We start from the raw sequence: 54507 nt of genomic DNA on the forward strand, positions 1-54507 counted from the left end.
CCAGGATCGTCTGGGCGAATTCGAAACCCGAACACCCGCTCACACGGTAGCCGGTGTGAGCGCGCAATACCTGTTCACACGGGGCGATCTGCTGCACACGGTGTCGTTGCGCGTGGACAACCTGCTGAACGAGGAGTACCATAACCACCTCTCCAGGATAAAAGAGCTGTATCCCGAGCCCGGCCGCAGCTTCAATCTGCTCTACCGGGTCTACTTCTAACATGCGGTGCCATTTCGCAAAAACGCAGGATATACATCACTTCCGGACACATCATATGGTCCGATTGTACATGACATATTGAACCGATTTTTGCCTGACGGGGTTGGCAATCAAGGATACCGGGGATAATGAAAACAGATACATCCACCTCACACATTACTACGGCGCTGATACCGGCTGCGGGACAGGGTAAACGTTTGCATCCTCACACCATCAACCGGCCCAAATGCCTGATTGACGCAGGAGACAAGCCCCTGCTTGCGCACACCATAGAAGCGCTTGAAAAAAACGGGTACGAACGGCTGATTCTGATCACCGGTCATTGTCACCGGCAGGTGGATGCCTTTCTCGAACAATACAACACTACCCTGGATGTCCAGACAGTTTATAACGACCGCTACGATACCACCAACAACATTTACTCTGTATGGCTTGCCGGCTCATTGATCCGTGATGCCTTTTTGCTGCTTGAATCGGATCTGATTTTTGATGCCGGGGCCATCGCCACTATGAATCGCCCGAACCGTATCGCACTTGACCGATACAACCCCGGTAAACACACGGGAACAACCGCTGCCGTCACTTCCGACAACCGGCTGGCCGAACTCCATGTCGGCGGAATCGACATGGTGCAGGCTCACCGGAAGAACGGGCATATGCCGACTGCACCATGCCAGAATCCGCCAGGAAAATTCTCACACAGAGCCTCCCGGAAAGGCCTGTCATGCTCTAATCAATCCGAAAAGCCGACAGACCGCCATCATCATACGCTCTACAAGACGGTCAATATGTGCACCTTTTGCATTTCTACGTGGCATCGGTTACACCACGCGATTTCTTCACGGCTGGCTGCAGGCTATCAACATGACTTTTATGAACTGGCTGTCCGGGACCTTCTTATCGGCGGGGCTATTTCTCTGGAAATGGCTGATTTCTCCGGGCTCTGGTGGGATGAAATCGACTGCACCAATGATCTGGCACGCGTGGAAGCAAGACTCTCTGGAGCATCAAAGAAGGTGAGCCGGTATGAGGCCGGTTAAAGCGGCGGCATGTTCGTTACCCGGCGTCATGCCCGGTATGCCTCAGCGCCATACTGAGCGGTACCCCGGCGCATGTCCGCCGGTCGGCCACGATTGGATATCTGTCTCTGCACACGTGACTCACATATGAAAACACCCTATCCGATACAATGGCTTGCCGGACTGCTTTCGTGCTGCTTGCCCGGCGGATATGCAGCTGCAAGCAATTTCGAAAATCTGTACCGGAGCCCAGGCGCAACAGGAGCAGGACACCCCACCTCCAGACCAGATAACGACTGTGATTCACGCAGTTTTCAAAATGAGCCGGTTACGATCGTTCTTACCTCCTTTCATGGCGATGGCTACCGCGGCAACACCCGTGTTCTTTTTGAACGACTGTGTGATCACTCCACCCTGCAACCGGTTTGGCTCAGCCGGAACCGAAATCTGGTACAGGATCTGAAGAGACAATATGGCAACGAGTATGCCTGTATGACCCACTCCCTGGCGGGTATTCGCACCCTGAACCGGGCCTCCGCCGTATTCCTGACTCACGGCACAAGCGACTACCCCTTTATGAGGCTTCCGCGGCGGGCATTGATCATTCAAACCTATCACGGTCTCCCGACAAAACGAGGTGAATATCTTAGGCCCGGCAATGACGGTCCACCCGGTTTTCTGCACCGAAAGATTCTGGAGTACCGGTTCCGCCCGATCACCCATTTTCTCTCCTCCTCGCCACTGGTTACGGATCTGTTTTCCAGACGATTCAACATTCCCGCAGAACGCTTTCTTGAAACCGGCTATCCGGCTTATGACAGGCTGGCATCCCGTACCGAATGTCCCGCTATTGGTACAAACGCCGTCATCAATATAATCAATGGCTCCAATGATTCGGGAGCGGATGGAGTGAAACACATCAAACCCGGCATTCCGACGCCATCCCGCCGTTTCGCCGAATACTGGCCCGAAGCACCCCCATCAACCAGGCTGATTCTCTACGCACCAACCTTTCGCCGGCGCAGTCGAACACGCTGGTTCCCGTTTGAGGACCGGGACCTGACCGCCCTTGCCGCTTTCCTCGAACAGCATCGGGCGCTCATGGCACTCAGGGCTCATCCGAACGATCATACAGACCTGCGCGCATTGCTCAATGCCAGCCCGCGAATTGTCTCCGGCGGCCAGGAAATCGCCGAAGACGCAATGGATCTGCTGCCGGTGACCGATGCCATCATAACCGATTACAGCAGTATCTATCTGGAAGGGTTGATGCGTGACATTCCTCCGATATTTGTGCCCTATGATCTGGGAACCTATGAGCGAGGATGCCTCATGCCCTATGATGAGGTGACTCCGGGACCAAAGGTGTATCACCAGCATGATCTGCTGGCACATCTGAAAATGGCCCTTCAGAAAACCGATGGCCGGGAAAGTGAACGAAGCAGGGTAAGGCATCGGTACTTTGCCTCGCAATACGGTTCCACGCCCGATAACGACGGATCAGATGCCGACTCAACTGATCGCCTGCATGCCCGTTCTGAAGGCATTTTCAAAAAACCTGAATCCGCCTGTGATCGTGTTATCCGGTTTCTGGAAGAGCAATTGCTGCCTGCAAACTCCTGATGCCGGTGGTTTTTCACACTACCTTCAACACGCAACCGCACCAGTTTCCCTGGTAAGCCAGCGACACAGGCGATCCGGCGACACAGGCGATTTTGTCTCCATCATCCGGCGTGTGGATTTACAAAGTCTTATATTGCGGCGAATAAATGGCGCCGCACACCACTTTGGCAGCGCGCCGTTCTGTTACCGCAAACGCCTTGCCATTGGACATTTCCATTTTCCTGATTCTACCCGCCCTCGCGACCATAGCGTTTTTTGTCAAAGGGCTGACCGGTTTCGGCCCGGCGCTGATTTTTATTCCAGTCGGGGCATTGCTGTTCGCCCCGCAGCCGATCATTGTTGCCAGTTCCTTTCTGGACCTGGCCGCAGGCCTTATCATGTGGCGCACGGTGGGAAGTATCAGGAAAGTCCCTTTTCTTGCGGGAATCATTGGGGCGATGGCCGCCGGAACCGTCATCGGAGTGTTCCTGCTGACGTGGGTGCCGGCCGACACGTACCGCTTCTTGCTGGGACTTGTGGTGCTGTTGCTGGGTTTGTGGTTCGCGCTGTTCCGCTCCCGCATCCACCAGGATCGTCTTCGCAACCAACTGCCCGATACCTGTGACCGGAAAGATATCGGCTTCTCCACCCTGGCAGGGGTGCTCGGCGGCCTGTTCGGCATCAGCGGCCCTCCCATTCTCTGGCACCTTGGCAGACGGTTTCGAATGAACACCTTCCGGGATTTGCTTATCGTTGTATTCGTTTTCGCCGCCGTGGCGCGTATTGTCTCCTTCTCGGCCGCCGGACTGGTTACCACCGAATCCGCCCTGTACGCGGCCGCTTCCGCACCGGGCCTTTTTGCAGGCCTTTACCTGGGCCAAAAGGTTTTTTTGAGGATTGATGAAGCACTGTTCAGCCGTTCGGTTGGAGCAGTACTGGTGGTGTTCGCCTTTCTGTTAATGGTTTGAAAGCCGATATGGTGGAACACGGGATCGAGAAGTATTTGACCCGGCCATTACCTGATCCTGTTTATTTTCAACAACCTGCCCTGGAACAACCCATTTTTTTCAGGCGAAAGATTCATTCACCGAATTCATTATATTATCCTGCACTAATATTTGTTAAACGAACCCGATTAAAACCGGACGGTTCGGCACAACGAAAATTATTATTCAAAAGGGCACAGAGTGAGCAATCGAAGCAAACGTGAACATGGTTCCGGCGTTCTTTCGGCAACAAAATCCGATCTGCAGGCCGGGTGGCTGGAATGGCAGAATAAAGAGGCTTTACGCGGGATGACGTACAAGATGATCCCGCTTCTTGGCGTCCTGTTTCTGTTCATGTACACCGACATTGCGCTGCTCGACAATTACACCGTCTCGCTGATTCGACTCATACCCATAACCCTTGCCGGGTCGCTCCTGTTGTTCCACCTCGGCACACCGGCTTACCAAACCCAGAAACGATATCTGTACCACATACTGCTGGTGAGCCTGCTGATCATGATGTTTGCCAGGGTTATTCTGCTTGACGATGACCCGAACCTGGGGGGAAGCCTGGCCGGCCTGCTGCTTGTCGTACTGGTTTTATCGCTGGAACTGAGGACCAATATGGCCACGGCCATTGGGATCTACCTCATCCCTACCGTGCTATTCACCATTTTCGTTTTTTATCCGAAGAATGTGTGGGACATCAGCTATTTCAATATTTACCCCATGATGATTGCCGGTCTGCTCTTCAACATCATTCACCGACGGTACAACTACCGGACGTTTGAAAGCAAACACCTGCTCGCCATTGAGAAGCAGCGCGCTGAAGCCCTCTACCGTGAAACCAGGGAGCAAAACGAAGCTGTAAACCGGGCTTATCAAAAGCTGCGCGACTCCGAACAGTCACTCAAGGAGACTCTCAGGGCGCGTGACAAACTTATTTCGGTGATTGCCCATGACATTCGAAATCCGTTCCAGGCCATCATCGGTTACAGCGATATCATCAACTCCGATGCTCAAAACCTGAACCGGGAAGAAATTGCCGATTATGCCCAAATGATCTACAAATCCGGCCACAACACACTTGCCCTCATTGACAACCTGCTGAATTGGGTACGGGGACAGGCCGGAGATATTGCCGTGGAGCTGCGCCCCCATTCGCTGACGAAAATTCTCAGCGAAATAGTCGATATCATGAGCGTGCAGGCGAAGTCCAAAAAAATCCAAATTGATATCCGCGTGCCGCAGGATTTGACCATCGAAGCGGATTATGACACCATCTCCACGGTATTCCGAAATCTGCTTTCGAATGCCGTCAAATTCACACCTTCCGGTGGAGAAATCACCATGTCGTCCGAAAAGGCTCACGACCGGGAAGGCAAATTGACGTCCATATCCGTGAGCATCAAAGATTCCGGCAAGGGTTTTGCCGGTGACAGCCTGGATGACCTGATAGTCAACGGAAGTGTTATTTCACGCCAGGGCACAGAAAAGGAAAGAGGCACCGGGCTTGGCTTGCTGATCTGCCGAGATTTTGTCGAACGGAACAACGGCACACTTACAGCGCGAAATATTCCGGGTGAAGGATCCGAATTCACCGTTACGCTCCCGGTTCGGACAGAGTAAGCGAAATGCGATGTTAAAACGTCCTGATTATTTCGAAGCACACCATCGGGACATTCTGTGCGAAGATAGAGTCGGGGATTTCAGCTTTTCAATCCAAACACGGGCTTCAAAAATGCAACTCTTCGGATAGCCAATTCATACAACACTGAACATCCAGCGAAGGTCCCGGCAGCCATCACCAAAAACTTCCATCCCAGACTCCAGTTCAGGTTCATCACCTGACAGGCTATGATCAGCAGAATGGTTTGATGCATAATATAGAATGGGTAAACGGCCTGATTACAGTATTTCAAAACTGGTCCCATTTTGATTCAAATATTATCAAAAACACCAGCAGATAGGGAAGGAACCACAGATGATACCAGCTGATGTTGCCTTCAGGATAGCTTCCAGTGTTGGCCGTACCCATCCCGGAGAAAACAACAAAGAATCTGAAATCGGTAAATAAAGTTTTTGACTGAAAGCCGTTCCTGTCGGTTATTCGCCAGGCCCGGAATACCAGAAAGAAGAACGGTAGTGAAGAACATGTTCATGTCTGGTGCAAAATCGATGTGGTAGCATGCCTGTCCCCCCCTTGGCACACCTTCAAAAACCCCTAATCGTAATTATTTAACTTATATTTTATTATTATTATTTTCGTATAGGGTTCATTTGTGTAAAAATCCTTATGTTTTCTTATGATGTGTACCCCCGACTAATAAACAAATAGACAGCCGGCAAGTCCACGATGCTTAAGGGCAACAGAATGTTGGCTAATCACACCAACTAACAATCACTCTTGAAGAAAATGAAAAAAAATAGCTTTGTTGCTCTTTTCACTCCGCTGCTTTTCCTGTTTTTGGCCTTGCCGTTTACACTTCCGGCACAACTTGTTTATACGTACCAGGAGTCCGATGATATCATAGCCAATCCGGAAAGAGGCCTGCAGAAATACTCCATTACCAACAGCTCGTACTACACCAATACCGACTATTCCAACATTACTGTCTCCTCAATTGCGGGATGGAGAACCGGACCCGAAAAGGTCACTGTAATTTATCGTTACTTTCTGTTGGGTGACTACATGGAAACGGAGATTTCGGAGAATTACCTGGACAACATTCAAATTGATTTTGACAGGATCAGGGAAGCCGGATTGAAATGTCTGGTGCGTTTCTCATATACCAATCGGCAGTCCTCGGATCCGCAACAGCCTGTCAAGGAACTCATTTTGCAGCATATAGAACAACTTGCGCCCATTCTGGAGAAAAACAAAGACGTCATAGTCGCACATCAGGCCGGGTTTATCGGTACCTGGGGAGAGTGGTATTACACCAATTCTGCCGAGTTTGGAACAGATGGCAGTATCAGTGCAGCTCAATGGGAGAACAGAAAGGAGGTGGTGGATGCCATGCTGACCGCAACACCGTTGGATATCCCTGTACAGGTAAGGTATCCGCAGGTCAAGATCACGATGTACGGGTCGACTCCCCTGACAGAAGAGACGGCATATACCGACACGCCGCAGGCCCGTATTGGTTTCTACAATGATGCTTTCTTAAATGTTTGGGGCGACATGGGTACATACCGCAACGCCGGTCAGCACGGAAACCCGTCCGGGACCTCCGATTACAGTTTTCTCGCGAATGAAACCCGATATCTGCCGATGAGTGGTGAAACAAACGGGCTTAACCCGCCACGTACCGATGGTGAGAACGCGCTGCTGGAGATGGATATGACGAACTGGTCCATTATTAACCGTGACTACCATGGTGATGTGATCAATGGCTGGATAAATACCGGGCATTTGGAGACGATGCTGAAATACCTGGGGTATCGGTTTGTTCTCAGGCAAGCGACTTTTGCCCAGGCCGAAGAAGGGTTTGAAGTGACGCTGGATATTGAGAATACGGGATATGCGAGACCTTTCCGTGAGCGCAAGGCCTGGTTGATTGTTCGAAACCTGTTTACCAGTGATGAACAGGCATACGAAGTTCCCGGCGATGTTCGCACCTGGGAAGATGAGGTCCGTGTCGTGATACCGGTGGATGCTACTCTTCTTCCCGACGGCCTCTACGAAGTTCATTTGCATATGCCGGATCTGCTGCTGGAGGATCGCCCGGAATATGCCATCCGCCTGGCCAACGACCAGGTCTGGGATTCCGAGAAGGGTACCAATTTCCTGGGCATTATTGAAATTGCGGATTCCGGCCTGGAGGTATCGGCAGAATCAGAGGAAACATACCATCCTGACGGGATAAGACTTCACCAGAACTATGCCAACCCATTCAATCCGGCAACTACAGTTCGGTTTGAGTTGGATCAGCAAGGACCTGTCCGTTTAACAGTCCATGATTTGGCGGGAAGGCTGGTAACAGTACTGAAGGACGGTCATTTTCCGGCTGGAGAGCACCATGCTGTTTGGAATGCCTCGGATGTAAGCTCAGGCGTGTATGTGATACGTCTGAGTGCCGGTGGCGGAACCCGATCGATCCTGGCTAGCCTGATCAAGTAGCCAGACTCTGTTTTTCTTCAGCAAGTGATTGTCTTCGAATCGCTTCAACAATACATCCTGCTCTTCGGTACTTCACATCAGGTTTACTGAATTGAAACACCAAAACGGAGCAGGTGTATTCCTTTCGTATGAAGTGTGCCTCTGCGAGGGCATATAGATCGTGAATAATTCGCATACAGCCCGGTTCCATTCACTTTTATTTGCATAAAACCCTGTCGAAAGGTAACATAGGCAGAGATCCAGACCAGGCTGTGTTGATCCGGATTCAATGAAACTGCCGGTTGAACGACACGTGTCTGGAATTCCGGATAGTACTTCTTATGGAACCGACCAGCCGTATCAAGCGTTACCTGTATCATGATCCAGTCCTACCACAACGACACCGCAAAATTTGTCATCGTCGGCGACCGAGTGCTGCTGAAGCCGCGCGACATGGACAGCCGTACCGAATCAGGCCTGTTTCTTCCGCCTGGTGTGGGATCCAAAGAGAAGGTCCATAGCGGATATATCCTGAAAGTCGGACCGGGCTACCCCACCATGGCCGGACTTGACAGCGACGAACCCTGGAAACCGCAGACCGAAAAGGTACAGTATATCCCCCTGCAGGCACAGGAGGGTGACCTGGCGATCTACCTCAAGGAACATTCCCATGAAATTGAGTTCGGCAAGGAGCGCTATGTGATTATACCCCACTCGGCCATTTTGATGCTTATTCGGGATGAATTGTAAGCCCGTACTGTTTTCAACAGCGCCGATGAGATTCTAAACTACCACGGCAACCGGATCCATCGTTCAAACCAACCATAGAAACCGGAATTTCACCGATTACCCGGGTTGTTTCTGTGGACAGTCTTCTGCAATGATCCGGTTTCCCGACCCGCAAATCCAGCTGTTATTATCTGACCCAACCCCCTAATACAACCTCATCATGAACATTGCTTTTTTCACCGCCAAATCATACGACAAGTATTACTTTGATCACGAGCTTTCAAAGACAGATCACAAAATATCCTACTATGAAGACGAACTGAACACGGATACCGCCGTACTTGTCCGTGATTACGATGCCGTCTGCATTTTTGTCAACAACATGATTGACCGTGAAACGATTGAGATGATCGCCGATTTCGGAGTAAAGGTCATCGCCCTGCGATCCGCGGGATTTAACAACGTAGATCTCGAGGCGGCCGAGGAAGCCGGCCTTCAGGTTTTGCGTGTACCCGCCTATTCGCCTGACGCCGTTGCCGAGCATACCGTTGCCCTCATCCTTGGACTGAACCGTAAAACGCATAAAGCCTATAACCGCGTGCGAGAAAACAACTTCTCTCTTGAGGGACTTACCGGATTCACTATTCACGGCAAATCGGTGGGAGTAATTGGAACGGGAAAAATCGGAACCGCCTTCTGCCGGATCATGAAAGGGTTCGGCTGCACTATCAACGCCCACGACCCCCATGAAAACGAGGAGGTAACCGGTATGGGCGGAACATATATGGAGCTGGATGAGCTTCTCGCCAAAAGCAGCATCATATCGCTGCACTGTCCGCTGATGCCAGAAACCAAACACATCATCGACAAGCAGGCGATCGACAAGATGACCGGGAACCCCATGCTCATCAACACCAGCCGCGGGGCACTGATCAATACGGCCGATGTCATCGACGGGCTCAAGGAGAAAAAAATCGGTTCCCTGGGAATCGACGTCTATGAACAGGAAGAGAACCTGTTTTTCCGTGATCTTTCCGAGCAGGTGATACAGGATGATGAAATCGCCCGGCTTATGACCTTCCCCAACGTTCTCATTACCGGTCACCAGGCTTTTCTGACCCACGAGGCACTGGAAGAAATCGCCCGGATCACTTTGGATAACCTGACGCAATTTGAAAAGGGTCTGGAAGTGGAAAACCGGGTTCGAGCGTAGGCCCCATCCACAGATCACCTCACGCTCACGAGTCCCCCCCAATTGAAACACATCGCACCCGTTAATGCCATGCAGCCCTTTTACCTGCACGAATTCATCTGCCCCCTTCAAAGACAACCAGGGAACCAGCCATGAATCGTGAACTGCAGGACAGGAGTACAGCCACCGCCGATATTGCGCTGCTGACCGACCGCCGTTATACCGCTTCCCAAGCGGCGCCCGACGACTGGTACCTCGGCAATATCCTTCACGACGACCGGCTGCTGCAGGAGGCTCTCGCCGGGCTGGGGTTGTCGTCTGTTCGACTGGACTGGTCCGATCCCGCGATTAACTGGCCCGATTTCCGCTGCGCCGTGTTCCGGACTACCTGGGATTATTATGAGCGCGTTCCGGAGTTTGCCGACTGGCTGAACCGAACAGAACCGCAAACACAGCTTTGTAACAATGCCGCACTCATCCGGTGGAATCTGGACAAACACTATCTTGCCGATTTGGAGGAGCAGGGCATCCCCATCGTACCCTCCCTGTTTCTGGAACCCGGAACCGAAACCGACCTTCACCGGCTTCTCTCTGAAACCGGGTGGAAAGAAGCGGTACTGAAACCGGCCATCTCTGGCGGAGCTCGCCATACCTGGCGTGTCAACCAGCAGAACGCAGGAGAAATCGCCTCCCTTCTGAAGCACCTGATCCCGGAGGAATCGTTTCTGCTGCAGCCGTTCATACAGGATGTTCTTCATACGGGAGAAATCACGCTGATGGTTATCGGCGGCCGCTACACACATGCCGTGCAGAAGCTGCCGAAACCGGGGGATTTCCGTGTCCAGGACGATCACGGAGGCACCGTGCACGCCTTTGTCCCGACACGGGATCAGATCGCTTTGGCAGAACATGCCATGGCCGCCTGTCCATCACCACCGGCATACGGGAGGGTGGATCTGGTGCGGGATCGGGCCGGGCGGTGGGTCGTAATGGAGCTAGAAATCATCGAACCCGAGCTTTGGCTCAGATATCATCCCCCCGCAGCCGTTGATCTGGCACACGCGATTGCCAATCAGATGGTATGACACAGGGAGATCCATCCGGACGCATCTGCCACCACTCCGCGTCACTTCGGGGATTAGTCGGACAGGATGCGGCATTCACGGGCGAGTTGCAAATCTTTAACGCTCCGCGTCACTTCAGAGATTGGCCGGGTAGCCGCCGTTAAAGCGCCTTCAGAACTGCCTCCACGTGGCTGCCCATCCTCAAATTATCCTCATGGCTGAGCAGGATTTTCCTGTCGGTATCAATCAGGAAGGTGACCCGGCGGGTCAGAAGTCCGAAAAGCGTGCTGCAGCCGTACTGCTCATGAACCGACCCGTCCGTATCCGTCAGCAGCGGGTAAGCAAGGTTGTGTCGCTCGATGAAAGAAGTATGATTCTGCGCGGGATCCCGGCTGACTCCGGCAACCGTAACCCCCTTTTCAGCAAGAGTGTCGTAGTTGTCGCGAAAGGAGCAGGCCTGACGAGTGCATCCGGGTGACTCGTCTTTGGGATAAAAAAAGAGCACCAGTGGCCCGTGCTCAAGAAGCCGGTCCAGCGTAACCGGATTGCCGTTGTGGTCAGGCATCGTAAAATCAGGGGCTGCAGCCCCGGCAGATAGCGGCATATATCAGTTTTAAGGGAACATTGTCCGGCGAATATTGACTTGAAGCACCGGATGGATCCCCGGCGCCAACCACTTCAGAAAAAAAATATGTGGAATTATTAAATATTTATTGTTGCCGGATTTACATATGTTTTTAGAAACAGTGCCCGTCGGCACAACATTCCAAAGTATTTGAAGTCTCTTTTCAAACCGGTCTCTTTTCAGCGCATCGCCCGGAAATTATTTGGCAAGCGGTTAGCAAAGCGGTCCAGCCTTATTTTGCCCGGCAACACGCCGGTAACACGAGCAGTGTGTGAAAGTTAGCCGGATAACCATGGCGAATATTCACAGGAAATTATTATGGAAAAACTACGAGCACTTTTTGTGGTCATCCTGGCCATAACCCTTTTGTTTGCGCCATCGCTTCAGGCACAGTTCTCCGGGGGAAACGGTACTCCGGAATCCCCCTGGCACATCGCCACTGCCGATGACCTGAACAACATGCGGTATCATCTGGACGGCTTTTTTCTTCAAACCGCAGACATCGACCTGGGAACCGCCCCCTGGAATGAGGAGCAAGGATGGGTGCCTGTCGGCGAATCGGGTGCCGGTAACCAGTTCACGGGCCACTTCGACGGCAATGGACATGTCATCCGCAATCTGACCATCAACCGCACTGATGCCTATCGGCAGGGGCTCTTCGGCGAGGTCAGTTACGCGAGGCTGACCAACATCCGTCTCGAGAATGTGGATGTCCATGGGTTCCACTATGCCGGAGGGTTGGCGGGAAACATTAACGAGAGCGTCGTTGAACACTGCAGCGTGACAGGAAACGTGACTTCCGAAAGAAATTATATCGGCGGACTGGCCGGTTCGGCTTCCAGCGGCTCGCGCCTGCACAATGTTCACGCGGATGTTTCCGTGTCGGGAGACAGTTATGTAGGCGGACTGATCGGATCCACTTCCTGCTCCATCCGGAATGCCTGGTCAGACGGCGATGTGGCCGGTACAGGCTCCCGTATCGGCGGATTGATCGGAAGTTATAACGCCGGCTCGCGAACCATCTCCGACAGCTACAGCCACGCTTCCGTTTACGGCGACCGCCATGTGGGAGGATTTATAGGCTACAAGCAGACCGGCAGCGTGCATCGCTCCTTCAGTACCGGACGGGTTACCGATACCGGCGCCCACCCCGACGACACCGGCGGATTCTTCGGCTATTACTTCACCGGAAGCGACAGCTATTGCTACTGGGACATCCAGACATCCGGTCAGCAGGAAAGCGCTGGAAGAGATGGAGTTGCCGGTATGACCACAGAAGAGATGCAGCATCCGGAAAGCTACAAGGGATTTAATTTTTACACATTGTGGCAGATCGATCCGGGCCGGAGTTATCCGGCGTTCCAGGATCTGAGCGGTTATCGCACCCCGGCGGTGCTGCAACTTAATGACCTGGCCGGCGCGGGCACCGAAGACAACCCCTACCTCATCACCAGTGCCGATGAACTGAATGCCATGCGCCTGGATCTGGAAGCGCATTACCGGCTGCAAAACGATATCGATCTGGCATCCTCCCTTGTCTGGAATAACGGTGACGGCTGGCTCCCGGTCGGCACCACCGGATCAGAGGCCTCTTTCCGCGGAAGCCTGGACGGCAACGGATTTGTGATCCGCAACCTGACCATCAACCGCCCAGCGGAACACCACCAGGGACTGTTCGGAGTCTCCATCGGCGCCGTGCTGAAAAATATCCGGCTTGAGGATGTCCAGGTTCACGGAGCGAATGATACCGGTGGCCTGACCGGCAGCTTCGCAGGGGAATCCATCATCGATAACAGCAGTGTGACCGGGCAGATCATCTCGTTCCGCTCCAGAGTGGGCGGGCTGGCCGGCTCGGGCGACCGCAGCATGGTGCACCGTGTCCATACGGATGTGCAGGTATGGGCCAACAGCCATGCAGGCGGACTGATCGGCTCCGGTTCCATCAACCTCAAGGTTCGTAATGCCTCTTCAGTGGGGCAGGTGGAAGCAGCCGGCACCCATGCCGGTGGATTCATCGGCCATTATAACGGCTCCTCTCAATCCATCTCCGACAGCTACAGCCATGCTTCCGTTTACGGAGACCGCCACGTGGGAGGTTTTATCGGCTACAAACAGACCGGCACCGTGCATCGCTCCTTCAGCACCGGACGGGTTGCCGATACCGGCACCCATCCCGACGACACCGGCGGGTTCATCGGCTTTCACTACACCGGAAACGACAGTTTCTGCTTCTGGGACACTCAGGCATCCGGTCAGCTGGAAAGCGCCGGAAGAGATGGAATCGTCGGCATGACCACAGAAGAGATGCAACAACCCGACAGCTTCGGCGGATTCAATTTTTACACGCTGTGGACGATGGTGCCGGGCCAGGATTATCCGGTATTCCAGGATCTGAGCGATTATCGCACACCGGCAGTGCTGCATCTGAATGACCTGGCCGGCGCGGGCACCGAAGACAACCCCTACCTCATTTCCAGCGCCGATGAGTTGAATGCCATGCGCCTGGACCTGGAAGCACACTACCGCCTCGAACAGGATATCGACCTCTCCGCAACCGTTATCTGGGATTATGGAGACGGCTGGATGCCCGTCGGTGATGCGGGCAGTAATGTACGGTTCACCGGAAGCCTTGACGGCAACGGGTATGTGATCCGTAACCTGACCATCAACCGCCCGGTTACTTCACGCCAGGGCCTTTTTGGAGAGACCGGAGACGCGACCCTGCGGAATATCCATCTGGAGGATGTGCAAATTCATGGCGGATCGTATACCGGGGGTATTGCCGGTAGCAGCGTATCGGGTAACAGCATCAGTGATGCAAGTGTAACCGGTGAAATTGTCTCCGACAGGCACTATATCGGCGGTATTGCGGGTGCAGCCGATCGCGGACTCATGCAGCGGGTCTTTGCGGTGGTGGATGTCTGGGGTGATGGCTCCACAGGGGGCCTGGCAGGTGTTGCTTCCATCGATCAGGAAATTCACTTTGCCTGGACGCGGGGAACCGTTACCGGCAGCGGAACACGCATTGGCGGGCTGGTCGGGCACTACAACGGCTCCTCCAAGTCGATAATGAACAGCTACAGCCTCGCCAGAGTCCGGGGCGGTACCAGGGTCGGCGGATTCATCGGGATGCATCAGACCGGAAACATACACCGCTCGTACAGTGCCGGCCTGGTGACAGGTACCGGCGGCAGCGAGGAGATGGGCGGTTTCATCGGGGAAGATTATGCCGGAAGCGTGTTCGACAGCTACTGGGACACCGAGGCTTCGGGTCTGGCCGAAAGCTTCGGCGGCTACAGGCTCCAGGGCAAGCCCACCGAAGATATGACCTGGCCATACGACGAAGGCTCCTATGCCGGCTGGGACTTTTCGGAGGTATGGACCCGGGATACCGATGGCATCAATCATGGCTACCCCTACCTGAAGGGACTGGCCCGATCCTTTCATGAAATTACGGTTTATGCAGAGCAGCAAAATGCGGGTACGGTAGATGGCGGCGGGGTGTACCGGTATGGAGGCCGGGTGATGGTCACCGCAAAAGCAAATGAGGACTGGGTCTTCCTTCACTGGTCGGAGGACGGCAGTGTGATTTCGAAATCACCCTCCTACACCTTTACGGCCACTTCCGATCGCAGCCTTGCGGCCCATTTTGAAGAACAGGTGCCGACCGATTCCGAACATGACGATCAACTGCCTGTTGCGATCGCTCTGTCGCAGAACTTCCCGAATCCCTTTAATCCGGCAACCCGGATCACGTTCGCTCTCCCGGCCGAAGCCGAAATCCGCCTTGAGGTGTTTGATGTGATGGGGCGCAGAATACGGACGCTCGCAAGTGAGCATCGCAGCGCAGGGTATCACACCGTCCGGTTTGACGCCTCCGGCCTGGCCAGCGGCATTTACATCAGCCGGCTGACGGTCCGTGGCCCAGAAGGCTCCGGACAGGCCATCCAGGTTCACACCCGGGCCATGACACTGGTGAAATAGCCGGACGCACGCCCTTGAAGCAGAACTGAGGCCTGATTCCCGATTTTGAATATTTCCGCAAATTGCACTCCGGTTCGAAGTTGCCTGAAAAACGGGTATCTTCATAACTGTATGATAAGTACACCATTGTCACACTGTGAAATGAAGTTTGGGTATTAAATATGAGTGCATACTTTGACAAGACCTTTCAGCTGAGATTCTTCGAAATGAACGATTTCGGGGAAGCGTCCCCGACCACTATTCTGACACTGCTGGAGGAGACCGCAGCAGACCACTGCTATTCCATCGGGCATGGACTTTATGACCTGAAACGCCAGGATATCGGGTGGATTCTCCTCTCGGGCTTTATGCAGATGGAGCGTTATCCCATCTACAAGGAAAAGATCACCATTCGCACCTGGCTTTCGACCTATACTACCATCCGGGGTTACCGTGAGAACCTCATCTACGATGAAAGCGGTGTGATCATCGGCCGTGCCCGGGGGCTGTGGCTCTTTTTTGATATCGATAAACGTCGGCCCTCCAACATCTTTGAAGACATTATGCGAAAATGGTCATTTCGGGAGGAAGTATGTGTCGACCACAACATCACCCGGAAAATAAAGCCTGTACTAACATCGGAGATGACGCGCCGGTTCAGCATCAACAGATTTGATGTAGATTCCTACGATCATGTAAACAACATTCGCTATCTGGCCTGGTTGATGGAGTCGATGCCCGAGGAGGTAACCAACCACCATTTTCTGCACTCCATTGACGGCCGTTTTGTCAGCGAGGCGCAGTACGGTGACACGCTGGTCTCGTTTACCCGTCAGGATCCTGCCGACAGCCGGTCGTTCAGCCACTCCATCAAAACGGAATCAAACGACAAGGTCTGCGCGTCGGCGGAAACCGTTTGGAAAAGCCGCACGGCGTAATCGGGTAGTTACAAGTCACGCATGATGGTGCCATTAACCTGATGCCGGAGAATTGCAGGCCGGCTTGTGAAGGTACAGCCCAGGCAGGTGCTACTCTTTGACAGCCGCCTGGCGAACCTGCTCGGCCAGGTTCTTGCAACTGCCGACCTTGTCGACATCATTGCAGAAAAAGACTTCTTCGTCTTCCAGCACATCGGATCGGCTGCAGTGCATCCCTTCAAAATCGACCTGTGCAATCTCCTTGTTGCGCTTTCCGCAAAATTCGGCCATCTCCTCAATGGTGATATCGTGCGGGGATCGCCCCTGAATCGGGCCCTGATATTTGTTGAAGAAATAGAATAAATACTGATGCAATGCCCGGCGAGCGAAAAAACATGCTGAGTAAAGTACGACATCTGTTGACGGGCGGTTCATCTCTGTCTGTGACCGTTCGAAATCCGCTTCCGCCTGCCCCAGAATCTGCTGAAGATCATACTTCATGCCCAGTTCATTGCCCATGTTTTTGTCTGCTTGTGCCATAATAGTATCCGAAATAATATGTCTGTGCCGAAAACGGCTTTAAGCCGTCCTATAACAGCAATGAAGCGGTTTTTTACAGAAAAATCCAGTTTTTTTAACGCTGCGGTTTATTTGGACTGGTTCTATCGTAAAAGCGATTCATTCGCCGGTTTGGCTAAAAATCCGCAACATGGCGGGTTCGATTCAGTTGTGTGACACCGGGTTCGGCAACGGGATCATAAACAGGAGAATTAAAATCAATACTTTCAGGAGTGAGATCCTGGCTTGCATTATACACCTGATCCCATGTCAACATCTGTCCGGTATAAGCTGCCTCCCGGCCCATTATCGCCATCAACGTAGCATTTAAAGCCTGTTCAGTCTCATTAACAGGTGTTCCGTCTCGGATACTCTCTATAAGCCGGCGCTGTTGTACCGTATTGGGACTTTCACCTTCCTGAAGAATGATTTCACGATCCTCACGGTTAAAATACTCTATCTCGGAGCGACTTGGAGTTATACTTGCTCTCCCCTTGCTTCCGGTAACTCGATTGGCAACACGCTGCCAGGTTCTGTCCATCTGGCGGCAACGAGCAGTCAGGGTCACTCCATGGGGGAACTCGTATTCCACTGCAAACATGTCGTAGATATTTCCGAATTTCGAATCCGTTCGCTGCTGGCGTGCGCCCATCCCCGTACAATGCACAGGCAACTCTCCCAAAGCCCAGATCATGGTGTCCATGTTATGAATAAACTGTTCCACTATAAAATCACCGGAGAGCCAGGTATGGTAATACCAGTTTCTGATAAGCCATTCCATCTCAGTCATTTCAGGGGTCCGTTCGTGATACCAGATTGTTCCCGTCAGATACTCTGCATGAGCGGACAGAGGTTGCCCGATAACCTCTTTTTGAATTTTTTCTACTGCATACACATAATTATCCTGTTTGCGGTATTGCAGTCCCGACATCACCGAAAGGTTTTTTTGTGTTGCCTGTATTCCTGACTTTTCAACCGATCGGATACCAGCCGGGTCAACTGCAATCGGTTTCTCCATAAACACATGTTTTCCATGCATGACTGCTTCACGGAAATGTAGCGGGCGAAAACCGGGGGGGGTTGTCAACAACACCAAATCAACATCGCTCTGAATCACCTTTTTATAGGCATCAAACCCAACGAAGCAGCGGTCATCAGACACATTGCATTTTTCTCCAACGGCTCTTTCCAAAATGGACCGTGAAGATGAGAGCCGATCCTCGAACAGGTCGCCCATTGCATACAATTCAACATTCTCAGCCGCTGACACACAATGTCTGGCTGCTCCGGCACCTCTTCCTCCACAACCGATTAGGCCCACTCTAACCATATCACGACCTCCCGGATAGGCAAAACTGGTCGATGAAAGCAATCCAGCTGACAATCCAGCTGACGCTATTACCGAATTCCGAATAAAATCTCTTCGACTCTGATTCTGTGGATTCTTCTTCTGACTATTCATTGAGTGACCTCAAGTAACTTGTGCCATTGCTCTTGCGGTTTGCACACAGTGGTGGCAAAAGCAAAACCGCATAATTTTAATAATTTCTAATAAACAAGTATTCAAAAGTAACCGCAATATGCTTCATACGTGTATTAAATACAACAATCAAAGCAATAATACTATGAATACTCTGATGATCAACTGCCTATAGACATGTTTGCATGCCCACTATAATCAGTTGTCATTATTATATTTATAATGAAAATAGTAACTGCTGTCAGGCACCTTTTCTATTCAGGCTCACCCATGGCACCGGCTTCAACTATAATTATTTTCCAAAAGCTTCATTTAATACTTATATTCTTTCGAATTGTTATGACCAAATGCCGTTTACTGCAATCTGAAACAGCTCAATGGAGTTTAATAACGGTCCATAAATATAATTTTGCACAGTAGTAATGCGACTTGCTTCATGAAGGACTTTCACTCATTTCAAAAAATTGATGCACACATTCATTACAATTCCAGAGGTAACGCACTTTTAAAGCTTGCCGAGAAATACCGCTTCAATTACATCACCATCAATACGGAAGTCCCCTTTTTTCCTCCAATTGATGAGCAACTTCGAATTGCTACAGACATTCGAAAGAGTAACCCGGGGAGAGTCGAATTTGTAGGATCATTCAGTGTATCTGAGTGGGGGGAGGATGGCTGGCTGGACAAGGCAAAAAAGGATATAGAAAAAGCAATCAAGGGGGGTGCCCGGGGAATCAAAATCTGGAAAAATATTGGTATGGACCTGAGAGATACGGACGACTCCATGGTAATGATAAGTGACAATCGCTTTACCCCGCTCCTATCCTGGATGGCATCAGAAGGCATCACGGTCATCGGCCACCTGGGGGAACCCCGCAATTGCTGGTTACCCGTAAAAAGCATGACTACCGCTTCAGATCGCACTTATTTTTCCAAACATCCTGAATATCACATGTATAAATACCCGGAATATCCATCCTATGAGAAGCAACTGGAAGCCCGGGACAAGATACTTGCCCGCCATCCGACTTTGCAATTTGTAGGCGCTCACCTGGCAAGTCTGGAATGGAGCGTCGAGAAAGTGGCACAATGGCTGGACCATCACCCTGCTGCGGCTGTAGACCTGGCCGAACGCATTAATCACCTTAAGCTGCAAGCCGTCGTCGATCACTGGAAAGTCGTCTCATTTTTTGAGTCTTACCAAGACCGGATTATTTATGGAACCGATATCATTTACAATGATTCCACGGATGAAAAAAAGATATGCAGAGAGCTTGCAAGACGATGGGTGAGTGACTGGAAGTTTCTCAGCACCGACGACACCCTTAGTTCTTCCGAGTTTACAGGCTCATTTCAGGGGCTGAATCTCCCGAAACACATACTTGAAAAGATATACTGTCTCAATGCCAAAAGATGGTATGGCATTTAAAAGGCACCTCCAACAACAGTTCAAATCCGAGTTCATTTAATCATGATACTGGAACCTCTTGACTGGGCCATTATGGGCCTGTTCTTCATAATTTTGTTAACCATTGGTTACGCCACTTCCCGACAGGCGGGCAAGAGTACAACCCATTTCTTTCTGTCTGGTCGCAACATGCCGTGGTGGCTTCTGGGAATTTCAATGGTAGCCACCACCTTTTCAGCCGACACCCCCAATCTGGTAACTGATATGGTGCGAACAGGCGGTGTGGCCAGCAACTGGCAATGGTGGGCCTTTTTGCTGACCGGCATGCTGACTGTTTTTGTTTATGCCAAGTTGTGGAACCGCTCCCGGATTATGACCGACCTTGAGTTTTATGAGCTGCGCTACAGCGGGAAAATGGCTGCCTTTTTGAGGGGGTTCCGGGCCGTCTATCTGGGTTTCTTTTTCAATGTGATGGTGATCGCCACGGTATCGCTGGCCTTCATCAAGATTTCAGCAGTTATGCTGGGCATTCAGCCGGCACCCGCACTTATTATCGCAGCGCTGATCGTGGTTTTTTACAGCGGCCTGGGTGGTCTCAAATCCATTCTTTGGACCGATCTCTTCCAATTCAGTTTTGCGCTGTTCGGAGCGGTAATTGCGGCATTCTTTGTCGTTCGCTCACCGGAAATCGGGGGCCTCACGGAACTTTTTACCCACCCCAATGTCGTGGATAACCTGAGTTTTGTGCCGAGTATTTCGCAACCGGAATTATTCGTCAGCCTGTTTCTTATTCCGATTGCGGTTCAATGGTGGGCCGTATGGTATCCCGGTGCCGAGCCGGGAGGCGGCGGCTATGTGGTCCAACGCATGCTCTCCGCAAAGAACGAGCGCCATGCTGTCGGCGCAACACTCATGTTCAATTTCTTTCATTATGCACTGCGCCCCTGGCCCTGGATTCTCGTAGCTCTGGCATCCCTCATAGTTTATCCCGATATCGCTTCCATGGCAGACCAATACCCGGGGGTCCCCAGTCATTATGTACAGCACGATTTTGCCTACCCGGCGATGCTTCGTGAATTTTTACCTTCCGGACTGCTGGGACTGGTAGTCGCTTCTATTGTGGCAGCCTACATGTCTACGACAGCTTCACATATTAACTGGGGATCCTCTTACCTGGTTAATGATTTTTATGCCCGATTTTACCGGCCGGATGCAACCGAAAAACAGAAAGTACGATTCGGAAGGATCAGCACCGTCTGTTTGATGGTCTGTGCCCTGTTCCTGGCCCTGCTTCTGCAAAACGCACTACAAGCTTTTCAGTACATACTTATGATCGGTGCCGGCACCGGAATAATCTATATTCTGAGGTGGTTCTGGTGGCGCATAAATGCATACTCCGAAATCTCCGCCATGGTAGCTGCCGGTACGTTTTCCCTAATGTTCATCGTTATTGAAAACTTCTTGCTGTCCCATTCCACAGACGGGCAAGTCACCCTGTTCCATTGGACTACCACTGCAAGTTACTGGAACATTACCAAACTGCTTGGTACCGTTATACTAACTACCACTACCTGGGTCCTCGTAACATTTTTGACCAAACCGGTAGATGATGATGTACTTCGGTCTTTTTACGAGCGAATTCGGCCCGGCGGACCCGGTTGGCGAAGTCTCGTCGAAAGAGCTCAATCCGAAGGAATCAACCTGACCAAAGGCGATGACCTCCGCTGGGATGTTCCAACCGGAATTATCTGCATGATTTCCGGCACACTCGCTATTTACAGCGTGCTATTTTGTATTGGAAACAGCCTGTACGGCAATTACACAGAAGCATTAATCCTGGCTTTTCTCGCCGCTTCCTCCTCAGCAGTACTGGTTCGCTACTGGAACAGACTTCAGATGAGATAAACAAAGTTGATGTCCTGGTTCTTTTCGTTTTAAACACTTCATTACTGTAAGTATGCCCAATTGCTTTCTTTTTGTTATTATATAGTTGCTTATTTGTTATTATTAACACTATAATACTTGCGGAAAGTTATTAATCGCACACATCCCTACCCTGTCATGAAAAAGAGTCCTGGAAAAACCACCGAATCTGTTGTTGCACTGATATTTCTCGCTTTTCTTTTGACACAATGTAGCGTTCCGACTACCGTCAAAACCACTACGGTAACGTATGAGCTAAGTGATGAGATCATTTCCAATCCAGAAAGAGGTTTTTATGTGCGCCATAACTGGCGCCCTGGTGATTCCGCTCTCAACGCTGATTCATTACGTGAATTACGAAATGAAAACATCACCCTGATAGGCCGTTCCTACTTTATTGAGGAATATCGAGAGACCGACTTTCCGGAATCTTTACTTGAAGTGATTGCCCGGGACCTTCAGGCTGTGCGAGATGCCGGAGCTAAAATGTATTTCCGCTTCCGTTACAGTGTCCGCATTGGAGACCCAGATGCACCGCTGGAACGTGTAATGCGTCATATAGACCAACTTGAGCCTCTTATGCGGAATAATTACGATGTCATTGCCTTTGTGCAGGGGGGCTTCATCGGAGCCTGGGGTGAATGGCACGCATCTACCCATGACCTTACCTCCACCGAAAACATGCGAGCCATTCTCTTTCGTTTAATGGACGTTGTTCCTGAACGTGCTGTGGGTATTCGCTATCCGGAGGCCAAAATGCGGATTTTTGAAACGCAGGAGCCACTCACGGAAGAGATCGCATTTGATGGCTCATACCGTTCTCGTGCCGCGCATCTCAATGATTGTTTCCTGGCAAGTCCTACCGATGTAGGCACGTACCGGATCGATGCCGAATGGGAGAAAGAATATTTACAACAGGAAAACCTGTTTCTTCCTATGGGTGGCGAAACCTGCAACCCGCGTCCAGATGCAGGCGATCGTTACTATTGTGAAACAGCTCTCAACGAACTGGATCAAATGAGCTGGAGCTATTTAAACCGGGACTATTCCAGGCGTATACTTGACACCTGGGTGGAACAGGGGTGCATGGATGAAGTTCAACGTCGATTAGGTTATCGCTTTGCTCTTGAAAAAGGGACGTTCAGCAGTTCGGCACAACCCGGCGGAGCATTGAGTCTGGATATTGAGTTGATTAATCTCGGATTTGCTTCTCCCTTCAATCCACGTGATGTCCAGGTTATCCTTCGCAACGTCAATCAGCCGGAACGAATCTGGCATGTTAACCTTCCGGAAGATCCCAGATATTGGCATGGTGGTGAAACGGTCAGGCTACAGCACGATATTCAAATCCCCGCAAATATACCGGTCGGCAGCTACGAACTGCTGCTGAACCTGCCCGATGGTATGGAATCACTGGCCGGGATAGCCGACTACTCAATTCGTCTCGCCAACACCGGAATATGGGAAAGTGAAACCGGATTCAATCGCCTGAACCACCGGATTGAAATATCCGATACTGCCGCAGGTTCTTCCTTCGACGGCACACTCAGGTTTCAATAACTCAGGACGTTCCAGCAACCCTATGATCACCCGGTTGCTGCATCTTATCGGACACCCCATCGGACTCATTCCAGACAGCCCGACAAGCCACATTACGAACTGGTAAAAGCCTGTCCAGAAAATTCTATCGCCAAAAAATCCCGAGGAAACAATATGAAAAACCTTGCTTCGCGAATCATCGCCACCTCATTAATGATCGGTGCCTTACTTGCATTCACTCAGCTTGAAAACCAAATGACTTTAGAAGAGAACACGGTTTTCTATGATGAAAGCATGGATAACCTTCCGAATCCGGAACGGGGGTTCTACAGCTTTACCGAGGGTATTCCCGGCCGGGCACCGGCACGGGCAGAAACGTTTACAGAACTCAGAAACAATGGACAATCGCTTATCAGTCGCTTCTACATGCTAGATAATTTTCGGGATTCGGACTTGTCTCCGGAATTTCTCGAGCAGATGGACGGTGATTTTGAAGCAATGCGGGATGCCGGTGTCAAATCGATCATCCGCTTCCGCTACACCAGAAGCATGGACGTTCCGGACGCCCCGCTAGACCGAATTCTAAGCCATCTGGATCAGCTGCAGCCGGTATTCGAGCGAAATGCTGATGTCATCGCCGTAGCTCATGCCGGTTTCATAGGGGCATGGGGTGAATGGCACGCATCACATCACAACCTGGACAACACCAGCGCCAGACGCGAAGTTCTCTTCAAGTTTCTGGAAGTGATGCCGGAGGAACGGGCAGTGCAGATACGATATCCCAATTTCAAAAGACAAATCTTTGATCGGGTAGAGCCCCTTTCTGAAGAGGAGGCGTTCGACGGCTCTTTCTTTTCACGAACCGCGCATCACAATGACTGTTTCCTGGCCAGCCCGACCGATGTCGGCACCTATCATGGACTGGATGCTGAAGCCGTCAAGGAGTATCTCAGCCTTGAAAACCGTTACCTGCCCATGGGGGGTGAAACTTGCCGTCTCCGAGACGATGCAGGCACCCGTTTTCATTGCGATAGTGCGATCAGTGAGATGGAATGGATTCGATGGTCGTTTCTGAACAGAAATTATTATGCCGGAATTCTGGATCATTGGAGAGATAATGGATGCATGGAGGAGATCGAACGCAGACTCGGTTACCGGTTTGTCATGAGAGAAGGAACCTATACCGATGTTGCGGCACCCAACACCTCCTTCAGGTTCAATCTCGAGATAGAAAATGTTGGTTTTGCGGCTCCATTCAACCCTCGCCATGTCCGGATAGTATTACGTAATGCGTTTGATGCAAATGACTTCTGGGTCGTCGAACTTCCCGATGACCCCCGATTTTGGCAGGGAGGAGAAACGGTGTCCCTCGAATATAAAATCGGGATTCCGGAAACAATGAACGACGGGATTTATGAAGCGTTCCTATACATGCCGGACCCGGCTGAGAACCTGGCTAACGATCCGCGATTTGCAATACGTATGGCCAATGAGCGCACCTGGAACAGTGATACCGGTTTCAACAGTCTAAATCATGTACTGGTGATTGATTCTTCAGCCGACGGCGAATTGCATGACGGGGATCTTGTATTCAGCAGTAGCGCACTTGCATTTCCGACCAGCTCGGAAATGCAACCGGTTGAAAAACCGACAGGCCCCAGACTGCACCAGAACTACCCGAATCCATTCAATCCGACAACTGCAATCGGCTTTGATTTACCCGAAGCCGGTGAAATCAGTTTGGTGGTGTACGATGTCATTGGCCGCCGGGTCGCGATCCTTGCAGAAGGCAGTTATCCTGCAGGGCGGCATAATGTGTCCTTCAACGCTTCCAGGCTGGGTAGCGGACACTATTTATATCGTCTGCAAGTCGGAGACCATATTGAAACCCGACAAATGATGCTCATCAACTAACCTAAAGAATCTAAAAAATGTACAAGCAAAACTGTCAGACTATTAGATACCTGTTGCCTTTTTTCTTGTGCGGATTTCTGCTCTCTCATTGCAGTAGCGCTGATCAGGAGATCCGTCATATTTCCTATAACGGAACCGATGAGCTTTTTCCCAACCCGGAAAGAGGGATATACGTCCGCTACAACTCCGTCCCCGGACAAAGCGGACTCAATTCCGCATCATTGGAGCAGGACCGTTCCAACAACATCACGCAAATCGGTAAATCCTACTACATAGAGGAGTTTATCCATAGCGACTTCACCCGGGAGTTTCTGGATCAAATTGCTGAAGATTTTAACACTGCCCGGAAAGCAGGGGTTAAACTGCACCCGCGTTTTCGCTATACCCTTAACATGGATCACCCCGACGCCCCGTTAGATCAGGTACTCAGGCATATCAAACAACTGCAACCGGTATTTGAAGAACACTTTGATGTTCTTTCGTTTCTGCAGGCCGGGTTTATCGGTGCCTGGGGTGAGTGGCACGCCTCTTCCAACAACCTGGATTCACCTGAAAATATGAGGGCCATTCAACTCGCCCTGCTGGATGCCCTGCCGGTTGAACGAACTTCGGTTGTCCGGTCACCGCGCCATAAAATGAATATTTTCCAAACCAACCTCCCTCTGACACCTGATCAGGCTTTTGATGGTTCATACATTGCCCGTACCGGTCATCATAACGACTGTTTTCTGGCAGATGAAACCGATGTCGGAACCTATGTCCCGCATGTCTATCCGGAATTTGACAATCTGGAACCACACTCGATTGAAAGCATAAAAGACTACCTGGCGACAGAAAACCGGTATCTGCCCATGGGCGGAGAGACCTGCAACCCCAGACCGGATGCGGGCGATCGGTATCACTGTGAAACAGCATTGGCCGAAATGGACCGGCTTCACTGGTCCTACCTCCACCGGGATTACTCCCGCCATATTCTGAATACCTGGGAAGATCAGGGATGCATGGAAGAAGTGGAGCGGCGGCTCGGGTACCGATTGGCCATGCTGGAAGGCGCATTTGGCATGAAGTCTGATGCCGGAGATACGTTTTATTTTGACTTGACACTTCAAAATCAGGGCTTTGCATCGCCGTTTAATCCGCGAGATGTCCAGGTTGTGCTGCGAAGTACCGGTGAATCAGGCAAGGAGTGGACAATCGATTTACCGGATGACCCCCGGTACTGGTTTGGGGGATCCGACATCAACCTGAATTACAATCTGCGGCTTCCGGATGAAATACCTGCGGGAGAATACAACATGTTCCTTTTTTTGCCAGATCCGGTAGAACAGTTGCGCAAACGCCCCGAATACGCAATTCGTTTGGCCAATGAAGACACCTGGGAGCAGTCAACCGGTTATAACCGGCTGGGACACCAAATTGTCATTCTAAACGAAACTACCCTTCTTCCATGAATTATCGTGCAACATTAAGAACAGTCACCTCCTTGAGCCTCCTGTTACCATTCTTCATGTTCGGAATAACTTCTGAACATTTCAGCAGCAACTCCAGTCTGGTAACATATTCACCCACTGATAGCAACTTCCCAAACCCTGAACGAGGGTTTTACAACTGGTCACAAGCAGGACCATCCTCCTCTCCCCTTGTTGCCACTAATTTGGCTTCCATGCGAAGTGAAGGTAAAAGCCTGCTTTATCGGGCATATTTCCTGGGCGATTTCAGAGACTCCGATATTAGCCAGGGTTTTCTGGATCTGATGGAGGCCGATTTTCATGCAGCTCGTGAAGCCGGAATCAAACTGGTGCTACGATTTCGCTATACCACAAGTATGGATGATCCGGACGCTCCGGCAGATCGGGTGCTAGCCCACATCGAACAGCTTCAACCCCTGTTTGAAGAGAACTATGACGTTATAGCGGTCGTCAATGCCGGCTTCATCGGTGCCTGGGGTGAATGGCACGCATCTCATCACAATTTGACCTCTCTCGAGAACAAGAAAAAAATATTGGGGAAACTGCTCGAAGTCATACCGGAAGATCGGTTTGTTCAAATCCGTTATCCAATGGATAAAATGAGTATCTATGGGACAACCTCCGCAGTTGGACCTGGAGAGGCATTCGATGGATCTGACAAATCCCGCACCGGACACCATAACGATTGCTTCCTGGCCAGTCCCAACGATGTAGGTACCTACACCAATCCGACCTGGGAAAAGAATTACCTCCATGACGACACCCGGTATCTTCCCATGGGCGGAGAAACCTGCAGGTTGAGAGAAGATGCGGGCACTCGTTATTATTGCAATTCGGCTCTGGATGAGCTGGCGTATCTTCGATGGTCATTCATGAACAGTTCCTACTACCGCGGCATACTGGACACATGGACAGACCAAGGCTGTATGCCTGATGTGGAGCGAAGACTTGGGTACCGTTTTGTGATGAACGAGGGTTCCTACAGTGAAGCAATGCATCCCGGAGGTGCCTTGCGTTTTGAAATGACCCTGACCAACGAGGGGTTTGCAGCTCCGTTTAATCCCAGGGATCTGAAAGTCATACTGCGAGACCCAATCAATCCTGATGAACTTTGGGAGGTACAGCTTCCGGAAGATCCCCGATTCTGGCTGGGTGGTGAAATGATAACCATCTCTCATGATTTGGGTATATCTTCCGAAATGGAAAACGGAAACTATGATATGCTTCTTCATCTGCCTGATCCGGCCGAGCGATTGCAGCAACGGCCTGAATATGCCATCCGTCTTGCCAACGAAAATGTATGGGAAGAAAATACCGGATTCAACCGGCTGTTGCATCAGGTAACAATTGATGACTCGGCAGAAGGCACCCCACATGATGGTGAGCTTGTTTTCCGACAGGCAGGCACCGTTACTTCGTCGTATTCGGATAACCGAAATATCGATGAAAGCCCTTATCATTTCCGGTTGCATCACAACTACCCGAATCCATTCAATCCTGCAACTACTATTTCCTATGAGCTCGATTACGAGATGGAAGTCAGGCTGGACGTATTCAGTCTATCGGGGCATCATATTTCAACTCTTGTAAATACCACAAAAAGTGCCGGTTTACACACCGTTACATTTGACGCAGAAAATCTGGCCAGTGGGGTATATCTCTATCGCTTTACATCAGGCAACCGCCAACTGACCCGGTCCATGTCTCTGATTAAATAGGTATCAGTGCGGGATTATCACATACATTAGCTTCCGGGTGCATCAACATGCCATCGGGGTTTTCCCCACCGGTGTCATGTTGATGTGATATTATTCGCGCGTCATGATGACTCCGGCTACCGTCATCTACCCTTGAACGGCTAACGGGAAGACCTCTTTTCCATGATCGTCAATAACGATATTTCGGTGATGATATTCCTTGACTACATGTAAAAATCAGAGACCAAAAAACGCAATCGCATTTTCCCTGAAAATTTTATCAATCACTGATTTGGGAAGTTTCAAACCCCGAAATGTGCCATCAACCTGCCATACTTCCATGGAGTTATCCGTTACAAAAAACTCCCAGTCATCTCTCCAGGTGGTATAAGAAAGCTCCCGGACAGCTTCCGGGTCGTCATTGACATAATGCATGAGATCGGTGGAGTAGAGCAGCCGATCCTGGTAGGTGATAAAGAAATCCCGGAGCTTGTCCCGGTCCTGTTGTGCGAGATATTGCAAATGGGGGACACGGTGTGCCATACCCATCACCATATTGGGGTATTTGTCCAGGTGTTCCGCCATCATATCTATGCTCCACTCCATACTGCCCAGATGAGCTCCGAAGAAAGGCAGGTCCGGGAATTTGCCTAGAAAGTTATTACGAGCTTCGATAATCTCTTCATAAGAAGGGTAATCATCGTGCAAATACATGTGAAACTCCGGGTGATTTTCAAAATAATCCCGGTCGTTATTCACAGTCATTTCCTCCAGGGGCAGCCAGCAGTTTTTGGGTTCTCCGATGTGACCCATCAAAGGCATTTGGTGTTCGGTCATATATTCGAAGATCGGATAAAATCGTGGATCATCAATCTGGACAAAGGATCCATCTTCATCCCTGAGCTCCATTCCGATCACTTTCCAGACTTTGATGCCGACAGCACCGTTTTCTCTGGACTCCCGGACATGTTTCATGGCGTTTTGAACCCAGGCATCCCTGTTATCCCAATGATCCAGCGGTAGCGCGGATAAAAAGTCAACCCGGTCGCTGTGATTCTCGCGAATTCGGAGTGCCACTTCTTTTTGATCGTAAATAGAGATTTCATCGGATCCGACATTCACGGTAACCAGGCGGATATTATCTTCCCTTGCCTGGATTATCATAGGTGAGTCATCCACATTGATATGCACATGAGCATCAATCTTGTCAACGGACCGAAAGTCGTTCATGTCATAGTAAGTGTCGCCACAGCCAATTAAAAGCAGCAGCAATCCTGATGACAGCAAAAGTGCAAGGCGGCTAAAAAAAATATTTTTCATGATGGTTCATTGGTTTCAAAGAGAAATGATAGTCGGGGCAGGGATTAGCCGGAACCGGAATCACACTGAAGTGATAAGCCGGTACCGGGCAAAAGCAACGGAATCCCCCGGGAACACAAACCCGGAGAACTCCGTACAGCAAACAGATACTACAGGATGCAAGGATAATTACAGAATTCTGGTATTACCCCCCTTCTTGAGGTCAATGTCCATTCCACGCTTATTCGTTTTCCATGCGCCTCGCGTGAAATCGGGTATCATCACCGGATTAGACCGGTTTGCTACCGACCACTCGGTCAACGGGACAATGGACGTGGAAACAGCAGCATCATAGACATCCATTTCCAATGGCAGACCATTTCTGAGGCAATCTACAAATCTCCAGTCGAGCGGATCGACCTGGGCATAACCGCGAGCATCTGGATCTCTTTGGCCTTCTCTGCGCAACTCGTTAAAACGGCGTGTAAGTTTCGGGGTATAGGACTCGATAAGCGCATCAAGTTCCTCCTGTGGCACCCATCCGTCATGACTTGCTGCAAATCGGTTTGGGCCAACTGCAAACGTACCCTCAGTGCCACTTAGAAGGGTGAACCGGGCGCCGGGTCGCGGGGTGGTCACATCATGCTGCAACATGATCGTTCTACCCTTCTGTGTTCGGATAATGGTGGTATTGATGTTCCCTTTAGCCTCTTTACCGGTGAACTCTTTAAAAAAGTCATCTTCGGCAGCCAGTTCTTTGATCCGATCCTCCATAATGAAATCGTTGCTGGATACCGAAACCAGATAATCCAGTTTATCTCCACAGTTAATGTCCATCATTTGAATGATTGGTACAAAGCCGTGACCCGGATAGAGATTGCCTTGACGCCCCTGGTTCTCGCGCAGGCGCCACATATTATAAAACATCTCTTTATTCAAAATATGCGACATCAGCAGATCGTGGATGTAATGGCCTTCTGCATGGATAAGTTCTCCAAAAAGACCTTCGCGGGCCATTTTCAGGATATATCCGGTATCATTCCGGTGACATGACCTTGAAACCTGCATACAATGCCTTCTGGTCCGTTCCGAAGTTTCCACCATTTGCCAGATTTGGTCCATATTCTGTGCGGCGGGAAGCTCGATATAGACATGCTTGCCATGTTCCATGGAAAAAATGGCTTGCTCGGCATGAGGCTCCCAGTCGGTGACAATAGCTATAACATCCAGATCGTCCCGCTCTACCATTCGTTTCCAGTCATCCGGTCCGTTGGAGTATTTGTCCGGTTTATGGTAGCTTGAAATGCTTTGAGCTGCAGCATCCACACGATCGGGACGCAAGTCACACAGGGCTCGAATTTCAACCCCTTCAAGACTGGCAAGCCTGCGCACTGTTCCGGATCCCCGGTTTCCAAGGCCAATGACTCCAATGCGAACGACATCGAGTGCGGGTGCGGCATATCCACGCATATTGAACCGCTGCTGATAATGGTGAGGAGAGCGGCTGCCGGGATCCGCAATCGCTGAAGATCCCGTGAGTCCAAAACCGGCCAGTCCAAGACCGGCAAATCCGCTTTTCTTAATAAAATCTCTTCGGCTGTTTTTCATTGTTATTGATCTGTTAATTAAGACTATGCAAAAAGCATGTTTCTGTCAGTGATAAATCGGAGGATACTTACCGTCAGGCGCCTGACATTTTGGTACCTGTGCCGCTTCCAGGTTAGAGAAACGCCGTTGTTCCACCCTGTTCAAGCTGAATATCCATTCCCTGGCTGTTATTCTTCCAGCTTCCTGCTGTAAAATCCGGGAAATCGACCGGCACGCCATTGTTGGCCACCGACCATTCACTCATTGGAATAACAGCACTCCAGAGAGCGGCGTCATACACATTCATGTCCAGGGGGATTCCGTTTCGAAGGCAGTCAATCAACCTCCAGGCCAAAATTGTATCCATTCCGCCATGACCTCCAACTCTTCTGGCCATTTCGCCAACCCGTTTGGTTATTTCCGGCGTGAATTTCTCCTGGACTTCATTAAACCGACTCTCAGAGAACCATCCCGAGTTGTAGTCATCGCCAATTTGAGGTTTCGGATATGCCCTGGCTGCCGCTTTTGTGCCGCTCACAAAATGGTTTCGGGTATAAGGCCGGGGCGAAGTGACGTCGTGCTGAAGTGTAATGGTGCGCCCTTTCTTCGTTTTAATAATTGTCACATTCATATTGCCGCGAAACGACTTGTCGGTGAACGGTGCGAATGCCGGCTCGTCTTTCGCCAGTTCCCGGGCTTTTTTCTTCATCATGAAATCATCACCGGAAACCGAAACCATAAAATCCATCATATCTCCATGGTTGATATCCATGATTTGAGCAACGGTACCAAGGCCATGATGCGGATAGAGGTTACCGTTTCTCGTAGCATTCTCCCGTAACCGCCACATATTCTGATACTGGTTCGTCGAAAAATTGTAGTCCATCAGTTGATGGATGTAAGCCCCTTCCCCGTGAATGATATCACCGAAGAATCCGGCCCGTGCCATATTAAGAGTTACCATTTCAAAAAAACCATAGCAGACATTGGTCATCTGCAGGCAATGCATTCTGGTTCTTTCGGAAGTCTCCACCAGTTTCCAGCACTCTCCAAGGGTTTGCGCCGCCGGTATTTCGGTTGCCACATGCTTTCCCTGCTCCATGGCAAAAATGGCTTGCGCCGCATGTTGTTGCCAAGGCGTATTAATGATGATAAGGTCCAGGTCATCCCTCATGCACAACTCCTTCCAGATGTCCTCCCTGCCGTAGTAGGTATCGGGTGAGATAGTTCGGTTTATATCGGCAAGTTCCGCGACTGTTTTGGTGACTGCGTCTTTTTTCAGGTCGCATAGCGCAATAATTTCGGCCCCTTCAATCCGGGCAAACCTGCCGGTATTAGAGCGACCCCGGCTTCCTGTTCCGATAACACCTATACGAACCTTGTCGAGTGCAGGTGCCGCGTATCCGGCCATATTAAACTGTTGGGTATACCCCTTCCATTTACGGTCAATTGCCAGGCTCTTTTGGGGTTTACCGGCGTTAACGATGGAACCGGCTGCTGTTGTGCATGCGCTTGTAAGTGCCACACCGGCCAGGCCGGCATATTTCAGGAAATCTTTTCTGCTCTGTGTCATAACTAATCAATTGTTTCAAATGAGATTATTTTAAAAATCCGCAAAATCCGGCATCCATTACTGTGGTATAGCCTCTAGTAGCAGATGATTGGTAAACGATACCTGCATGGTTGCATCCGGGCCCGTTACGGTTCCGTACTCAACGCCATTTTCATAATCATAAATGGTATATGTGATGTTCTCCCGAAGTCCGCGGAGAACAACCTGCCCTTCGAAAGAACCTACTTCATCGTCATGTCGTCCAGGATTCTGGTCGGCATACATCCCATAGTACATCCTTCCGTCTTTTTCGATGGCATGGGTTTCCGGGCGATCAAACCCGATATCGTACAATTCACCCAGATAAACTCCTTTGGCAAGTTGCTTTTCCTGATATATACCGGACCACTTGGCCCAATAAGCCTCCCGTTCTGAATCAAGATCGGTTTCGGGATCGGGTCCGGTTCCTACCGGCCAGGTGAACTTGGTTCCGATAACGGCACCAATACCCACCTGAGAAGCAAAATCCCTGCCGGCACGGCTCAATTCCACATGATCGCCAAAATAGGGGGCGCTACGGCCCATTAATGCCTTTAGCGTTTTACCTTTGTGGCGAACTTGCCAGGAGCTGGTTGGATCGGAGGCTACGGCTTGTGTCATATACGGGAGAATATGAAATGCGTAGGATGTGCCGCATGGGCAAATTTCTATGAGGGCATCATCCACATATTTAGTGGCCTCATTAAAAATATTTCGGAAGAGTAATCCCATTGCCTCAAATGATTCCTCCGGTCTGGCGTGGTTATGAGCGGGATTATGACATTCCGGAGCAGCATTTAAATGCTGTCCGTCAATTTTTATACCGTGATATCCCCAGGTGTCGATCATGGTCTTTACAAGATCAACATGATAATCTATAACCGGCTGATGAGCCGGGCACATGTAATATGAGTCCCACCAGCTGATGGTGTGAGGCTCCTGGTTTTCATCCAGAAGAAGCCAGTCCTTCTGATCGTGATATACATTCGAAGTGGGGTGCATGGCGAGCGGTGCCCACCAGATTTTTGACCGGATGCCTGTTTCATGTACTGTGCGAACAAATTCGATCATATCATCGTCGCCAAGCGGATATTTTTCCGGATCCAGTTCCCAGTCGCCAACATTGGTTTGCCAGCCATCATCCAACACGGCCCAGTGGTAATGAAGTTCGTCGACTTTTGGTAATGCGCCATAGACCTGGTCCATCGTGAATTCGCGCTCATATCCCCATGCACACCACTGTGGTTCATAGGCACTTTCATGCGGTTCAACAAAAGTAATACCTTTGTTCTGCATAATTTTGCGGTATTCAACAAGCGATTCGAAATAATCTCCCTGTTGAACTCTGACGAATGTCTGATGTGTGGTGAGTTCTTCCCCTGCATGAAGCGTTTTGTCCATCTCCTGAACCATGTGAAACGATACATAATCTGCTGATTCCATTGAGACCGGCATGGAAACCAGTTTGGGTACCATTTCAAGATGGCCAACAGCCAGGCCGGCATCGGGTCGCCATATACTCAAAACCGGAGTTCCACCACCATAGTCCGAGTTATTCATTCCCTGAAAATTTTGCCGGAAGAACCCTTTCGTAACAGGTAAAACCCAATCCTCTCTTCGACTTGTAGATTCACTTTGATAACTCCAGAAGGGAAATTCATAGGTATCAGGAGTAGTATCCTTCAATTTGTAGTGATGATTGACCCACCGGCTAATGGCAAGTGGAGAATCTCCTGCATTTATATAGGATACTTCATAAACCGCGACAGATGGAAACGCATGATAGGTTGATATGTTGAGTCTCTTTTCCAGAGAGCCATTTTTGCCGGTTATCGTCAATCTGGATCCTTCCCCAACATTGTCCTGGATAACTTCTTCCTGGACGTTCTGAACTTGAAAATCTGTTACATCCACCCCATTAGCGGTTACATATTCTGTCGGTCTAAAGTCGGACAGAACTGTCGAAACGTTACCAGCCCTGGAACTGATCTTCGTATTCATTTGCCTGTCAATTTCAATTTTCAGTTTTGATGTTTCAACAACAGTACCAGTCTCGGAGCATCCGACAAGTGCAGCAACGGTAAAAACCAGGACAAACAAGTGATTTCTTTTCATGTTGGACGTTTGTATGGGTGTATATGACAAGGTTTGGCACTTGCCTATTTAAGGTGCAGCATTTTGCCGGTTGCAACCACATTATCGGCTGACAAACGACTTATATATATTCCCGATGGAAGTTCGGCAGCATCAAAATACACGGAGTGGACACCAGCGCCTTTTACTCCATCGACCAGATTTCCGACATGGCGGCCAAGGCTGTCAAAGATATCGAGCCGTACATTCATGGTTTCAGGCAGTGAGAATTGAACCCTGGTTCGCGAATTAAACGGATTCGGATAGTTTTGATCGAGGGAAACCGTTTCCGGTTTTTCGCTGCGAATATCTCTGGATGAGGTAGGCTCGTTGTTGGATCTCCATTCAGAAAACCACCAGTTCCCATCATACTCTTCACCATGAATCCCGTTGCCAACCGTCACGAAATGCATCAGGTCGTTCATTCCAGAATGTGGTTCCCAAACCCCTTCATTTGCCAGACGAATTGCATAATCCGGGCGATGATGCAGTTCGGGTTCGGGATCAGGAAGCATCAGCAGCAACTGATACGTGCCTTCCGGCATATTATCCGGAATGCCGATTTCATATTCCATGAAAACTTCTTCACCTCCATGCCAGAATCTCGGATCTTCGTCAAGATAAATCTCCCATACCTCATTCTGTCTGAGTGCATTTCGAAGAATCAGACGAACATCTCTGGGGTTATAGGGTGATGCAAAGCCTTCATTTTTCAGAGTCAAATCAAATGAAAAAGTCTGTCCGGGTGCTACTTCTTCACTGTATACTCCTTCCTGAAGTACAAAGCGATACCCCAGCCGTCTTTTAACTTCGTCCATACAGCCTTGTTCCTCCCACAACTCAAGAGTTGGCCCATACCATCCGCTGTTCAGATAGGACCAGTTCAGGTAATCCATTTCAGGGATGGCAAAACCGCATTGTCGAAATTCATTCACTGCAGATGAGCCGCCTCCGCCTGTTTCACCGCCCATTGGTACAAATCGGGTATCCCTGCTCAGGAAATTTTTCTCAAATTCTACATTTCTGTATGTGCCCAAATCATTGGCACTTGCCAGAAAACCGTCATTATGGTGTCCTGTTCGTGAAAAATCAGATCCATCATATGCCGTTTCTTCCGTAACCGGATCCCATGTTCCAAAAATGTTTGCCTTGTAAGCGGGGGTTCGCACATTGACCATGCGCCGTTCGGGCAGTGCCTCCAGAATGGCCTGCAATACTTTCGTCATATTCTGATTCGTATTCAACCCGTGCGAAGAGGCGTGCCATTCTCCCCAGGCTCCGATAAATCCGGCCTCCATTACCGCTATGACATCTGCATTTCGTTCAAGCACCGGGGCCAACTGCTCCAGATGGCGTTCAACCATATGAAGAGGTGCATCCGGTTCATCCATACTGGTGGTATAACGAAACCTCAGAACCGCTTTAATTCCCGAATCGCGTATTGTTTGAAAATCCCGGTCCATGCGATCCAGCCAATGATCACTGATATCGCTGTCCCGAAAATCGGAAAGCGTATAATTTCTCATCACCAGAGAACGATATTGCATTTTCTGGCTTTCGATGACAGATGCTGATAACAGCGAACCATCCGGACCATGATCGGTAAAGAAGTAAAAACCTCTCTCGGGGTTCAGGAAGATTTTGTCTGTTGGTTCATACTGCACCCTGAATTTTTCCTGAGCAGCCGCTTCGGATGCTGATGCTACCATAAAAAGAAAACATGTGAATATCGAAGCAAGATAAATAACGAAACGTACGAGCATAATGGGGATAGAGCTTATTATAACATTAATCAATAAAGGCACCTGCAGCAGTCATACTCCCACAGGTGCCTTTAGAAAAATGGTTTCCAGACCCAAGAGCTATGAAAACATGTGACTGGAAACCACCGAACCATCAACGTACTGATATTTATTTGATCAGCATCATTTTTCCGGTTGCCACCTGGCTGCCTGCGGTGACGGTATAGAGATACATACCTGAGCTGAATCCGGCAGCATCAAATGTAACGGAGTGAGCACCAGCGCTAACCTGTTGGTTCAACAGCGTTTCAACCTTGCGCCCCAGCATATCATAGACATCGACTACAACATTCTGTGCTTCGGGAACTGCAAACCGAATTTGTGTTGAAGGGTTAAACGGGTTTGGATAGTTTTGGTAGAGTGTTAATGATACAGGGACCTCGGTTATACCGTCATTGAAGGTACTGGTCGGTTCTCCGCCTGATGGATCCTCACCTGACCAATCCGCTTCGTACGTATATGTGTACCCCTTTTGGCCATCATTATTAGCGATATCCTGTGACCACCACTGATCACCCGTCCGGTGATTGAACGCTGAAGATGCCAGCATAAAGGCAACAAACGGACTGTTGTGAAACTCTTCGGCAAGATGCTGCGGCTGAAGAATGACCGATTTGGGAATTGCAATTTCAGCTTTGTTGTAGTCTTCGTTCCAGGCTACCTTAATACCGAGTTCCGGATTGCGCTCATATATAGAAAACGCATATCCGTTGCCCTCCTGGGAATGCTCGGAAATGGGTGCCTGAAAACCGGTGCTGTCTTGATAATCCTCATCAAACGGCCAAATTGTAGTAACAAAATCATAACCGTTTTCATACCAGCCCCAGGTCATACCGGTCGTGTCCTGAAAATCCTCCATCGGATTCGGATCGGTTGAGATGCGAATGGAAATAGCCCCACCGTCATACATGCCGTCCGGTACTGTGTCGGTCAGAATTCTTCGAACATCCGCACGCTCATTCATATCGATACGGAGGTACAGCCAGTCTTCATCATCTGTAGCGTATAAACCGGCAAAGTTCAGATCAATCAAATAATCGAGATCTTCCGGATCTGCCGGAGAATTGTCGCGGCCGTCGGCTCCATCATCCCAGGTAATAATGGGACGGTTGGGGGGCACGTCAAGTCTCATGTCATCCGTCCATTCACTCAGATCGCCATCAATCGTAATGGTTGTTTGCGCGGTTGCCGTAAAACTGAACATGCATACCAACAATGTCGTCATGGCAGCCAAGGATGTAGCTTTTGATAACATATGATCACCTATTTTCATTTATTGTTGTAATTATAGCCAAACCGAAAGCTATTATAATAATTCGGGAGAGAAACCAACGAACAAACACCCGATCCTGCAAATAAAGTAATAAAACGAAAGATAATGGGCAAAATAATATTTTGTTTTTTTATTATTGTGTTTCGATATGCCCGTGTGGTTTCTTTTTCGCAGCACACATGCGGCGATTTGATTCAATTAGCTGCGGTTACAGGTCATAGCTATTCTTGCCGCAACCTTTCGAAAAGTTTTTTTGCGTTTTTATAATAGACTTTTTCTAAAACTTCGTCGGGAAGATTCAATCCATTCAGACTCCAATGGCGCTGAAAGACGTCATGATCATAAAAATGTTCATCTGCCGACTCGAGTATTCGAAAGGTCGTACGATACATTCCCGAATTGTAGCCAAGATCTGTCCCATACAGTAAACGATCCTGGTATTGAATAAAGAACTTTTTCACGAAGCGTGGGATATTCGCGATTTCCGAGAATCTCGCAGAGATGTCGGCATACAGATTTGGATAGTTATCAAGCATTTCGCCAAGTCTATTTAAATCGTAGGAAAGATTGGCATAATGGCAGGCGATAAAGATGGTTTCCGGATTGTTTCGAACGGCATCTTCCAGAACATCCATCATTCCGGAATGGTCAATGATATTCTCACGATTATCCAACCTCCACCTCCAGGCAACCATGAGGCCGTCGTTGGTTTCATCCATGGGTTGATACATCCACAAAGGGTCGGCTACATGGATATTTACGGGCATACCCAGTTCGGCTGCTCTTCGAAATACCGGTCGCAGTGCCGGATCATTTACATGAGGAAGGTGGTCATTATCTCCAGTCATTGGGCCACTTCGCACACCCCATCCTTTATCGGACAATTCTCCGATTCCTTTACCTCCCATGGAATGACAACGTTCCAGTTCTGCAATTGCTCGATCGGCATAATCCGGGCTGTCAAAATCACGTACATCTAACCCGCACCACACTTCAAAGTGTTCCGGGTAAGCATTGTAAACATGGAACAGAGAATCGAATTCTTCATGAATCGCATTCGTCAGAATCACCGTCTTCCGGATATTCAGTTCATCCATGATATGAGTCCAGCGCGCCACTTCATCCGGAGAATTCGCATACGGGTGAGAATGCACGTCAATAACAGGAAAAGCGGCTTTCTCTATATAGGTTTGAGGGGTATTATAAATTGACTGTGGCCGATAATCCTTCAGGTAGATTTCGTCTGCGTTTTGAGCATTTGCAACCGTTGCAAACATTGCCGATACGACGAGTGTCACTATGAGTATGTTCAAACTGAAGGCCTTTTTCATATTCTTCAGGTTTCATAAGTAAATGCTGTGAGCGGGAGGAGACAAAACGCATTCATACTCCCTTTTTGACTCTGCGAACCAAATGGTCGGCAATGTGAAGAGAGGAGCAATGCGATTTTCCGTACAGAAGACCGCATTACTCATTTAGAGTATCTGTTACCGTGATTCCAATCGGATTTTTCCCGTCTCTCCCTGGATGTCATGTGCCTTTATGGTCACGACAAGCTCATTGACGGCAGTATCATAGAATTGATCCAGAATCTTCATTCGGGGGTGATCTGACCGTGCAATGTAGTTATCAGGTACACGAAAACGTACCTCCTGGGTACCATACATGCGAATTGTCCAAAAAAGGTCATCACTATCAAAACCGTACACGTTGTACGTTCCGGTATTATTAATTGTGTAGGGCATGGGACTTGTGCCTACAGACCATTTCAGTTCGTATTCTTGCTGGTCCAGGATGGGCAGATAGACAAAACCATAGCCTTCCTCTTCAAAAATTGCAGGAACCGGATTGCCGTTCAGGCGGGCCTCAGAAACATGTTGTCCGCTCTGGAGGGGGATACTGACGACCATGTTACCGAGCAGGTCATAGCCATAGACTTCATCAGGCATATGTGTATTATCGATGCCGGCGAGGCCTGTTCCCTTGAAACCAACACGGGTATACTCTTTATAAAGCCACTGTGAATAAAGCTGCTCTGTATTCTTTGCCAGATATCGATAAGGGTATCGCTGTACCTTTCGAAAATGATCTACAAACTGTTGGTTCACATCCGGCTGAAGAAAATCATCTGTTGCCAGAAAGTTGGCCCAATGCCCATCTATGATATCCGATTCATACTCTGATATGTCCTCGCTCGGCAAATCGGCGTAATTATGCCAGAAATTCCCGAAAACGCCCCTGTGCAAGATCAAGGATCCCTGATCTATGCCACCGTGATTAATATCCGGAGGGTTCAGCTCCTGGATACCGCCAAACCGGGTACTACCGTATCGAGCGCCGTACTCATGGAACAAACCTCCGGTACTGTAATCTCCGTAAGGGTTCCAGTAGTAGCCATAGGCGCTGAACGACTCAGGAAAAGAGTGGCCGTTCTCTTCAGAAATACCATACTGCCAAAGAATGTTTTTTATCACATCCATGTGGCGGCGCATCATTGTTTCATCACGCGGCCTACTGTTCTCGACGTCATACCATTCTGAGCGAACCTTTTTCCCGTCTTCCCACCATTCATGTCCAATACCGGTAACACCCATTTCAATATGAGCCGCATTATTCTTGACAAAATCCATGATTTCCAGCTGCTTCGGACCAATATTCTGATGATTGTCAAAATTATATCCCGCCTGGGTTGCGTGGGGAAGTGTAGCAACAATATTAAGACGATCCATTTCGGCGAGAGCAAACAGGCTTACCAGCCTGACTCCGGCTTCCTTGCCGATTTCTGCTATTGGCCGGTAGTCACGGACATCAAAATTTCGTCTGATACCAGCACGCCAGGGACCGTCTTCATGATCCAGGTTCGACCCCTGCATATAACCAACCTGATTGACTGTTATCCCAAAGCCCCGGGGGAAGAAAACATCCAGGTCCAGATTTTCCGTATCAGATCGGGTATTGCCAACAGCAGTGCAGGAGGATAACAGAAACAGCAGAACAAAAAAGGTTACAATGGATTTCATATGAAGTAATTTTTAAGAGAGGTGGTTTTCAATTACGTCCTGGTTTAGGGGCTGCCGGTTCACCAATAAATATTCGCCATATGCGGCCGATCTCTCCAGGTGAGTCCAGGCTTTGCACGAGATACATTACCGTATTGTGCAGGTATATATCTACCACCTGATCATCAATAGAGGTAGCCCGAATGGTTCGTTGTGTTTCATTTGGGATTTCCTCAGTTTCCACACCTTCCTGCCCATAATTGGGGGGGATTTTGTAGACATAGTCCCGGATGTATGCCGACGCATAGACATTTCCGTTAGCGTCCACGTCAAGTCCGGCCAGAGGTGTACCGATATTTGCAAATATCTCCATATCACCAAGTGATCCACCCTGAATTTCAAAGCGAACAACACGAGAGCGAAACAGTTCGGTTACGTAAATATGTCCGTCGAACACCCGCATTTTGGATGCCATGCTCACTCTACCCAAGCCTTCTTCCAATTGGCCGCCGGCAAAGCGGCTAATTGAACTCCCCTGAAGCAGGTAAATATCCCCATTGGCATTCCAGTCGAAATCTGCCAGGGCATTCATTTGTACGATAACGGAATGGCTTCCACCACCATCGGGGATAGCGGCGAGCCCCTCATCAGTCACTACAAAGAGTTGACCATTGGGGCCAAACTCCATCGGCCCGGTTACCGGGAGGTTGGCATAGACGGTTTGGACACTGTCAAGGCCATCAATACGGTACACCGCCTGGTCATCTTCAGAACCGATAAACAGGTTCCCTGAATTATCTACGGCAATTCCTGTCGGACTGAAGATAGTTAATTCAAGATCAGCAAAATCGGCAAGATACTCGAAGGTGAGATTATTGCTCCACAGGTCGGATCCCCATACTGCGGCACGCACATGCGTAACACCACTTTCATTTTGAGGTACATACGCAATAATTTCGCTATTCGATATTTCCTCAATATCGGCTACTCCCTCCCCGACATTTATGATTGTCTCATCTTTGTGTGGCCGAAACCCGCTGCCAGTAATAGTTACACGATCACCCGGGAAACCGGCTTCGGGCACAACCTGTTGCAACTGTGGCGGCTCCTGGTCCACTGGAAAAGGATCATTCTTGCCGTTATAGGTAGGCATATCTGGTCCGTCACACGACATCAACAACAACATCGGAATAATCAATACGTAGACGGCCTGTCTTTTGAATGGTGAGTTTGGCTTCATGGCACTTATGATTTGGATACTTGGTGCGTTATTAATGATCATCAAAAATCAAAGTTGACGGTAAGCATGTGGACACTATCAAAGAATTCCATATGCAAGTAGGCGTAATCAACTTTTGTTCGCACACCCATGGCATCGACATTTACGCCGGCGCCTAATGAGAAGCTTTCGATATCATAATTTATTTTGTAGCCACCCCTCAGGAAGAATTGATTACGAAAGCCATACTCGAGGCCGCTATCGAGGCGCTCGGTATAATCTCTGGAGTGAATAAAATCTGATGCTACCGTAAGCGTGTGATTTTCATTCTCCGAAAAAATGGACAGAACATCCATGGCAAGGCCCATTCTGAACGTCATGGGCAGGGCGAACTCATCTGCCCTGTAAGCCTGTTCGTTGGAAAAGTTACGAATGGAGACACCGAGTCTGAGGTCTCTGTATCCGATGTAATAAATCGTTCCAAAATCCAGTGCGATCAGGTGCATTTTGGCACTTGCTCTTTCCGGGCTGTCAAAATTGCCGACATAGGTTGAACCTAGATTTTCATAGAGGTATTTGACATTCAAGCCAACGCCAAACTGATTGGATATCCGGAAACCATAACTGGCACCGGCGGCAAGACTGCTAACCGAAAAGGTTCCGGTATCCTCATATCCCTGATCGGCGTGGTCAGAACGGATAGTACCATGAAATGTCCCCCAGTCCAGGCTGGTCATATTGAGTCCGACGACCCCCCAATTACCCAGGTTATGAGAAACAGCGCCGGAACTCACATTAATGTCGGCAATCCACTGAGTTCTATTGGCAAACACGGAAGTACCTTCGGTAAAAGCATACCCGGCCGGGTTCCAGAAAAATGAACCGGCGTCATTAGCAACAGCAACATGGGCACTACCCATACCGGCGGCACGGGCTCCAACCGGCATGTTGAGCCAGGTCATACCTGATTGAGCCACTTTTGCTGTCTGTGCGGCTGATTCTGTTGAAAGGGTCATCTGTGAAACAATCAGACAGACGGTGAACAACAGGGAGTAGGCGAATCGAAATCCCCTCGTGCTAAATTTGCTCATAATGTTGGTAGATAAATCTGTTTTTTTCATAATTATCTCACGATTACGAATTTTACAATTGCGTCCGGGAGGGGGTTCATATCGCCGTCCCTGGCATCTGAAACATGCAGGATATAGACACCGCTGGACGCGAGCTGGTTATAATCTGTTACCTGATCCCAGATTTCATCGCCACTTCCACTAGTATGATGGATCACTTTAACCAGGTCACCTCTGGCTGTAAAAATTCGCAAAGTAGCAAAGGGGGGCAGATTGACGAACAAAAGATTATTGGAGTCATCCGAAAAGTTAAAATCTCCGGCTGAAGCAAAATAGGGGTTGGGTACGACCCGGATGTTATCGGTGGAGCCCTCTCCCGGCTCAAAGGGGATCGCCGGTGTCTGACCGCGATTGGCAAATTTTGAGCTCTCCAGAGGGCCGGATATCAAACCGGTGTTGGTTGATCCGTCATCGACAACAGTTACGCCATAATAGTATGGTTCGCCCCGAATGACGTCATGGTCAACAAAATAATTCTGATTGGCAGGAACTTCTGCAATAACTTCCCACTTGCGTCGCTCACCATCGGGCCAGTACATACCGTTTCGCTGTCGAAGAATTGCTTCGATCTCCTGTTCGGTATCCATTTGAAACGTCCCTCGTTTTCTGTAAACCCTGTAGTAGTCGGCGCTTCCGTATCTGCCAAGGAGGTCGGTCCAATTCAGTTCGATATAGCCTGGTCCCTCGGTGATAGTCAGGTCAGGTGAAGTTAGAGGATTAGAGACATCCAGACCATTATTCCAGGCCCATTGTGCCCGTTCAAGAGTTTGAATGAGTGAGTCTCTTCCGGTTTCGATGAGTTCGCGTTTCCTTTGATCATTGAAATCGGCTCCCTGGACACCACGGTACCAGTTCAGCCACTCTTTACCTTTTTGTTCGGCAACTTCACGAGAAATACCTCCGGCCCCAACCGCATACACGATATTTATTGTGTCTCCCATTTGCAGATTATACGGGCCGTAGGCTTTATATATCATATTCCCCCGATGGCGACTTGGATCGTTTGGCCAGCCGACTGTTTGTTCAGCTCCTTCTCTCAGACCGGAACTGGCCCAGTCCCAGAAAGTTGAAAACCCTTCCATTGTACGATCCCAAATATTGGTAATATGCCCGCTGGTTCTGACGGTCGCTGGCTGAGACCGGTCATCAGTCCGATCATTGGGAGCTGTATCAACATGGAGAGTTGCATATCCCGGGTAAGTGGAGGAAGTAAACTCCGCCGTTGGCATCGCCTGGGTGGTAGGCATGATACCCAGAGCATGTCTTGGATTGCCGAAGTTATCGAAGAACTGGCCACCGTCTTCAAATTCCGAGATATCCGGATGTTGGCCGTCAAATAGATACCCGATGAGAAGGTCGCGGCCAGCCGGCACTAGCGAAGACGGAACTTTCATATAGTCGGACCATTCACCGGCGGATTCACTATACCATCGGGTTTGGTTCATATTGGTCCCGGCAATGTTTGAAAAGCCGTAAGCAATGGAGAAATAGACATCCTGTAATGTCTGTGTAGTATCCATATCTTCATCCGGCCCGGGATACTCATCGGCATCGAATGTCACTACATACTGATTATGCTGGATGATGTAATCGGCATGGTGTTCATTTGCAAAAGAATAGGACCGCTTGGTTACTTCAATTCCGGGTGTTGTTTTATACTTCAATTCGATCATTTGATCAGATGGAAGATTCGGATCGACGGTTCCGTTAAAGGGTGGTGTAATTTCACTGATCGACCCATCCGATTTTTGCAGCAGGGTAACCGGCGGACGTTGCCGGTAAAATGATTTTACTCCATATTCGGGGGGTTCGCGAAACCCTGCCGGCCACGCCATCATCTCATTCTGTATTACTTCACCATCGGCATTTACATACCTGCCAACTGTATGAGGATTCCAGTGGAAGGAAATGGTACCATACCGGTAATAATCTCTCGGCCAGGTTCCTGTAAATGTAAAATCCGGCTGATTACTGGTGTTATACATATCCTCATCTGCTACGGTATACTCGAAGTTTCCAAGGGTATGTGTTCTTCTCTGTGCATCTGTCTGCGAAATCATAAAAAGCAGCATTAACACGGAAGCCACCAGCGTCAACAGCGACCGAACAGGCATTTGAAAGAAATTTGATTTATACATATTTGACCATTTAATTGTATGAAATTCAAACATTTATAGATGTATTCTGAAGCCAAAGGAAAAGTGTCTCGGATTAATAAACTGTTCCCAGGTGTTATAGCCGAGCACGATATGGTCTTTGTCCCATTCACCCCATTTGTCATTGCCCTGGCGTTCACCCGAATACCAGGGAAAGCGAAGTGATTCCCGATACTGGGTCATATTTCGGGGATTTGGAAAGCCTCTGTAATTGGTAAGATTTGTTACCTGTGCATAGAAGCTGACTGTTTGGCCGGTTATGTTGAAATCCTTGCTCAGCTGCACGTCGGTATTCCAGTAATCAATAACATCGACATACCTTCGTTGACCAACGCGTGCTTCAGGGTTCAACAGATATTCTCCACCATCGCTCCAGCTTTGATTCACGTTGAGGCGCCATCCACCCAGAATTTTATTCCCCAGCACGGTCGGGCCTACATCGGGCGGAATACTGAAAGTCAGATTGGCCGTAATTGATGGTGTAGGTGTGGATCGTGCATCCTGAATTGTTTCTCTTTGTTCTCTGGCTCTGAGCGGGTCTTCGTAAACATAACGGAACCCGGTAAAACCTGAAGAGCTTCCGCTATATTCAAAAGCCGCCCAACCGCGGAACCATTCTCCTTCCACTTTCTGAAGCCTCAGCTCGACACCTCGAATATCTGCATAGCTGTTATTTTCATGGGTCTGGACGTTATTTTCCTCATCCCATGATACGATATTCTGAAGGCTCAACTGGTTGCTGACATCCTTGTAATAGGTGGTGAACGTTGCCAGATAACGACGTGCTACCTCTACCTCGAACCCTAACTCATAAGAAATGGTACGGGGCCAGTCGGCTTCCATATTGGGTATGATTGCTCCTCTGGTTTGCGGCTGAACCCGGTATATCTGATCGAGCACAGGAGGCTGATAAAAGTGCCCGTAGTTAAAAAACACTTTGCTGGTAGTTGTTATCGGATGAGATACACCGATACGCGGACTCAGATAAAGTTTCGAAACGACATTCCCGGTTTGCAGATGAGAAAATGAGAGTTCATTATCCTGAAAACTGCCCGTACTGTAAGGAAGGTTGTTGAAGATGAAGTCGGGATCCAGATTATACGATTCATCTCCATACCACATATAATCAGCACGAACACCGACATTGGCGATCATCCCCCCAAGTTCAAAACGATTCGTGATATAAGCCGATGCATTAACAGGTGTGGCGTCAAAACGAGTCCAGTTTTGAGGAGCCTCCTCATAGGGCTGTGTGGAAAGTCCGTGGTTTACCTCCCGGCGCTCCCTGTAATCAGCGTATTCAATAGCAAAACCGAATTTAAGTTGATTTCTGCGATCGATTTGGGACGTATAATCAAAACTTGTTCCAATTGTCCAGTAATTTGAGTTATCACGTCCGCGACCTCCACCTGACATTAAAAACTGATCCAGTATATCGTACTGTTCTCCGATTCTCCCTATGTCGCTGGAAACATAACCGAACGGGCCTTCATCGTAGCACCGGGTTCCAATCTGTTTAATGCAGTCGGTATTCCGGACACCAATCGGTTCCTGCCTGGTACTATACGTTGTGAAATCGACCGACACCTGATAAAAAGTGTTAGAACTAATGGCATGATTCAGTTCCAGTCCGGTTCTGTAATGACGGGTTTCGATGGGGTTAAGCGTTGCGTCATGCCAAAGGCCATGCTCCTCCAATGCATTTCTTGCGAAGGAAGTCCCTTGCCTGGTTCCGTTTACCATACCGACACTATACCCATACTGACCAGCACTGACCCCTTTGTTGAGTAGATAGCCATGATTCCAACTCAATCGTTTTCCACCACCCAGGTGGGAAGTCAGTTTAAAAAGCGTGGATGAAGAGATGGAATTGTTTCGGCTCAAAGGGTATGCCAGCTGCAAGTCATCGTAACGCTGTGAAGCCATAAATGTGGTATTTCCAAGAAATGGGACCGGGCCTGTCAGCGTCATATCCAGAACATGGTCCGGTTTATTGGCATACTCACGATGTCGGTGCTGCCATTTCCAGATTTCCAGTGCTTCCTGGGGGTTCACATCTGTTTCCGGATTGCCGTCGGCCAGTCGTGATCTTGAAACTTCGTTCCAGCCAACAAACGTAAACGGATATTCACCGGTGTCAACCATCTCTCTTGTGACACCGGTCATGGCATCAGGGCCGGCATACACTTGCCAGAAAGGGCCATCCAGATGATACGGGCTAGGGCCAAAATGCTTTTTTTGCGGGGGTGAAATCCGGTAATCAACAATCAGGTCGTACTTATCAAGACGGCCATCACGGGTAACAATGGTAACCATGCCAGATCTGATGCCGCCATGATCGGCAGTAAATCCACCGCTCATGACTTCAAGTTCGTTAACCGCAGTGAGGTTGAGCGTGGTGTTGGGCTGCTGGGTTCGCATATCCCTTGTCGAGAGGCCGTCGACAAATATATTGGTTTCATTTATATTTCCACCCCGAATCACCAGACCACTTCCGTCGGCACCTGATGTCAAAGAAATTCCCGGAAACGTTGAAAGCATCTCTTCAAGATTAGAGACGGGAGAATCGCTGATTGCCCGGGCATCCACCAGTGTCCGGCTCTGCGAGAGTTCCATTTGCACACGCTGTCTCTGGGCTGTGAGTACGACTTCTTCGCCTTCATAAGCAGACATAGACATAGTGAAATCGATGTGCTCTGTCTGATTCATATGCACACGTACTTCCTCGACCCGTTGTGTGGTAAATCCAATCATGGATGCCACTACGGTGTATTCATCAGGAGCAATGTTTATAATGGTATAGTATCCCTCCAGGTCTGTTACTGCCCCAATGGTAGTTCCCTGTAAATGGATGTTTACGCCGGTAAGCGGTTCGCCGGTACCCTCTTCAAGGACCCTTCCCGTAACCCGTCCTGTAGTCTGGGCATACATATCACTGGCTCCCAACAGCAACATGAGTATGAAACAGGCTGCAGCTTTGGCAATACCCGCCGAATGGTTAGAAGCATTAGTAAATCTCATAACATGTGGGTTATAGTATTTGAGGTGAACAATACAATCGGCACTATTGATTGGCTGTTAATCTTGTATAGTATGACGCCAATACGAAACATTAACAAATAAAAAACAAGCAATCAACAACAAAGTGAAATATTTTAAAAGATATCGTAAGTTTGCGGCTTGAAATTTTATCATACTATTACGGTTTGCCTTGAGCAAGCAGCCGTACATTCCTGTATGATTAAAAAAAAGAGGGAGGAGTAGCCTGACAATTATTGGTTTCCGCTCGCATGTTCCAGCAGTTCTTCGCTCTTCTGCTGCTGTACAACCGGATCGGGATCATCTTCTTCCATAGAAAGAAAGAAAGTGGCGATAATGGCCATAATCATTCCCAATATGGTAATGAAATGGGGTATGACAGCATAAATAACCAGAGACAATACCACAGTAATTACGGGCGCAACAGCATTACAGAGGGGTGAAACAACCATAGCCTTTCCATATCGGAATGCATAAACCAGGAACAGGGCCCCAATTGCATTCATAACCTGAATCAAGGCGGCAGCTCCGGGACCGGCAAATCCCCAGTTTATGGGTTGATTAAAATCGGTCATGAATATAGCAACAGGTGCCAACAACAAGCCGGTAAGCATCATATAGAAGAAGATATTCTCGGCTTTCATGGATTGATTGGCGAACTTGATCACATATGCCTGAAAGCCCCATGCCAGAAATACAAAAAGAGCGAGAATAACCCAGCCATAGCCGTCGACGATTGCATTTCCCGGGGGTGTGTAGGAAAGCAGCGGGATGGCCACCAGCGCAATAGCAATACCAATCCAACCTAAAATTCGCGCACGTTCTCGCAACAGAATAAAAGAAAGCAGAATAGTCACAACCGGAGAAAGCGAGACAAAAGGAAACACAAGGTATGCTGGGCCTTCAGATACGGCATGAAACAACACAAGTTGTCCACCAGCACCAGTAAACCCAACCGTAAGCCCCATAAGAGCCGGTTTAAGACGAAAATCAAGCTTCCACCCAATTAGCCAAAGAGCAACCAGCGCCGGCGGAATCATGGTTAGAGACCAGACAACATAACTTAGTGTGGGTGGAAAACCAGCAAGTTCGGGTATTTCTATCAACGCTCCCCAAATACCCCAAAAAATTGTTGTGACGCCGGCGAAGAGCAGCCAAAGCTTAGAATGCATTTTTGATTTCATATAAATACTCCCGGATAATCTGATAAGTCTGCCTGTTTATAACGGCAGACCTAACCTATGAGTTACGATTTGTTGCTTATTATATCAATTGCAGGGCATAATAGCAACAATTAGTAACTTTCCGTAAGCTTTTGTTCGCCGGGAAAAGAAGTGCAGGGTCTCGATTTATGCTATAACTACCTGAATATTATTCGCTTCCAAAGTTTTTCTCATGTTTTCGGATATACCCTCATCAGTAATAATTACATCTATCTGATCCATACCACATATTCTGCTAAGGCCTCTGCTTCCAAACTTAGATGAGTCCATCACAACAATCGTTTCGTTCGCAGATTCGATCATCAATCGATTCAAATTTGCTTCAAGTGCATTCGTAGTTGTCAAACCTGTAACAAGGTCAAACCCATCGGCCGCAAGAAAAAGCTTACTGCAAAAATGCTCCCTGACCATCGTTTCGGCATAAGAGCCAATTACTGCAGCAGAAGTGTTTCGAAGAACCCCCCCCATCACCATGATCTGAATTTCAGGTACTCTGATCAGTTCCAGTGCAATATTTACCGCAGGTGTCAGGACAGTCAGGTTTCGTTTATTCTGCAGATTTCTTGCCACCTGAAGTACTGTCGTTCCTGCATCCAGAATTAAAGATTCTCCATCCTCCACCATTTTGGCGGCACATTCTCCTATTCTTCGTTTCTCATCAGCATACTTCTTTCCTTTGTCCTCGATATGCTGATCATGAACCAGGTAATCGTTCTTCATGGCTCCGCCATGGGTTCGAACCAGAAAATTCTTCTCCTCCAAAAACAAAAGGTCTTTTCTGATGGTTACCTCTGAAACACCGAGCATTTTGCTCAATTTTGTCACTGAAACCTGACCTTCATCATTCAATAGTTTTATCGTCTTGTTTCGGCGTTCAGCTACGCTATATGCTCCCATATTTCTGCTCCTATACTACTTTTGTGATTATTCAGTACTCATTTTTTACATTTACGAACCATTTTGTGGCAAACAGTGGTTCATTTCTTTCCCTTTTGGGTTTCGTAACCAGAATACAGTCAAAAGGTATAAATTTTCCCTGATATCGCGAAACAGAAAGAGCAAATCTTTCGGATATTACGATAATTTACGAATGGGGTTTCAAATTCTTATTTTTTGTATTATAATAGGGGTGTGCCTTACGTAATAATTTCGAAATTTATTGATTGTGGTACATTTTCATACTAAACAAATATCCTCATTCTAACCAGCATATGGATTCTTATCCCACTTCCGGGTCATCCGAATTACAAACAAGAGCAACCTCTCGGATGGCGCCGATCGACATTACGGTTATTGGCGAGTTGAATATGGATCTGATCATGGATCATGTCAACAACCTTCCAGCTATAGGCAAAGAGCGTATTGCTCAAAGAATGGTGACAACCCTTGGCAGTTCCTCAGCTATTTTCGCATCCAACGCTGCTTCACTGGGAATGAGTATTGCATTCACCGGCCGCGTTGGCGATGATCTTTTTGGCAGACAAATACTGGAAATACTGAAAAGCAGAAAGCTGGATACAGCAGACATTACTATTTCAAAAACTGAGCAAACAGGTCTTACTTTCATCTACACCTTTCAAAATGACCGCGGAATGGTGACTTATCCTGGTGCGATGGAAGAACAAACCATTGCCGATATCAAATGGGAACGAGTGGCACAGTCGCGTCATTTGCATATGTCTTCGTATTACCTTCAAAAAGGCATGCAATCAGGGTGTGCTGAAATGTTCCAAAAAGCAAAGTCCATGGGACTCACTACTTCCCTTGATACCAATTGGGATCCCGATGAAAAATGGGGAGATGAACTATTTGAGGTCCTCAAGCATGTAGATGTTTTTCTGCCGAATGACGATGAAGCCAGGCTGATCAGCAAGAAACAGAATCTGGAGGATGCCATAGCGTTTCTGTCCTCTTTTGGCTGTACTGTGGTAGCAACATGTGGCGCCAGGGGAATTATTGCCAGAGACAAATACCAGCACTACCATGTTGCTCCTGTTGATGTGACACGGGTTGATGCAGTAGGTGCCGGTGACAGCTTCAATGCCGGATTCCTGAGTAAATACATAAACGGAAACAGCATAGAAGCTTGCCTCTCTTTCGGTGTGATCACCGCTTCTTTTTCGATCACCAGAGCAGGCGGAACCACAGCCTTCCAGGATATGGACCGATTTCGGGAGTTCGCAGAAAAAACGAATCCACTGCTTACAGTCACAAAGGTGTAACGTTCACACGGCGCTCATTCACAATGGGATGTCAGCTTTTTTGTCTTTCAGGTACTAAAACTCCATCCATGTAATAGCCATTAAAAATGGAACATCTGGGAAAAAAACGCAGGCTTAACATGCTCAGCGATTCATCTGGACGTTTTTCCATGCTGGCCATTGATCAGCGGCAATCTCTGCGGAAAATGATTGCCGAACAGACAAAGGAGACTCCGGAAAAGGTTGCTGTTGCCAGCCTGAAACTGGTAAAAAGGGTAGTAACCAGCCGGTTAGCATATAAGGCGAGTGCATTGCTGATCGATCCCCGTATCGGATATGCCTCTGCCTGGCAATTCATTCCTGCTGGAACAGGCGTATTACTTTCGATGGAACAAACCGGATACGCTACAGTAAATCAGCGCGAGAGGCTTACACGTCTGTTGCCGGAGTGGGATGTCCAAAAGGCATTAGCGGCTGGAGCCGATGGAGTCAAGTTACTGATCTGGTACAACAAAGATGCCTCGGATGCAACTCTGGAACATCAAACCAGCATCGTTCGAGCCATGGGGGAAGCCTGCGAGCGGCACTCGATCCCATTTATACTGGAAGTGGTTTGTTATCCATTGGACGATGCTCTCGTTACCCGCCCTGAATTCGCTCATCAAAAAGCGATGTGGGTGATCGATGCTGCAAGAACTTTTTCCCGTCCTGAATACCGTGTCGATGTATTGAAACTGGAGTTTCCGGGAAACCTTAAATATGTCAAAGAGTATCAAAGTGCTTCGTTTGCCGGTGGTGACATCATCCACGATCTGTCGGAAATACAGGACTTTTGTCACCAGGTGAATATGGCTTCCACCATTCCATGGGTGATATTAAGTGCCGGTGTTGAGCCGGAGGAATTTATTGAAAATATCAGGATCTGCAACAACGCCGGAGCCAGCGGATTTCTTTGTGGCCGGGCAATCTGGAAAGACATAACCCGGTATTTCCCTGATACCCAGGCTATGGAATCTTATTTATCACAAACGGCCTCCGCTTTTTTTGACGCTATTCTCAGTGCCAATCATGAGGCTCTCCCCTGGTATCAGCATGAGAAATATCGACTCCAATCTGATTCATTTACTATAAAATAAACGACTAACAGCAGCATCTTAAATGAAAGACTCTATTCTACTTACAAAGAATTACCTGAACCGGTATGCCAATAAGCAGCATCAACTTGCAAGGATTATCAACAATCCTGACCCTGAGAAGGGATTGGTTCACACCCCAGTTGAAATCGCTCAGCAACCATTTCTGTGGAGGCACACTGCTCATCTCATTAAAGAGCAATCAGCAAATATTAAAGCCTTTCTGACTGATGCCGGCCTTTTCAGCACCACTTGTCGACCGCATATCGTTTTCACTGGCGCGGGCACCTCTGACTTCGTTGGCCAGTCTCTTGTTGATCTTTTTCGTTCGAAATTTCAAACCAATGCATCTCATTGGGCCACACCGCGAATCACCGCGAACCCGGACGACTACTTTGAAAGGAATCACAACTATATCCTCATACATTTCGCACGATCGGGTAACAGCCCGGAAAGCAAAGCGGTACTCAACCTGGTTTTATCCAAATATCCGGATAATGTACGACACATCATCATTACATGTAATCAAAACGGTGAAATTTCCAGAATTGCTCACTCCCATTCCGGCAATGTCTACATGATCGTTCTTCACGAAGATTCCAACGACAAGGGACTGGCAATGACCAGTTCTTTCAGCTCCATGGTAGTTGCCGGACAGAGTATCGCGCACATCGATGAGATGGACCGTTTCCTGGAGACTGTAGATCGCATCGCTTCTGCTGCTGAGCTTTTTATAGACAGTCACACCGACTCCATTTACAACCTGGCCGACCCTGTCATTGAAAGAGCTTTTTTCCTGGGCAACAAAGATTTGCTTGGAGCAGCCACCGAGTCGGCTTTAAAGGTTCAGGAACTAACCGCCGGACAATTACTCTCCAAGAATGACGACTCGATGAGTTTCCGTCACGGCCCGATCTCCGCAGTGGATTCTTCCTCCATCATTTGTTTCTATTTGTCGGAAGACCCTCTGACACAACGATATGAAGTGGATGTTATCAAGCAATACGAAGGTATTTTTCATGAAATGGGTGCGAAAACCATTGTCGTTGGCTCCAATCACCAACAGCTTTTCACTCAAACCAATGTCCAATATTACTCATATGACCCGAATTCAAAATGGCGAATCGAAAAGTATTTTCAGGTCAATCTTGCCGTACTGTTCGCTCAACTATTCGGAATGTTCCAGGCTGTCCGACGCGGTATTAATGTAGACGACCCCTCTGCTCATAAACCGACATATAACCGGGTTGTGCAGGGTGTCAAACTCTATGACTCGTGACCTTCGGGCCAACCACTTCCTTAATCTCTTTTATAT

37 protein-coding genes (1 of these 37 only partly in view) are annotated in these 54507 nt (G+C 49.0%); 20 read left to right on the forward strand and 17 right to left on the reverse strand.

The window, feature by feature from the left end; translation table 11 throughout:
- From QA596_02160 to QA596_02200, 9 genes are all read left to right on the forward strand, one after another.
- On the forward strand, positions 1-220 hold the 3' portion of the coding sequence (locus tag QA596_02160; protein MDG5766253.1) for a TonB-dependent receptor. The gene continues 2027 nt to the left of window position 1, outside the view; 220 of the gene's 2247 nt are visible here — the last part of the coding sequence; its start codon lies off the left edge, out of view; the stop codon is at positions 218-220.
- 128 nt (positions 221-348) lie between these two features.
- Positions 349-1260, forward strand: coding sequence for an NTP transferase domain-containing protein (locus QA596_02165; protein ID MDG5766254.1), 912 nt, complete (start codon positions 349-351; stop codon positions 1258-1260).
- 126 nt (positions 1261-1386) lie between these two features.
- Positions 1387-2862: a CDP-glycerol glycerophosphotransferase family protein gene (locus QA596_02170; protein ID MDG5766255.1), complete on the forward strand. Its 1476-nt coding sequence runs from the start codon at positions 1387-1389 to the stop codon at positions 2860-2862.
- Between the two features lie 203 nt (positions 2863-3065).
- Positions 3066-3809: a sulfite exporter TauE/SafE family protein gene (locus tag QA596_02175; protein MDG5766256.1), complete on the forward strand. Its 744-nt coding sequence runs from the start codon at positions 3066-3068 to the stop codon at positions 3807-3809.
- 219 nt (positions 3810-4028) lie between these two features.
- On the forward strand, positions 4029-5456 hold the full coding sequence (locus QA596_02180; protein ID MDG5766257.1) for a HAMP domain-containing sensor histidine kinase: 1428 nt from the start codon (positions 4029-4031) through the stop codon (positions 5454-5456).
- Between the two features lie 787 nt (positions 5457-6243).
- The gene (locus QA596_02185; GenBank protein ID MDG5766258.1) at positions 6244-7950 is read left to right on the forward strand and encodes a DUF4874 domain-containing protein; all 1707 of its coding nucleotides are present in this window, start codon (positions 6244-6246) and stop codon (positions 7948-7950) included.
- A 357-nt stretch (positions 7951-8307) separates the two neighbouring features.
- The gene (locus tag QA596_02190; protein ID MDG5766259.1) at positions 8308-8679 is read left to right on the forward strand and encodes a co-chaperone GroES family protein; all 372 of its coding nucleotides are present in this window, start codon (positions 8308-8310) and stop codon (positions 8677-8679) included.
- 199 nt (positions 8680-8878) lie between these two features.
- Positions 8879-9871 (forward strand): 2-hydroxyacid dehydrogenase, encoded by a 993-nt coding sequence (locus tag QA596_02195; protein MDG5766260.1) that lies wholly within the window; start codon positions 8879-8881, stop codon positions 9869-9871.
- A gap of 131 nt (positions 9872-10002) precedes the next feature.
- On the forward strand, positions 10003-10935 hold the full coding sequence (locus tag QA596_02200) for a hypothetical protein (protein MDG5766261.1): 933 nt from the start codon (positions 10003-10005) through the stop codon (positions 10933-10935).
- Between the two features lie 139 nt (positions 10936-11074).
- On the opposite strand, the gene QA596_02205 is transcribed toward QA596_02200, so the two are convergent.
- Complete coding sequence (locus QA596_02205; protein MDG5766262.1) at positions 11075-11518, reverse strand: peroxiredoxin; 444 nt, start codon at positions 11516-11518, stop codon at positions 11075-11077.
- A 339-nt stretch (positions 11519-11857) separates the two neighbouring features.
- Here QA596_02205 and QA596_02210 point away from each other — a divergent pair, with 339 nt between their 5' ends.
- Together QA596_02210 and QA596_02215 are read left to right on the forward strand one after the other, a co-directional pair.
- Entirely contained in the window at positions 11858-15523 is a 3666-nt protein-coding gene (locus QA596_02210; protein ID MDG5766263.1) for a hypothetical protein, read from the forward strand.
- 161 nt (positions 15524-15684) lie between these two features.
- A complete protein-coding gene (locus tag QA596_02215; GenBank protein ID MDG5766264.1) occupies positions 15685-16440 on the forward strand; it encodes a thioesterase in 756 nt (251 codons plus the stop codon).
- 90 nt (positions 16441-16530) lie between these two features.
- Here QA596_02215 and QA596_02220 read toward each other — a convergent pair whose 3' ends face one another.
- Both QA596_02220 and QA596_02225 read right to left on the reverse strand, forming a co-directional pair.
- Positions 16531-16959 carry a hypothetical protein gene (locus tag QA596_02220; protein MDG5766265.1) on the reverse strand — a complete coding sequence of 143 codons (429 nt, stop codon included), beginning with the start codon at positions 16957-16959 and terminating at the stop codon, positions 16531-16533.
- A gap of 154 nt (positions 16960-17113) precedes the next feature.
- Positions 17114-18361, reverse strand: coding sequence for a Gfo/Idh/MocA family oxidoreductase (locus QA596_02225; GenBank protein MDG5766266.1), 1248 nt, complete (start codon positions 18359-18361; stop codon positions 17114-17116).
- A gap of 532 nt (positions 18362-18893) precedes the next feature.
- Here QA596_02225 and QA596_02230 point away from each other — a divergent pair.
- The 6 genes from QA596_02230 to QA596_02255 all read left to right on the forward strand — a co-directional run bounded on the left by QA596_02230 (position 18894) and on the right by QA596_02255 (position 28428).
- Positions 18894-19886 carry an amidohydrolase family protein gene (locus QA596_02230; GenBank protein MDG5766267.1) on the forward strand — a complete coding sequence of 331 codons (993 nt, stop codon included), beginning with the start codon at positions 18894-18896 and terminating at the stop codon, positions 19884-19886.
- 42 nt (positions 19887-19928) lie between these two features.
- Positions 19929-21770: a Na+:solute symporter gene (locus QA596_02235; GenBank protein ID MDG5766268.1), complete on the forward strand. Its 1842-nt coding sequence runs from the start codon at positions 19929-19931 to the stop codon at positions 21768-21770.
- Between the two features lie 156 nt (positions 21771-21926).
- The gene (locus QA596_02240) at positions 21927-23348 is read left to right on the forward strand and encodes a DUF4832 domain-containing protein (GenBank protein ID MDG5766269.1); all 1422 of its coding nucleotides are present in this window, start codon (positions 21927-21929) and stop codon (positions 23346-23348) included.
- A 153-nt stretch (positions 23349-23501) separates the two neighbouring features.
- Positions 23502-25241: a DUF4832 domain-containing protein gene (locus QA596_02245; GenBank protein ID MDG5766270.1), complete on the forward strand. Its 1740-nt coding sequence runs from the start codon at positions 23502-23504 to the stop codon at positions 25239-25241.
- Between the two features lie 65 nt (positions 25242-25306).
- Positions 25307-26692, forward strand: coding sequence for a DUF4832 domain-containing protein (locus QA596_02250; protein ID MDG5766271.1), 1386 nt, complete (start codon positions 25307-25309; stop codon positions 26690-26692).
- Between the two features lie 56 nt (positions 26693-26748).
- Positions 26749-28428, forward strand: coding sequence for a DUF4832 domain-containing protein (locus QA596_02255; GenBank protein ID MDG5766272.1), 1680 nt, complete (start codon positions 26749-26751; stop codon positions 28426-28428).
- Positions 28429-28644: 216 nt separating this feature from the next.
- Here QA596_02255 and QA596_02260 read toward each other — a convergent pair whose 3' ends face one another.
- The 14 genes from QA596_02260 to agaR form a co-directional block, all read right to left on the reverse strand.
- On the reverse strand, positions 28645-29727 hold the full coding sequence (locus QA596_02260; GenBank protein MDG5766273.1) for an amidohydrolase family protein: 1083 nt from the start codon (positions 29725-29727) through the stop codon (positions 28645-28647).
- A 168-nt stretch (positions 29728-29895) separates the two neighbouring features.
- A complete protein-coding gene (locus QA596_02265; GenBank protein MDG5766274.1) occupies positions 29896-31314 on the reverse strand; it encodes a Gfo/Idh/MocA family oxidoreductase in 1419 nt (472 codons plus the stop codon).
- 112 nt (positions 31315-31426) lie between these two features.
- A complete protein-coding gene (locus QA596_02270) occupies positions 31427-32866 on the reverse strand; it encodes a Gfo/Idh/MocA family oxidoreductase (GenBank protein MDG5766275.1) in 1440 nt (479 codons plus the stop codon).
- Positions 32867-32923: 57 nt separating this feature from the next.
- Positions 32924-35029: an alpha-galactosidase gene (locus QA596_02275; protein ID MDG5766276.1), complete on the reverse strand. Its 2106-nt coding sequence runs from the start codon at positions 35027-35029 to the stop codon at positions 32924-32926.
- Positions 35030-35043: 14 nt separating this feature from the next.
- A complete protein-coding gene (locus QA596_02280; protein ID MDG5766277.1) occupies positions 35044-36726 on the reverse strand; it encodes a DUF4832 domain-containing protein in 1683 nt (560 codons plus the stop codon).
- 202 nt (positions 36727-36928) lie between these two features.
- Entirely contained in the window at positions 36929-38044 is a 1116-nt protein-coding gene (locus QA596_02285) for a T9SS type A sorting domain-containing protein (GenBank protein MDG5766278.1), read from the reverse strand.
- 269 nt (positions 38045-38313) lie between these two features.
- Positions 38314-39423: an amidohydrolase family protein gene (locus tag QA596_02290; GenBank protein MDG5766279.1), complete on the reverse strand. Its 1110-nt coding sequence runs from the start codon at positions 39421-39423 to the stop codon at positions 38314-38316.
- Between the two features lie 156 nt (positions 39424-39579).
- Complete coding sequence (locus QA596_02295) at positions 39580-41112, reverse strand: hypothetical protein (GenBank protein MDG5766280.1); 1533 nt, start codon at positions 41110-41112, stop codon at positions 39580-39582.
- Positions 41113-41140: 28 nt separating this feature from the next.
- On the reverse strand, positions 41141-42331 hold the full coding sequence (locus QA596_02300; GenBank protein MDG5766281.1) for an IPT/TIG domain-containing protein: 1191 nt from the start codon (positions 42329-42331) through the stop codon (positions 41141-41143).
- Between the two features lie 41 nt (positions 42332-42372).
- Positions 42373-43401: a PorV/PorQ family protein gene (locus QA596_02305; protein MDG5766282.1), complete on the reverse strand. Its 1029-nt coding sequence runs from the start codon at positions 43399-43401 to the stop codon at positions 42373-42375.
- 32 nt (positions 43402-43433) lie between these two features.
- Positions 43434-45500 carry a hypothetical protein gene (locus QA596_02310; protein MDG5766283.1) on the reverse strand — a complete coding sequence of 689 codons (2067 nt, stop codon included), beginning with the start codon at positions 45498-45500 and terminating at the stop codon, positions 43434-43436.
- 111 nt (positions 45501-45611) lie between these two features.
- The gene (locus QA596_02315; protein ID MDG5766284.1) at positions 45612-48617 is read right to left on the reverse strand and encodes a TonB-dependent receptor; all 3006 of its coding nucleotides are present in this window, start codon (positions 48615-48617) and stop codon (positions 45612-45614) included.
- A gap of 251 nt (positions 48618-48868) precedes the next feature.
- Positions 48869-49819: a DMT family transporter gene (locus QA596_02320; protein ID MDG5766285.1), complete on the reverse strand. Its 951-nt coding sequence runs from the start codon at positions 49817-49819 to the stop codon at positions 48869-48871.
- A 165-nt stretch (positions 49820-49984) separates the two neighbouring features.
- The gene (gene agaR / locus QA596_02325) at positions 49985-50755 is read right to left on the reverse strand and encodes a transcriptional repressor AgaR (GenBank protein ID MDG5766286.1); all 771 of its coding nucleotides are present in this window, start codon (positions 50753-50755) and stop codon (positions 49985-49987) included.
- A 371-nt stretch (positions 50756-51126) separates the two neighbouring features.
- Here agaR and QA596_02330 point away from each other — a divergent pair, with 371 nt between their 5' ends.
- The 3 genes from QA596_02330 (at position 51127) to QA596_02340 (ending at position 54471) form a co-directional block, all read left to right on the forward strand.
- Positions 51127-52080, forward strand: a complete 954-nt coding sequence (locus tag QA596_02330; protein ID MDG5766287.1) for a carbohydrate kinase family protein — start codon at positions 51127-51129, stop codon at positions 52078-52080.
- 86 nt (positions 52081-52166) lie between these two features.
- Positions 52167-53195 carry a tagatose 1,6-diphosphate aldolase gene (locus tag QA596_02335; protein ID MDG5766288.1) on the forward strand — a complete coding sequence of 343 codons (1029 nt, stop codon included), beginning with the start codon at positions 52167-52169 and terminating at the stop codon, positions 53193-53195.
- 22 nt (positions 53196-53217) lie between these two features.
- The gene (locus QA596_02340) at positions 53218-54471 is read left to right on the forward strand and encodes an SIS domain-containing protein (protein MDG5766289.1); all 1254 of its coding nucleotides are present in this window, start codon (positions 53218-53220) and stop codon (positions 54469-54471) included.
- Positions 54472-54507: the final 36 nt, after the last annotated feature.

It is taken from the genome of Balneolales bacterium ANBcel1 (assembly GCA_029688905.1).
Lineage (GTDB): Bacteria > Bacteroidota > Rhodothermia > Balneolales > Natronogracilivirgulaceae > SLLW01.

Excerpts from the sequence above, each read along its gene's own strand:
- QA596_02315 (MDG5766284.1), bottom strand. The coding sequence starts at position 48,617 with ATGAGATTTACTAATGCTTCTAACCATTCGGCGGGTATTGCCAAAGCT.
- QA596_02300 (MDG5766281.1), bottom strand. The coding sequence starts at position 42,331 with ATGAAGCCAAACTCACCATTCAAAAGACAGGCCGTCTACGTATTGATT.
- QA596_02205 (MDG5766262.1), bottom strand. The coding sequence starts at position 11,518 with ATGCCGCTATCTGCCGGGGCTGCAGCCCCTGATTTTACGATGCCTGAC.
- QA596_02220 (MDG5766265.1), bottom strand. The coding sequence starts at position 16,959 with ATGGCACAAGCAGACAAAAACATGGGCAATGAACTGGGCATGAAGTAT.
- QA596_02305 (MDG5766282.1), bottom strand. The coding sequence starts at position 43,401 with ATGAGCAAATTTAGCACGAGGGGATTTCGATTCGCCTACTCCCTGTTG.
- QA596_02285 (MDG5766278.1), bottom strand. The coding sequence starts at position 38,044 with ATGACGACATTGTTGGTATGCATGTTCAGTTTTACGGCAACCGCGCAA.
- QA596_02245 (MDG5766270.1), top strand. The coding sequence starts at position 23,502 with ATGAAAAACCTTGCTTCGCGAATCATCGCCACCTCATTAATGATCGGT.
- agaR (MDG5766286.1), bottom strand. The coding sequence starts at position 50,755 with ATGGGAGCATATAGCGTAGCTGAACGCCGAAACAAGACGATAAAACTA.
- QA596_02200 (MDG5766261.1), top strand. The coding sequence starts at position 10,003 with ATGAATCGTGAACTGCAGGACAGGAGTACAGCCACCGCCGATATTGCG.
- QA596_02215 (MDG5766264.1), top strand. The coding sequence starts at position 15,685 with ATGAGTGCATACTTTGACAAGACCTTTCAGCTGAGATTCTTCGAAATG.
- QA596_02280 (MDG5766277.1), bottom strand. The coding sequence starts at position 36,726 with ATGGTAGCATCAGCATCCGAAGCGGCTGCTCAGGAAAAATTCAGGGTG.
- QA596_02170 (MDG5766255.1), top strand. The coding sequence starts at position 1,387 with ATGAAAACACCCTATCCGATACAATGGCTTGCCGGACTGCTTTCGTGC.
- QA596_02295 (MDG5766280.1), bottom strand. The coding sequence starts at position 41,112 with ATGAAATCCATTGTAACCTTTTTTGTTCTGCTGTTTCTGTTATCCTCC.
- QA596_02255 (MDG5766272.1), top strand. The coding sequence starts at position 26,749 with ATGTTCGGAATAACTTCTGAACATTTCAGCAGCAACTCCAGTCTGGTA.
- QA596_02190 (MDG5766259.1), top strand. The coding sequence starts at position 8,308 with ATGATCCAGTCCTACCACAACGACACCGCAAAATTTGTCATCGTCGGC.
- QA596_02290 (MDG5766279.1), bottom strand. The coding sequence starts at position 39,423 with ATGAAAAAGGCCTTCAGTTTGAACATACTCATAGTGACACTCGTCGTA.
- QA596_02310 (MDG5766283.1), bottom strand. The coding sequence starts at position 45,500 with ATGATTTCGCAGACAGATGCACAGAGAAGAACACATACCCTTGGAAAC.
- QA596_02195 (MDG5766260.1), top strand. The coding sequence starts at position 8,879 with ATGAACATTGCTTTTTTCACCGCCAAATCATACGACAAGTATTACTTT.
- QA596_02240 (MDG5766269.1), top strand. The coding sequence starts at position 21,927 with ATGAAAAAGAGTCCTGGAAAAACCACCGAATCTGTTGTTGCACTGATA.
- QA596_02165 (MDG5766254.1), top strand. The coding sequence starts at position 349 with ATGAAAACAGATACATCCACCTCACACATTACTACGGCGCTGATACCG.
- QA596_02320 (MDG5766285.1), bottom strand. The coding sequence starts at position 49,819 with ATGAAATCAAAAATGCATTCTAAGCTTTGGCTGCTCTTCGCCGGCGTC.
- QA596_02235 (MDG5766268.1), top strand. The coding sequence starts at position 19,929 with ATGATACTGGAACCTCTTGACTGGGCCATTATGGGCCTGTTCTTCATA.
- QA596_02270 (MDG5766275.1), bottom strand. The coding sequence starts at position 32,866 with ATGACACAGAGCAGAAAAGATTTCCTGAAATATGCCGGCCTGGCCGGT.
- QA596_02265 (MDG5766274.1), bottom strand. The coding sequence starts at position 31,314 with ATGAAAAACAGCCGAAGAGATTTTATTAAGAAAAGCGGATTTGCCGGT.
- QA596_02185 (MDG5766258.1), top strand. The coding sequence starts at position 6,244 with ATGAAAAAAAATAGCTTTGTTGCTCTTTTCACTCCGCTGCTTTTCCTG.
- QA596_02260 (MDG5766273.1), bottom strand. The coding sequence starts at position 29,727 with ATGAAAAATATTTTTTTTAGCCGCCTTGCACTTTTGCTGTCATCAGGA.
- QA596_02330 (MDG5766287.1), top strand. The coding sequence starts at position 51,127 with ATGGCGCCGATCGACATTACGGTTATTGGCGAGTTGAATATGGATCTG.
- QA596_02335 (MDG5766288.1), top strand. The coding sequence starts at position 52,167 with ATGGAACATCTGGGAAAAAAACGCAGGCTTAACATGCTCAGCGATTCA.
- QA596_02340 (MDG5766289.1), top strand. The coding sequence starts at position 53,218 with ATGAAAGACTCTATTCTACTTACAAAGAATTACCTGAACCGGTATGCC.
- QA596_02210 (MDG5766263.1), top strand. The coding sequence starts at position 11,858 with ATGGAAAAACTACGAGCACTTTTTGTGGTCATCCTGGCCATAACCCTT.
- QA596_02230 (MDG5766267.1), top strand. The coding sequence starts at position 18,894 with ATGAAGGACTTTCACTCATTTCAAAAAATTGATGCACACATTCATTAC.